Here is a 45,048-nt window from a genome sequence, read left to right as displayed (position 1 = left end):
GCTCGGGGTCGCAGAGGCCGGTGGGGCCGTCGTGCTCGACGGTCTGGCGACCTCGGTCAGCGCCCTGGCCGCCGTCCGGCTCGAGCCGGCCGTCGCGGCTCACCTCGTCGCCGGTCAGCGATCCCGCGAGCGAGCCCACGCGGCGGTGCTGACGGAGCTCGGTCTCGAGCCGATCCTCGACCTCCGGATCAGGGCCGGCGAGGGGGTCGGCGCCGCCCTGGCCGCGGGAGTGCTCAAGGACGGTATGGAGCTGCGCCGCTCCGTTGCCCGCACCGTGCCCAGACATGGAAGGGTGGGCCCATGATCATCCCGCTCGGAGACCACTTCCCCCACGTCGACGCGTCGGCGTTCGTTGCTCCGACGGCACAGCTCGTCGGCGACGTGGAGCTGCAGGCTGGATCGAGCGTCTGGTACACCGCCGTGCTCCGGGCGGAGTTCGAGCCGATCGTGCTCGGTGAGCGCAGCAACCTGCAGGACGGCGTCGTGGTCCACACCGACACGGGTAAGCCGGCGCGGATCGGCTCGGGGGTCTCGGTCGGGCATCGCGCCGTCCTGCACGGGTGCACCATCGAGAACGACTGCCTCATCGGAATGGGATCGGTCGTCCTCAACGGTGCGGTCATCGGGGAGGGCAGCCTGGTCGCCGCCGGAGCGGTCGTCCAGGAGGGCGCCCTCATCCCACCGCGGTCCCTGGTGGCCGGCGTGCCGGGCAAGGTGCGGCGCGAGCTGAGCGATGAGGAGGTGGACAAGATCAGGCACAACGCCGAGATCTACGTCGACCTGTCGCGCCTGCACAGCGAGGCCACCAGCCAGCACTGACCGACGGGCTGTCGGCGCGTTTGCCCGCTGGCTCCCCCGGGCATCGTCTCGGCATGAAGGCGTCTCGGATCTCGGCGGGTCTGTCGGTGCTCGGGATGGGTGGCGTGGCCGCCTATGACCTGCTGCAGAAGAAGCACTCTCTGCTGCGCAACTTTCCGGTCATCGGCCACGGGCGGTACCTGCTCGAGAAGGTCGGGCCGGAGCTGCGGCAATACATCGTCACGAGCAACGACGAGGAGCGGCCGTTCAGCCGGGACCAGCGAGCCTGGATCTACGCGTCGTCCAAGCTCGAGAACAACTATCGGGGCTTCGGCACCGACAACGACATCGAGTACACCGAGGGCTATCCCGTCATCAAGCAGCGCACCTTCTCGACTGCGGTCCCGCCATCGGGGGCCCACTCGGGCGAGGAGGTGCGGATGCCGAGCGCGAAGGTGCTCGGCGGTCCCCGCGGTCGGGCCAAGGCGTTCCGGCCCGCGTCGATCATCAACGTCTCCGCGATGAGCTTCGGGTCCTTGTCAGGGCCGGCCATCGAAGCCATCAACAGCGGTGTCAAGCTGGTCGGCGCCATGCACAACACCGGGGAGGGCGGACTCTCCGACCATCACCGCCAGGGCGGCGACCTCATCTTCCAGATCGGCACGGCGTACTTCGGCTGTCGTGACGAGCAGGGCCGGTTCGAGCTCGCGCGGCTCATCGACCTCGTGCAGTCCGCACCGGTGAGGGCCATCGAGATCAAGCTCAGCCAGGGCGCGAAGCCGGGGCTCGGTGGCGTGCTGCCCGCTGCCAAGATCACCCCCGAGATCGCGCGGATCCGAGGGATCCCCCAGGGTGTCGACTGCGTCAGCCCCTCCCGTCACGGGGAGTTCAGCGACGTGGACTCGATGTTGGACTGGGTCGAGACGATCGGCGACGCCACCGGCCTACCCGTGGGGATCAAGTCAGCGGTCGGCCACAGCGACTTCTGGACGGAGCTGGCGCGGCAGATGGCGGACGGGTCGCGCGGCGTCGACTTCATCACCATCGACGGCGGCGAGGGTGGGACCGGTGCCGCCCCGATGGTGTTCAGCGACATGGTGTCCCTACCGTTCCGGGTCGGCTTCTCGCGCGTCTACCGGGAGTTCGCCGAGACCGGCTTGGCGGACCGGGTCACCTTCATCGGCTCCGGAAAGCTCGGCCTGACCGAGAACGCGATCGTCGCGTTCGCGCTGGGAGCCGACATGGTCAACGTCGCCCGGGAGGCGATGCTCGCGATCGGCTGCATCCAGAGCCAGAAGTGCCACACCGACCGCTGCCCCACGGGTGTCGCCACGCAAGACCCGTGGCTCGTCAGGGGCGTCGACCCCACGCTCAAGTCCGTCCGGCTCGCCAACTACATCCGCACCTGGCGCCGCGACCTCTACAAGATCACCGAGGCCGCCGGTGTGCCGCACCCGGCGCTGCTCACCGTCCACGACATCGAGATGCTCTACGGCCAGATGGATGCCCGGCCGATGGCAGACGTCTTCGGCTACCAGCCGGGCTGGGGGTTGCCGTCCCAGCGTGAGATCGACGAGCTCGCCCAGGTCATGCTCGAGACGGCGCCGCAGGGCGGGTCTGCCCCGGAATCACCGCACGCAGAAGGGGATACCTCCGCCCATCCGCGGGAGGTCCCCGGCCACTGACGCAGACCGGTCAGACCCGCGGCCCCCAGGTCGTGAGTTCGCCACCGGGCCCGCAGAGAATGATCACGCCCTTCGGGCCGCCCAGCTCCCAGGCCTCATAGTTCGGGTCCGCCCGGACGCTCAACTGGGTGTCGCCGATGTTGATGGCCAGGTCTCCGGCGGCCGACACCAGAACCGACGAGATCTGTTGGCCGATTAGGCGTTTCAGTTCCGGCGGAACATCCTCAGTCAGCTCTTCCTGTCCCTCGATGAGGACGGTGCCAACCCTCGGGTTGGTCAGGTAGGTGTCTCCGCTGAGCTGGAACTCCCAGTTCTCCTCGGTGTAGAGCAGGACCCTGAAGTCCATCCGCACCGTGAAGATCGTGTGTCCTCGGAAGTCAGGAATCATGGTCCCCATCCAATCGGTATCTCGTACGTGCCGTCCGGTCCGACCTCGATGTGAGTGTCGGGACCGTTCTTGGTCCCCGTGCGGCCATCGAGCCGAAGTGGCTGGCCGTACGAGTTGTAGAACCGGACATAGCCGCGCGGGTAGCGGCGGTCCGCGCCCATGATGCGGATCGAGTCCGCGTTCTCCGGCGCTCCTTTGGGTGCGTCGACCTTCTCCGGGGCCTGCCAGACCTCGCCCTTGCCGTTGTCGGCGACCCGGCCCTTCCAGTTGGCGCCCGCGGTATCGGGCCGCATCGAGTCGGGCAGCGGCTCGCCCGGCGTCCCCCGGCCGACAGTCGGGGCCTCGACCTCGCGGAGCAGCCGGCCGTCCTTGCGAGCGGCGTTGTCGAGAAGGTCGCCGGCACCGTGCGAGGCAGCAGCGACCCCGGTCGCCGTGACGGCGGCAGCGGCGAACTGGATCGGCACACCGGCAACCGCGCCGGCGCCGGTCGCGTCGAGCGCCGTGCCGCCCGCCATGCCGGCCCCGCCGAGAATGATCATTCCCGTGCCGAGCGCCAGGTCGACGAGGTCTTCCGGGTGCTCGACGGCCGCCTCCGCCACGTTGGCAGCGCCGTTCGCGAGTGGCACGGCGGTGTGGTTCCACGTCCAGGCCCCCGCCTCGCTCGCCTTCTCCAGTGCCGTCTGCCACCACGCCGGCTCCGGTCGGGCCACGACCCTGCCGACCGGACGCACGGACGCCAGACGGATCTGCTCGCGGGCGAGCGGTAGGCCCTGGAGGACGGCCTCGCTGGCAGCAGCCGCGGTCGGCGTGCCAGCCCCCGGTGCGGCCGACGCAGCCAACTGCGACAACGTGCGGGCACAGGCCAGTCCCGCCGCCATGAACTCGTCCATCACTCGCCCGTGGGCCCGGTGCAGGGCAGCCAGCCGGTCGACGAGCTCCTCGTCCGCCCGCTCCACCGCCAGGGCGACGGCGACCGGATCCACCGCCGCTGTCCGCGCCACGGCGACCAGCCGGGCGTGCTCCTCGCGGGCCCCGGTGGCCTGCCAGCGCAGCCGTCGCGTCTGGCGGATCGCGTGCTCGAGGGCGTCCGCGTAGCGGGTGAGCGACAGGGCCGCCCATGCGACCTGGGGCAGCACCTTCAGTGCACGCCCGGACAGTGTCGTGAGCTCCCCTTGCGCCGCGTCGGCGGCAGGTCCGGTCCAGAAGAGGGCGAGATCGACGCCAGCGTCGCCTCGCACCCCGGCCGTCGCCAGCGCACGCTCCGAGACCTCGCGACACCGCCGCGCGGCCGCACGGAGTGCCGCCGGGTCGCCCGACGGCTCGTCGAAGGCATCCGCGTGACTGTCGCGCCCTCTCATGCTTCCTCGGCCATCCGTCACGGCCTCTCGATGCCGATGCCACGCAACCCGAAGTCGGCCGCGGTCGACAGCTCCAGCTCGTGCGCGGACTGCGCGGCCCACGTGAGGCTCCGGCCAAGGCCGCCGCAGGCCGACGCGATCGTGACGAGCGCCGCCTGGTGCGCCGTGACGAACTCCTCGACCGCCACGGCGAGCGCCGGGTGGTCCCCCGCGACACCGCGCCGGGCCAGCCCGCCGGCGTGGGCGAAGGCGGTGGCGCAGTCGCGCAGTTCGGCGGCGCTGGTCCGAAGAGTCGTCCCGACTCGCTGCGCGCCCTCCGTGTCGATCGCATATGCCATGCCGACGAACCTAGGAGAACTGCTCCAAACGGCCGCAAACTTGTCCACAGGGCCCTTGCTGCGCGCCTGGCACTGGCTTCATTGCGAAGGGGGAGACCCAGAGGGAACCTCTCAGCCGCCCCACACGTACTCGACCTCGGGCCGTCCGGCCCCCGCATACCGTGAGCGCCGCGTCACGAGCCTGGCCTCGGTCAGGTGCTCGGCATACCGCCGTGCCGTCACCCGACTGACCCCGAGCCGGTCTCCCAGCTCTCGTGCCGAGAGGCCGCCCCCGCCAGCCTCACGCAACGCCCTGGAGACGCGAGCCAGGAGCTCCTCGCTCATCCCCTTGGGCAGGTGCGGCTCCGTCGAGACCCGAGCCACGGCAAACACCTCGTCGACCTCGGCCTGAGTGCCTACCTGCTCACCGGAGGTCACCTGGGTCCGATAGGCACGGTAGGCCAGCAGCCGGTCCCGGAGGGTCGCGAAGACGAAGGGCTTGAGGACGTACTGGACGATCCCGAGCGACACCGCCGAGCGCACGATCTGGAGATCGCGGGCGGAGGTGACCGCGATGACGTCGGCCCGATAGCCCGACGCCCGCATCGCCCGCACGACGTCGAGCCCGTGCCGATCAGGCAGGTTCATGTCGAGCAACACAACGTCGATCTGCTTGTCCTGCAGAGCCTTCAGCGCCGCCTGAGACGTGCCGACGGTGGCGACCACGGAGAAACCGGGCACCCGGGAGACATACGCGGTGTGCGCCTCGGCTGCGACCGGCTCGTCCTCGACGACCAGCACCATCAGAGCCTCGGCCGTCATGACGAGGCCCTCCTCGGAAGCCGCACGGTGAAGATGGCGCCCGGTGGCCCACCCACTTCGAGTGTCCCCCCGAGCCGGCTCACCGTCTGCGACACCAGGGCCAACCCGATCCCGCGTCGCCCGGCGCGCCCCGACTCCTTTGTCGTGTAACCGCGTTCGAAGGCGTCCGTGACCGCACCAGGGGTCAGACCCGGCCCGCTGTCGGAGACGGTGAGAGCGGCATACCCGTCCTGGATCCCTGAGGCGAAGGCAACCACCCGCTCTGCGTCAGTCGTCTGTTCGCCCACCGCGTCCATGGCGTTGTCGATCAGGTTGCCGACGATCGTGACGAGGTCACGCTGCGCCGCGACGCCGTGGGGCCAGTTCGACCCCGACTCGATCCGGAAGTCGATGCCCCGCTCGTGCGCTTCGGCCGCCTTGCCGAGGAGCAGCGCCGTCAGCGCCGGCTCGTCGACCGCCCCCACCACCCGGTCCGTCAGCACCTGGGACACCTCAAGCTCCTCCGTCGCGAACGCGAGTGCCCGCTCGGGGTGGCCGAGCTCGATGAGGCTGACGATCGTGTGGAGCCGGTTGGCGGCCTCGTGCGCCTGTGAGCGTAGTGCCTCGGTCAGCCCCCGCGCCGAGTCGAGCTCACCGGTCAGTGCCTCGAGGTCGGTCCGGTCCCGCAGCGTCGTGACGTGCCCGAGGAGGCGCCCCCGCCACGTCGCGGGCTCCTTGTTGAGGACCAGGACCCGTGCGGCGGTGGCGTGCAATTCGTCGGAGTGCGACCGGTCGTCGACGAGCACGCGACCCAGGTCCTCGGGCAGGCCGAGCTCCGTCACCGGACGGTCCACCGAGTCCGGCGCCAGTCCGAGCAGTCGCACCGCCTCATCGTTGATCAAGCGCAACCTCCCAGCCACGTCAGTGATGACCAAGCCCTCGGAGACGGCGTGCAGCACGGCGTCGTAGTACTCGTACATCTCACGCAGCTGTCGCTCGCCGAGCCCGTGGGTCTGTCGCCGCACCCGTCGGGAGATCAGAGCCATCCCGAGCCCGGTGAGCAGGGCCGCCGCCAGGCCAGCGAGCAGGATCGACGGCAGCTGCTCGCGCACCCGCTCACCGACCGCCGCCTTGCGGATCCCGACCGCGACGAGGGCGACCACCTGTGACGCCGCCGGCCGGGCGGTGTCTCGCACCGGCAGCACGACGCGGGTCGAGGGGCCCAGCGTCCCGGTGTAGTCCTCCACGACCCTGCCACCGGCGGCCGCCGGAGCGATGTGGCCAATGAACGTCCTGCCGATCTGCGACGGATCGGGATGGCTGTAGCGGATCCCGCGTGGGCTCATGATCACGACGAAGTCGGTCGACGACTCCCGCTGCACCCGTGACGCATAGGGCTGCAGCGTCGCAGCCGGGTCCGGCCCCTCCACCGCCCGCACCACGAGCGGGGTTGCCGCCACCGTCTCCGCGACCCCGGTCGCTCTGGCGATCGCCTCCTGATCACCCGCCCGTTGCGCCTGCAGGAACGCGCCCACGAGCCCGGCGGCCACGACGAGGATCGCGATGCCGACCTGCAGGGCGAAGGTCTGCGCCGCGACGCTCCACCGTCGGGGCGAGAACTCAATGGACACAAAGGTGACCCTAGTCACGCCGGCCGGGAGCCTCGACACACCGAGTCCACCCCCTCACCTGCCAATGGAGGCCCCCGTGAGTGACACGACCACCATCGACGCACATCTCACCCCCTCGGCCAAACGCCCCAAGCGCGACCGCACCCACTTCCTCTACATCGCCGTCGTCGCGGCGATGGTCCTCGGCGCCCTGGTCGGCTGGATCTGGCCCGACGTCGGCAAGGAGCTCAAGCCGCTCGGCACCGCCTTCGTCAACCTCATCAAGATGATGATCACGCCGATCATCTTCTGCACGATCGTCCTCGGCATCGGCTCGGTCCGGAAGGCGGCGCAGGTCGGCAAGGTCGGCGGCCTCGCCCTCGGCTACTTCCTCGTCATGTCGACGGTCGCCCTCGCGATCGGCCTCGTCGTCGGCAACATCGTCCAGCCGGGAGCCGGCCTGCACCTGACGAGCGACATCGCCGCCGCGGGCCAGAAGCAGGCGAGCGGAGGCGCCGAGAGCACCGTGGACTTCCTCCTCGGCCTCGTCCCCGACACCCTTGTCTCGGCGCTGACGTCCGGTGACGTCCTGCAGGCGCTCCTCGTCGCGCTCCTCGTCGGCTTCGCCCTGCAGAAGCTCGGCCGCGCCGGTGAGCCGATCCTCGCCGGCATCAAGCACGTCGAGCGGCTCGTCTTCCGGCTCATGGCGATGATCATGTGGATCGCCCCGATCGGCGCCTTCGGCGCCATGGCCGCCGTCGTCGGCGCGACCGGGCTCGGGGCGCTCAAGAGCCTCTTCCTGATCATGGTCGCCTTCTACGCCACCTGCGCGATCTTCGTCTTCCTTGTCCTCGGCACCGTGCTACGCGTCGTCACCGGCTTCGGGGTGTGGTCGCTGCTGCGCTACCTCGCCCGCGAGTTCCTCCTCATCCTGTCGACCTCGTCGTCCGAGTCCGCCCTGCCGCGACTCATCGCGAAGATGGAGCACCTCGGCGTCTCGCGCCCCGTTGTCGGCATCACCGTCCCGACCGGTTACTCCTTCAACCTCGACGGCACGGCGATCTACCTCACGATGGCGAGCCTCTTCATCGCCGAGGCCATGGACAAGCCCTTCAGCATCGGCCAGCAGATCGGCCTGCTCGTTTTCATGGTCATCGCCTCGAAGGGCGCGGCAGGTGTCACGGGCGCCGGCCTTGCCACCCTCGCCGGCGGTCTGCAGTCGCACCGTCCGGACCTCGTCGACGGCGTCGGCTTCATTGTCGGCATTGACCGGATGATGAGTGAAGCGCGTGCCCTGACGAACTTCGCCGGCAACGCCATCGCGACCGTCGTCATCGGCACCTGGACGGGCCAGATCGACCGGGTCCAGGCCGCGCAGGTGCTCGCCGGCGAGCGCCCCTTCGACGAGGCCATGCTGGTCGACGCCGAGCATGAGCCCGCCGCCCAGCACGAACCCGTCGCTGGGCGTGCACCGCTCCCCGTCGCCGCCCAGTAGGCCAGCGAAACAGCGTGGGCCGGCTCCCGTGTGGGGCCGGTCCACGCGCCTTTCCGCATGGTTCCCGAGCAACGAGAAGAGGTATGCCGCTGAGCTCAGTTCCGTCCCGGGCGTCCTTCCGCTCGTTCGCGGGTGGCCGGCCCCGCCCGAGGGGTATGCCGCCCAGCCGCGTCCGCATGATGGTGCCGTCCCGCACCGGTGCGCTTTGCACCGACATGTGCCGACAGGTGGCGACATGTGCTGGGACGATTCTGCCAACATCATGGGATTAGCCTGCTGCGCAAAGGGATTCGCGGCCTGAGCAGTAGGCTTCGCGGTTGGAGTACCTCCGTGCTGGCCCGGCGCCGCGCGACCAGACCCAGGTGCACCGAGCCCCTCGAGGAGCTCGGGGGGCAGGTCTTTCCATGGAGGAAGCATGAAACCCACTCGCTGGCTGCGAGCCTTGCTCGCGGCCATGCTGGCGATCGGTGCCACCGTCGCAGTTGGCGGCCTGGCACCGGCCTCCGCCCACACCTGGACTGGCCGGACGTGGACGGTGCAGGTCGGCTCGGAGTCGTCGAACCACCTCATTCAGGGCATGAACTACGGACCGTCCGACATCTGGATCGACGTCGGGGACACCGTCCACTGGAAGGCCGCCTCGATGGAGCCGCACACGGTCTCGTTCATCGACGCCGCCCACCCGCTCGGGGACTTCTTCCCCGGCACCCCGTCCTTCGGGTACATGTCCACACGCACGTGGCAGCACACGATCAGCAAGCCCGGCCAGTTCCGCAACTCGGGCATCATGGCGACGATGCCGATCGACCTGCTGCCGGCGCCGAACTACACGTCCTACAGCCTTAAGTTCACCGGGGTGGGGACGTACACGTACTACTGCTACGTCCACGGGGCCATGATGAAGGGCACCGTGCACGTGCGTGCGGCCGGCACGCCCTACCCGCACTCGCAGCGGTGGTACAACGCCCGGGCGACCCTCGAACGGGCTCTCGTCCTCCTCGACGGCAGGCTCCTCCGGCTGAAGGAGCGGCTGCTCGCCACGAACCACCACGTCTTCGTCGGTGCCGCTGACGACACCGCCCTCGTGATGGCCTTCACCCGCCCGCACGTGACCGTCCACGTGGGGCAGACCGTGACGTTCGACTGGGGCCGCAACGGCTTCCCCGTCCCGCACACCGTCACCTTCGGGCCGGACCCGGCGAACCCGCTCGCCCCGGTCGGCGACCCGCAGCACTACTCGCACGGAACGCTCAGCTCCGGGGTCCTCATCGCCCCGACGTCGACATTCAAGGTCACGTTCACCAAGGCGGGGACCTACCACTACCGCTGCCTCATCCATGACGGCATGGGGATGGTTGGCTCCGTCACCGTCGTTCGCTAGCGACTCGCTCGCTGGGCGCAGGTGAACTGCTCGAGGAGGGTCGGGTGGACCTCGGCGATGACGCCGTATGCCGTCGCCGGGGCCACGTCGATCGCCTCATAGTGCTGGCGGCCGGCTCCGGTCGTCATGACGAGGGTGGCCACTCCGGCGCGACGCTGGAAGAAGCTCTGCCGGATCGTCCATCCGACGATCCCGTCGCGCTGGAGGACCACCCGGTCGCGGTTCAGCGCGCCCGAGCGCACCACGACGTGACGACCGGTCACGCGGTGGCCGAGGGCGGCATACCGGCTGCGGGCGAGCGCCCACCCGAGCACGAGCACCAGGGCAGCGACCACGAACCACCCTGTCCACCAATCGAACCGCGCGGTCAGGGCGCTGAGTGTGACGGCGAGGGTCGCGCACGGCACGAGCGCGCGCACGTGACGCCGACGCCGAGCGGCGGCTCCGTGCGGCCGGAGGGGGTCTCGCACGGCCGCGTCGTCCTCGACGATCTGTCGCGCCAGGCCACGCACGGCTTCCACAGAGGCCGGTGGGGCGAGCACGTCGGAGCGGGCATGCGCGTCGTGGCCGAGCCCCGTCGTCACCGCCTTGAGCCGGGCTCCGCCAACGGTGCGCAGGCCAGCCGGCTCGCCGATCTCCACGCCCCGCAGCCGGTTTGCGTCGATGCTCGTCTCCCGGGTCGTCAGCAGTCCCCGACGGACGTACAGGCTGCCGAGCCGGTTGCGGGTCAGGCGGAAGCCCCAGAAGGACAGGACGTAGCCGCCGATCGCGAGGACCGAGACCGCTATGAGGACCATGAGGACGCCGGTGAGGAGGCCGCGGTCCACCGCCCACCTGTAAGCAGACACGTAGATCCGGCCACCATCCGCGAGCTGGTTCGCGAACTGCAGGCCGATGCCCAGCAGCGCTGCGGCGGAGAGGAACCCGCTCATCGTGAAGGGCGCGAAGCGAACCCAGGACGGGTCGAGGCGCAGGAGCTCCTCGTCGCTCGGCCCGGTCGCGGTGGCCACGGGCGCGGCGTTGACACCGGGCAGGGCTGCCGCGTCGCCCGAGGGTGCCACCGCCTCGCCGGTGGGAGCCGGCCACGCCGCGTCCACGGGCCGCTCCTGCGTGGGGGCGCCGGACGGACCGGCGACCGGTGCGCCCTCGGCCTCGGCCCGGTGGAGCAGCTCCGCGCGCAGCGCCCGGCCCGCGCCGAGGCTGAGGGCGTCGAGGACCAGGCGGTCGTTCGTGCCGGCGGTCGAGATCTCGACCTTGGCCAGGCCGAGAACGCGGTGCCAGACCTGGGCCGTGAGGTCGATCGTGCGCACCCTGTCGAGCCGTGCGGTCGTCGTCTGCTTCGTGATGACGCCGTGCTTGAGCTGGATCTGCTCGCCATCGATCCGGTAGCGGGTCGTGAACCAGCGCGCGACACCGTAGGCGAGCACGAGCGGAAGGGCGATCAGCTCCCAGCGCTCGGAGTCGCTCGAGCCGGCCCGGGCGAGGAAGAGGGCGAGCAGCGCCGGCAGGGCTCGGACCAGGGCCTGGAAGGGGTGGATGAGCAGCATCCGGCGGTCGAGGCGCCGCCAGTCGGAGCCGCCGGTCGGCGCCGTCACGTGGCATCTCCCGGCTCGGCCACCGCCGCCGCGGTCAGCACGTCGACGAGCTCGCGTGCCTCGGTGACGTCGAGCCCCTCGATCCGCAGCGGCCCGGCGGCGGAGGCCGTCGTGACGGTGACGGAGGCCAGCCGGAACAGCTGGGCGACGGGGCCGCGCTGCAGGTCGACGGTCTGCACCCGGCTGACCGGCGCGATCCGGCGTTCCTGGTTCAGCCAGCCGCGCTGCGTGTAGATCGCCTCGGCGGTTGCCTCCCACCGGTGCACCCGGTAGCGCCACCGCGGCATGACGATGACGTAGGCCCCGCCCAGGACGAGCCACGCAGCGGCGACGACCCAGTGCCAGAACGTGTTGCCCCGGTCGAACCACCACCACGCCACCTGCCCGGCGAGGAGGACGGCCATGCCGAGGAGCGCGTCGACGGTCCACATGGCGACGGCGCGCCGGGACACGAGGCGAGCCGGCTCACGCAGCGGCTCGTTGGCCGGCTCGAGCAGCGGCTCGCGGGGAGAGTCAGGCACCTGCACGACCCCACGGTTTCACACCGGAGTCGCGGCCCTCGGTTAGCGTCGGACCGTGACGACGAAGCCAGAGCTCAGTGAGCACGCAACCATCGCGGAACGGATCATCGGGTCGATCGTCGAGGCGACCAGCCCTGCCCTCTCACCGGACGGCAGCCAGGTCGCCTTCGTCGTCCGGTGGACCTCGTTCGAGCACAACACCCGGCTGAGCCGTGTCTGGCTCGCCCCCGTCGACGGCAGCGCCCCGCCCCGCCCGGTCTCGGGCGGCGAGCACGACTCAGCCCCGGAGTGGAGCCCGGACAGCCGGGAGCTCGCGTTCGTCTCGCGGCGAGGCGAGAAGAAGGGGGACGCGACCCTGCACGTCCTCCCGGTCGAGGGCGGCGAGACGCGCACGGTCGCGACGATGAAGGAGGCCGTCGACCAGGTCCGGTGGAGCCCCGACGGGCGCTGGCTCGGCTTCCTGTCCCGGGTGCGCGACGAGCGCTACGACGCCAAGGACGTCAGCTGGCAGCCGCCCCGCAAGATCGAGACGTTCTTCACGCGTCTCAACGATGAGGACTGGACGTTCGACCGGCCGACGCACGTGCACGTCGTGCCCGCCGACGGCACCGCTCCGCCGCGCGACCTCACCCCCGGCCGTCATGAGTACGACGGCCTGGCCTGGCTCGCCGACTCCAGCGGCGTCGTCACGTCGGGGGCCCGGCACGACACGTGGGACCTCGACCTGGCCACGGATCTGTTCGTCGTCCCCCTCGACGGCGACCCGCGTGAGCTGACCCACCAGACCGGCAACTACGGCCAGCCGCGGGTCTCACCGGACGGGACGACCGTCTCGTTCCTCGGCCAGGACGACCCGATGAGGATCGGCAACCAGCACGTCGGCGTCGTGCCCCTCGACGGTGGGGAGCACCGCTGGGTCTCCACTGGCCTGGACCGGACCTTCACTGCCACGGCTGGCACGCAGGAGCCGCACTGGCTCGACGACGGGACGCTCCTGACGACCGCCGAGGACCGCGGCGAGACGCACCTCTACCGACTGCACGCCGACGGCCGCGCCCCCGAGCGGGTCACCGACGGGCCGATCACAGTGACCGCCGTCGACGCCCGCGGCGGCTCCGTCGTCGCCTGCGTCAGCGCTGTCGACCGGCCCGCCGACCTTCATGTCGTCGAGCCCTCGGGGCGGCTGCGCCGGCTCACCTCCTTCGGCGAGCGGTACGCGGAGGTCGCGCATCCCGTCGGCTGGGAGAAGTTCACCGTCCCCACCCGGGACGGCGCGGGGGAGATCGACGCGTGGGTCATGCGGCCGGCGGACCTCGACGAGTCGGAGCGCCACCCCGTCGTCCTCAACGTCCACGGCGGTCCCTTCACGCAGTACGGCGAGACCCTCTTCGACGAGGCGCAGTACCAGGCGGCCGCCGGCTTCGTCGTGCTGATGTGCAACCCGCGGGGCGGCTCCGGGCGGGAGGACTGGTGGAGCCAGTCCATCGCCGGGCCGAAGCATCCCACGACCCCCGGCGCCGGGTGGGGGAGCGTCGACGCCGATGACGTGCTCGCCGTCGTCGATGCCGCCGTGGAGCGCTACCCGTTCTGCGACCCGGACCGGGTCGGCATGCAGGGCGGCAGCTACGGCGGCTGGATGGCGACCCACCTCGCCGGCACGACGGGCACCCGGTTCAGGGCGATCTGCAGCGAGCGGGCCGTCAACAACTTCCTCACCGAGGAGTTCACCAGCGACGTCTCCACCTCGTTCAAGGTCGAGCTCGGCGTCACCCACGTCGACGACCCGGACGCCTACGTCGCGCTGTCCCCAATCCGACACGTGCGGGCCATCGAGGTGCCGGTCCTGATCATCCACAGCGAGGAGGACTACCGCTGCCCGGTAAACCAGGCCGAGGAGCTCTTCGTCGCGATGCGGCTGCTCGGCAAGGACGTGACCTTCTACCGGTTCCCGGGGGAGAGCCACGAGCTGTCCCGCAGCGGCTCGCCAGTGCACCGGCGCCAACGCGCCGAGATCATCCTCGACTTCTTCACCGAGCACCTCACATGACGACGCCTCCACGCGAACGGGGCTGAGCGGCATACCCCTGACGTATGCCGCTCAGCCCCGTGATCGTTCAGCGTTCCGGACGCGCTCCGCGCGTCACGGCATCATCTTGTTGACGACGTCCTGGTTGTCCTTGACCCACGCGGCGATGCCGGCCTGCGGGTCCTCCTTGTGGTCCTGCAGCACGACCTTCTCGAGGTCGGCCAGCTCGGCGTCGCCGAGCTTGAAGCTCGACAGTGCCTTGGCGACCTCGGGGAAGTCGTCGCTGAAGCCCTGGCGGGCGATCGTGTGGACCTCCTCGGCGCCACCGAGTGCCTGCTTGGGGTCCTTGAGGTCCTTGATCGGGTAGGCGCTGTAGGCCCAGTGCGGGTGCCACAGCGTCACGACGATGGGCTTCTTGGCGTCGGTCGCCTTCTTCAGCGCCGCGAGCATGGCGGCGGTGGACGAGGTCTGCAGCTCGAAGTCGTCGAGGCCGTACTTCGGCATGGCGCTGTTCTTGGTCGCCTCGGTCAGGCCGGCGCCGGGGTCGATCCCGGTGATGGTGCCGTCCAGCTCCTCGGCCTTGCCCTTGAGGTCCGCGATCGAGTTCACGTCCTCCATGTAGGTCGGCACGGCGATGTTGAGCGTCGCCTGGTCATACCAGACACCGAGGTCCTCGACCTTGTTGCTGACCTTGTCCCAGTACTTCTTGTGGGTGGTGGGCAGCCACGTGTCGAAGAAGACGTCGATGTTGCTGCCCTTGCCGTTCGAGATCCCGGTGAAGATGACGCCGATGTCCATGTCGGGCACCTTGACCGTGTAGCCCTTCTGCTCGAGGACGTACTTCCACAGGTGGCTGACCACCTTGTCCTCGTCCCAGCCGGAGGCGATCGGGATCGTCAGGGTCTTCGACGCCGGCTTGTCGCCGCTCGCGTCACCGGAGCCGGAGCCGACCACCTCGCTCTTGCCGCAGGCTGCCATGAGCCCGACGGCGAGGACGGCGGTGGAGCCGGCCGCGATCGTCCGGACCAGTCGTGTGTTGCGCATGATGAGACACCTCTCGTGGGTTGCGTGCGCGACGGTCGCGCGGGAAGGTTCAGGGCGGTGCCGGTCCCGATGCCGTCCGAAGCCGGCCCCGGTGACGTGGCACCGGTCGTGCGTGCAAACGCGTCAGGCGCGTGCGGTCGCCTTCGAGACCCGGGCGACGGGGGAGCGGCCCGCCAGGCCCGCGGTGATGCGGTCGAGGAACATCGCGAGGATGACCACGGCGATCCCGCCCTCGAAGCCCAGCGGCATGTCCATCGTCGTGATGCCTTGGTACACGAGGGCGCCGAGGCCACCGGCTCCGACCATGCCGGCGACGACGACCATCGAGAGCGCCAGCATGATGACCTGGTTGACGCCGGCCATGATCGTCGGCATCGCGAGCGGCACCTGGATCCGCGTGAGGATGCGGCGGGGGGCCGCGCCGAAGGCGTGGCCTGCCTCGACCACCTCGCGGTCGACCTGGCGGATGCCGAGCTCGGTCAGGCGCACGCCGGGCGGCATCGCGAACACGATCGTGGCGACCATGCCGGGGACGACCCCGATGCCGAAGAGGAGCACGGCGGGGATGAGGTAGACGAAGACCGGCAGCGTCTGCATGAAGTCGAGCACCGGTCGCACGACGTGCGAGACCGCCTCGTAGCGTGCCGCCGCGACCCCGATCGGCAGGGCGAACGCCATCGCGACGACACTGCACACGATGACGAGCGACAGGGTGTCCATCGCCTCGTCCCACATGCCCATCGTGCTGATGAGCAGCATGCCGAGGAGGGTGCCGACACCCAGCTTCCAGCTGCTCGCGGCCCAGGCGACGAGTCCGAGGATCACCGCCATGAGGAGGGCGGGCACGACGTGCAGGCCGGCCGCCAGCTTGTCGTCAAGGGCCCGCAGGACGCTGTAGATGGCGTCAAGGATCGGCCCGAGGTTCTCCTGGGCCCAGAGCACCACCGCGGCACACCAGTCGCCGATCGGGAGGCGGGGCAGGTCGATTGCGGTGTGGGTCATGCCGGCACCTCCGCATCGTGGGCGCTCGCCGCGGGCGGGTCTGGCTGCGGGTCAGTCGCCGAGTCGGTCTGGGCCTCGCCGTCCGGGCCGCCCTCGCTGGTGGCACTCGTGTTGCTCAGCGCCGTCAGCAGGGTGACCCGCGGGATGACGCCGACAAGGCGTTCCTGCTCGTCCACGACGGCGAGGGGCACCTCGGAGTCGGCGGCCTCGGCGAGGAGGTCGGCGATGACGGTGTCCGGTGACACGGTCGGCACGGATCGCTCGAGCAGCCCCTCGACGCCGGTGGTGCCGGTCTCGACGGCACGGACGACGGTCTGCTCGCCCACGGTGCCGCGGATCCGGCGGTCGCGGTCGACGACGAGGAGCGTGTCGAGCTGGTTCTCACGCATCAGCTTGTGCGCGGCCCGGGGGCCCTGCTCCGACCGAAGCACCGCGACCGGCGGCTCCATGATCGACGAGGCGGTCAGGACCCGGCTGCGGTCGACGTCCTGGATGAACCGGGCCACGTAGTCGTTGGCCGGGTCGTTGAGGATCTCCTCGGCCGTGCCGATCTGGACGATGCGGCCGTTGCGCATCATCGCGATCCGGTCCCCGAGGCGCATCGCCTCGTTGAGGTCGTGGGTGATGAACAGGATCGTCTTCTTCAACCGGCTCTGCAGCTCCAGCAGCTGGTCCTGCATGCCGCGGCGGATGAGCGGGTCGAGCGCGCTGAAGGCCTCGTCCATCAGCAGGATGTCGGTGTCCGCGGCGAGGGCTCGGGCCAGGCCGACGCGCTGCTGCATGCCACCGGAGAGCTCACCGGGCAGCTTGTCGCCCCAGCCGCCGAGGCCGCACAGCTCGAGTGCCTCGGCCGCGCGGCGGGCACGCTCGGCCTTGCCGATGCCTTGGGTCTCGAGGCCGTAAGCGGCGTTCTCGAGGACCGTCCGGTGCGGGAGCAGTGCGAAGTGCTGGAAGACCATGCTGACCCGCTCGCGGCGGATCCGGCGCAGGGTCTTGGGAGGGGCCGACGTGACATTCGCGCCCATGAGCGTCACCGAGCCGGCCGTCGGCTCGAGCAGCCCGTTGACCATGCGCAGCAGGGTCGACTTGCCGGACCCCGAGAGGCCCATGACGACGAAGATCTCACCTTCCTCGACCGTGAACGACGCGTCGATCACGGCAGCCGTGAGGCCGTCCTGCTCATTCAGTTCCTGTTGTGTGGCGCCCTGGCGGAGCCGTGTGACCCCGTCCCGCGCCCGTCGTCCGAACACCTTGTAGAGATGTTCCGCCTCGATGGCAGGCAAGACTCGATCACCCTCTGCACGTCTCGTATCGTTTCGTATGTCTCGTGGCGGCCCAGATGAGCTTTCCCCCGGCTCGGACCGGCCACCAACCAAGCACAGCGATGAGTGAATGGTCAAAAACCTGGCCGTGGACTGTGTCCAATTCGTTACCCGAGCAGAGGGATTGGCGAGCGGGTCACGCAGCGTCATTGAGCAGTGCGGAACGTGTTGCTTGACGTCGTGAATCTCCTTGGTGCACATCGCAACTCGTCTCGGTCGACGCTATCCTGAAGGTGACCCGGCATACCTTCGGTCCAGGCGCTGTCGAGCGCCTCGGACCGCTGCTCGGGTCGTGCCCGGGGCCGGGCGCCCGCCGTCCGTAGGATGGAGGGATGGACGTCGAGCTGGGCCTGGACACCTTCGGTGACATTGCGCTGTTACCCGACGGGAGCCCACTGCACCCTGCGGCCGTCATCCGTGAGGTCATGGCGGAGGGCCAGCTGGCCGACCGGCTCGGCCTCGACTTCATCGGCCTCGGCGAGCACCACCGCGCCGACTACGCGATCGCCGCCCCCGACACCGTCCTCGCCGGGCTCGCCGCCTCGACCGAGCACATCCGCCTCGGCTCCTCCGTCACCGTGCTCAGCTCGGACGACCCGGTCCGGGTCTTCGAGCGCTTCGCCACCGTCGACGCCATCTCCCAGGGCCGGGCCGAGATCACCGTCGGGCGCGGGTCGTTCATCGAGTCGTTCCCCCTCTTCGGGCTCGACCTGCAGGACTACGAGACGCTCTTCTCGGAGAAGCTCGACCTGCTCTCGGCGATCCTCACGGAGCAGCCAGTGGCGTGGGAGGGCACGACCCGGCCGCCGCTCACGGTCGACCGGGTCCAGCCCGGCACCGAGTCGGGGCGCCTGACGACCTGGGTCGGCGTGGGCGGCACCCCGCAGTCCGTCGTCCGGGCGGCGCACTATGGTCTGCCGATCGTCGTCGCGATCATCGGGGGCGCGACACGGCAGTTCGTCCCGCTCGTCGACCTCTACCGGAGGGCGCTGTCCGAGATGGGCAAGCCGGAACTGCCGGTGGCGATCCACTCGCCCGGCTACGTCGCCGCCACCGACGAGCAGGCGCAGGAGGAGTACCTGCCCCACTTCATCGGCTACATGAACGTCATCGGGCGGGAGCGCCGCTGGGCGCCGATGACGAAGGAGCAGGCGCTGGTGCAGATGGGCCCCGACGGAGCCGTCTACTGCGGCTCGCCCGACACCGTCGCGCAGAAGATCGCCGAGTCGATGCGGCTGCTCGGCGCCACCCGCTTCCAGCTCAAGTACTCCATGGGCACCCTCCCGCACGAGCTGCGCTCGTCATGCATCCGCCTCTACGCCCAGGAGGTCGCCCCCCGGGTCCGCGACCTGCTCGGCGGCGGCGCGTGAGCGGGTCGAAGACCCCGTCCGAGAGCTCCCCGGGCAGCACGCGCCCGTCGTGGAGCGCCTGGCGCGTCGTCGTGTGGTTCGGCCTGGTCAGCCTCGCGGCCGACATGGTCTACGAGGGCGCCCGGTCGATGTACGGCCCGCTCCTCGCCGCTCTCGGCGCGAGCGCCCTCGTCGTCGGCGTCGTGACCGGGGCGGGGGAGGCGATGGCGCTCGTGCTCCGCCTCGTCTTCGGCCCGCTCGCCGACCGCACCGGTGGCTACTGGCCGCTGACGATCATCGGCTACGGCCTGACGGCGGTCTGCGTCCCGCTCCTCGCCATCACGCCGTTCGTCGGCGGCCTCGGGCTCGCCCTCGCGGCCGTCCTGATCCTGCTCGAGCGCTCCGGCAAGGCGGTGCGCAGCCCGTCGAAGTCGGCCCTGCTCGCCCATGTCGCGGCGGCCGTGGGTCGGGGCCGCGGCTTCGGCGTCCACAAGGCCCTCGACCAGGTCGGCGCCTTCGCCGGGCCCCTCGTCGTCGCCGGCGTCATCGCGGCGACCGGCGTCATCTGGCCCGGCATGCTCGTGCTCGCGGTTCCCGGCGTCGCTGCGATGGTGATCCTCGCGATCCTGCGCGCGAAGGTCCCCGACCCGTCGGTCTACGACGGGAGCGCCACGCCCGCCTCGGACCGGTCCCGCGTCGAATCGTCCGACTCCTCAAGTGAACCCGGCGACAGCGACAGCCCGCACGCCAGCGGCAGGTGGCTCAGCGGCATACGGCAGGGCAGCCTGCGGGCGTGGCTGTCCGACGCGACCGGCCGCGACCTGCCCAAGGAGTTCTTCCGCTACGCGCTGGCGGCGAGCCTGACGACGGGCGGGCTCGTGACGTTCGGGATCATCGGCTACCACCTCACCGTCGACGGGATCGTCCCGGTCGCCGCGGTGCCGGTCGTCTACGCCGGCGCGATGGCGGTCGAGGCGCTCGCTGCGCTCGCCGTGGGAGCGATCTATGACTGGCGCGGCGCACACGTCCTGCTCGTCGTGCCGGTCCTCGTCGCGGTCGTCCCGGCGCTCGCGCTCACCCGGTCACCGCTGGTCGCGCTCGCCGGGGTCGCCGTGTGGGGCCTCGCCTTCGGCATCCAGGACTCCACGATCAAGGCGCTCGTCGCCGAGATCGTCCCGGCGCCGCGGCGGGCCACCGCGTATGGCGTGTTCGCCGGGATCCAGGGCGCGTTCGCTGTCGTGGGTGGCGCGGTCGTGGGGTGGCTGTATGACGTGTCGCTGCCGCTGCTCGTCGGTGTCGTCGCCGCGAGCCAGCTGCTCGCCCTCGTGCTGCTCGTCCGGACCGTGCGGGCGACCCCGACGCCGGCGACCGCGACTGCGGGCGGTCCTCAGTAGCCGGCCCGGTCGAGCGCCTCGGTCATGAGCCGGCGGCCGAGCTCGATCATCTCCGCGGCACGGTGGAAGTCCAGCGTCCCGACGGCGTTGGACGGGACGGTGACGAGGACGTCGGGCGGGTTGCTCGCCATCCGGTAGCGGGAGATGAGCGCGCTCATCGTCTCGAAGCTCATCGCGAGCAGGTCGACGGTGCGGATATCGGCGCGGCCGAGCACCCACTCCTCGGGGTGCAGCGGGGGCACCGCCTCGGGCTGCACGTCCGGGTCGAGCGCCTCGGTCGCGGCGGCTCCCGGGGTCGGTAGCCCGTCGGGCGGCTCGCCGGCCGTGGCGTCGCGCCGGTGTCCGACGCTGAACCGGCTCGTGAGGGCGCGGAGCCGCTCGGACTCGAGGACCTCGGCGGTGCTGCGGCGCAGCCGGGAGGTCCACTCCTCGTGCGGGCGGTCCTCGGACGTCTCCTTGACCGGCGGCCCGTGCCTCGTGCCGGTGCGCGTCCCCGACAGGTCGATCGCGACGGTGACATCGGCGTTGACGGCGACGATCGGCTCGAGGGGGACCGGGTTCATCAGCCCACCGTCGACGAGGGTCCGGCCGTTGATGACGATCGGCGTGATGACGCCGGGGATCGCGATCGAGGCGCGGACGGCGTGCACGACCGGGCCGCGCTGGAACCACACCTCCCGGCGGGCGAGCAGGTCGGTCGCGACGGCGGTGTAGGGGATCGGCAGGTCCTCGATCGAGGCGCCCTCGAGGATCTCGCCGACCTTCGCGATGATCCGCTCGGCCCGGATCGCGCCACCGGGCGCGGACAGGGCGAGGTCGAGCAGCCGGAGCACCTCGCGCTGGGTCAGGCCGAGCGACCATTCGGTGTAGGCGTCGAGCTTGCCCGCCGCAGCAACCCCGCCGACGAGGGCGCCCATCGACGTCCCGGAGATGGCGACGACGTCGAAGCCCCGCTCGTCGAGCACCTGCAGGCCGCCGATGTGGGCGTAGCCGCGCGCGCCGCCCGAGCCGAGGACGACCGCCGCCCGCAACCGTTCAGTCACGCTCTCGAGGGTATCCGGGACCGACGACACCGCTCGGCTGCGTCGTGTCCCTTGTGCCCCTTCGTATGCCGCTCAGCGGGTTCTGCGCGTCGGAGCGTGCTCCGGACAGGGTCACTAGACTTCCCGGCACGAGCGCCCGGCGAGGCGCACCTTGACGGAGGTTCGCGATGTCGGAGACCACCTGCCACATGTCCATCTCGCTGGACGGCTTCGTCGCAGGACCGGACCAAAGCGCGGAGGACCCGCTGGGGAAGCGGGGCCAGGAGCTGCACGCCTGGCATCTCGGCGACCCGCGCGCCAATGAGGCCGACAAGATCGCGAATGAGTGGCTCATGCGGCCGCGAGGCGCGTATGTGATGGGTCGGAACATGTTCGGTCCGATCCGGGGGGACTGGGACGAGGAGTGGAGAGGCTGGTGGGGTGCGGAACCGCCGTACCACGCACCGGTCTTCGTGCTGACGCATCACCCTCATGACCCGATCCAGATGGACGGGGGGACGACATTTCACTTCATCACCACGGGCTTCGACGCTGCCTACTCCGCCGCGTCTGAGGCAGCCGGTGGGAGCGGTGTGGACATCGCCGGTGGGGCCCTGACCGTGCGCCAGGCATTGACCGCCGGTGTCATCGACGAGCTGACCCTCGACATCGCCCCCGTCCTGCTCGGCTCGGGCGAGCGCATCTTCGACGGGGTCGAGACCTTCGGCTTCGAGCCCGTCGAAGTGCTCCACTCGCCGTTGACCACCCACATCCGCTATCGCCGCACCACCTGAATCCGGCGCGGGCTCCCGCCGAACCGGCGTCACTTCGCCGGCTGGTGACGCACACCTGCACCGTTTCCCCTTGACCCGCCCTGATCACGGAACGGCCGGCAGCGCCGGGGCTAGGGTCGAGCACATGCACGAACACGAGCGCTTCGATGACGCAGCGGCGACCTGGGACGACGACGCCGGCCATGAGGAGCGGCAGGTGGCGGTGGCCCGGGCCATCGAGCAGGACGTTGACCTCACTCCCGGGATGACAGCACTCGACATCGGTGCCGGCACGGGCCGGCTGAGCATCCTGCTCTCCGGCCGGGTCGGTTCCGTTGTCGTGACCGACCCCTCCGCCGGAATGGTGCGGGTGGCGCGGGAGCGGATCGAGGCGGCCGGGCTGAGCGACCGGCTGCGCGCTGTCCAGGCTGACCTCACGACAGACCCGCTCGAAGGCGTCTACGACGTGGTGTGGAGCTCCATGGCCTTCCATCACGTTCAGGATCTGGATGCGCTGCTGCGGGCCGTCGCGGGCCTCCTCGTCAACGGTGGTCGACTGGCCATCGCGGACCTCGACGAGGACCGCGAGGGCGCCTTCCACGCCGACAAGGTCGACTTTGACGGCCATCACGGCTTCGACAGGCAACGTCTTGCCGAGCAGTTGGCACACGCCGGGTTCACGGACGTGCGCTTCCGTGACGCCACGACGATTCTCAAGGACGACCGCGAGTTCGGCGTGTTCCTGTGCACGGCGACCAAGGGTGGGTGAGCCCTGGTGACTCAGCCCGCGGCGGCCAGCAGGGCGAATGCGGCGACGATGATCGCGACGCGGACGTAGTGCAAGCGGTCCCAGCGGTTCATCTGCTCCTGCCAGTCCGCGGGTAGGTTCTCGGGGGTCCAGGTCTTGCCCCGGTTGTTGATCGGGACGAGCAGTGCGACCGACATGATCACGCTGACGATCAGCAGCGCGCCGGCGATGACGACCAGGCCGGCGCCCTGGTCATGCCAGGCGCTGACCGCCCAGAGCGCGCAGAGGATGAGCGAGCCGATGTACCAGAACGGCATCACGGCCCCGAGCATCCGGCCGCCGTGGGCCCGGCCGCGCACGGCACTGTCCCCGGGCAGGGCGCTGAGAATCGGGTTGAGGACGAAGGCGACGGAGAACTCCACCCCCACCATGAGGCCGACGACGACGGTGGTGGCGATCTCGAGCGAGTGCAGCATGGAGGAACTTCCTCAATCTAGTGACGCTAGGTGATATCGCAACGCTAGCGTTGCTGCTGCTGGATTGTCTAGCGGTGCTAGGCTTTCCGTATGTCGCTAGAGGACCGCAAGCAGCGCGAGCGGGCGCAACGGGAGCGCCTCATCGTGGCGACGGCCCGCGACCTCGCCGAGCAGCAGGGCTGGGACGCCGTCACGACTCGACTGCTCGCCGAACGCATCGAATACAGCCAGCCCGTCCTCTACAGCCATTTCCGCGGCAAGCGCGAGATCATCGGCGCGGTCGCCCTCGAGGGTGCCGCCGAGATGGCCGCAGCGCTCAGGGCCGCCGGGTCGACCGTGGGCGGCCCACGGGAGCGGGTCATCGCGCTCGCTCGCGCCTACCTCGACTTCGCCGCGCGCAACCCGGCTGTCTACGACGCGATGTTCCAGCTGGACGGCGGTTTGGCGTTTGCGTCCGAGGACACCCCGAAGCCGCTCAAGGACGCTTTCAACGCCCTGCTCGACAGTCTGGGTGACGTCGCCGGGGACGGCGTCCATCCCGGGCTGTTCACCGAGGTCTTCTGGGCGGCCCTGCATGGCCTGGCGACGCTGACCGGGGCGGGACGGCTGCCGCCGAAGGATGCTGAGTGGAGGCTGGCCCTACTGGTCGACCGGCTTGCCGGATCCCAGGTCAGTGCCGCGCCCGAGACGACCACGACAGCATAGGGACGTCAGCGGCATACGCCCGCCGGCTGTGTCGTCACTCGCTCCCCAAGCCGGCCGAGGTTTCGCTGTAGAGGACGGCGAAGCGCTGCAGCACGACCGGCATGTCGCGGCTGAACCCGCGATGGTGCACCGCGTGCTCCGTGAAGAACCGTTCGTGCACGTCTCGCCAGGTCGCCAGCGACCGGTCGCCCTCACCCTCGAGGTAGGCATGTTCGGCACTCACCTCGTCGAAGGGCACGATGTCGACGTGGGTCGTGACGAGGAGTGCATGCGGCACGCCGCGCCCGTCGGTGACAATGTCGAGCCCTCCCGGCGTCGGCAGCTCCTCGCCCTCCGCTTCGTAGTCCCACAAGGCGCCGGACGTCGCGGTCTTCGTGCCTGACAACACGAGCGCGAGAAGGTCGTCGGCCTGCTCGGGTGTGGCCCCGAAGCCCCATGCGGGCGGTCGCAGGGATGCCAACGGCCGTTCGCCGGTGTAGACCCCGGTCGGATTGAGCTTGGCTCGCATCCTGGCGACCTGCCAGAAGGAGTCGACCATCGACGAGGCATCGGTGCCGGGGGCGGCTGCATCCATGGCCCGAGGGTAGCCGCACCAATATCCGTTCAGGACGCTTTGCGCCGGGCCCGTCAGGACGACACGCCAAGCCGGTGCCGCACGACGCGCCGGCGCAGGGTGGGTGACGCCTCGACCTCGTAGCCCGCGTCGAGGAAGACCTGGAGCAGCCCGACCGACGCCTCGTCCCAGATCACCGTCTTGCCGGGCGGTGGCTCAGTGGGGTAGCCCTCGAGGATGCGAGCTCCGACCTGCCTGCCGTACTCGACGGTGGCGGCCGCGAGCTCGTACATCAGCCCCTGCCGGCGGAAGCCCTTGCGCACGACGAAGCAGGTGACCGACCAGACGCCCTCGAGGTCGGGGTCCATCCGCATCCACGACTTCTGTCGGGCCCAGATCCTCGGGTAGTTCTCTCGCGGCTCGACGGCGACCCAGCCAGCCGGCTCTCCGTCGACGTAGCCGATCAAGCCGGAGGTGGGCCCGCTGGTGCCGCAGCCGACCTGCTGCAGATGTGCGGCATCGCGGTCGTCCTGAGTGGTGTCGCGCCAGATCCAGCCCGGGACCTTGAGCGCCTGGCAGCGGCACCTGCGGGCGCCACCCGCGTCGAACACCACCTCGACGTCCGCGCTCGTCGCGTCGTTGGCCGGTCGCCAGCTGAACTCGGGCACCCGATCAGGCTAGCGGGGCGCGGTGCGTCGCCGGATGTGTACGGTGTGAACGCACGGTGAGCGTTCCCCGCAGTTTGTCGACCCAGCCCGGCTCCCCCTGGATCGGCCCCGACATCTGGAGGCAAGCAGTGAAGCTTCTCCTCACCTCTGGCGGCGTCACCAACCAGAGCATCCGCGACGCGTTGGTCGACCTGCTGGGCAAGCCGATCGCCGAGTCGACTGCCCTGTGCATCCCGACGGCGATGTATGGGCACCCGTGGGTCGGCCCCGGCGCCAAGGCGTGGCAGTTCATCAGCGGGACCTCCGAGAACCCCATGGTCGACCTCGGCTGGAAGTCCGTCGGCGTGCTCGAGCTCACGGCGCTGCCCAGCCTCGAGGAGGAGCGCTGGGTGCCGCTGGTGCGCGAGGCCGATGTGCTGCTCGTCGCGGGCGGTGACGTGCTCTACCTGTGCCACTGGATGCGAGAGAGCGGGCTGGCCGACCTGCTGCCCTCGCTGAGCGAGACGGTGTGGGTGGGGCTGAGCGCCGGCAGCATGGTGATGACGCCCGAGGTCGGGGACGACTTCATCCAGTGGCGGCCGCCGAGCGGGGATGACAGCACTCTTGGCCTCGTCGACTTCTCGATCTGCCCTCACCTGGCCCCCGACGGCATGCCGGGCAACTCCCTGGCGGAGGCGGAGCAGTGGGCAGCGGGCCTAACGGGCCAGGCTTACGCGATGGACGACGCCACGGCCATCAAGGTCGTCGACGGGGTCGTCGAGGTCGTGTCCGAGGGGCACTGGGAGCACTTCCCCGCGTAGCCGACGTGGACGTGAGATGGGTCAGTTGACGTTGCCCAGGTAGCGGGGCCGGTCGGCCTCCGCGGTCGCCAGCCACCGGGCCAGTGCCCTGGGCCACAGCGGCTGGTCGTGCAAGCCGTCCACGGGCAGCCAGGCGATACCGGTCTGCCAGAGGTCCCCGGCATCTGTCATCCGCGGCTCCGCACCCGGCGCCAGGTCGCAGAAGAAGTACGCCTCTCGCTGGTGCGCCCAGGCGTCCTGGTCGGCGAACTCATGATCCGCGGCGATGTAGTCCCGCACGAAGGCCAGCTCTCCCACCAGCACCTCGCAGCCGATCTCTTCGCGGCACTCCCGGCGCAGGCCCGCGTAGGCGTCTTCGCCATGGTCCTGCCCGCCGCCCGGGCACAGGTAGAACGTCGGGAAGTCACCAGAGTTGACGGTCACCAGCAGGTGCTCGTCTCGCACGATGATGGCCTTGTTCGCCACCCGGATCGTCGGTGCTGCCCCCAGACGGATCCCCGGTGGGTTTGCGATGTTCTCGGCAGCGTCGCCCATCGCGGAATCATGGCACGCACCAGGGCTGCCATCGACCCAACACCGCATCCCAGCGGTGGCAGTCCCGCGGCCGGTCCACACCACGCGGCTGTGCTGCCGCCGCCAGGGCATCATCCCCAGTGCCATCCCGGGATCGGCAGATGACCCGAGCGTTGTCCGGACGACCGAGTGCGAGGAGCCTTAGCTCATGGACTTCCCGGAGATCTGGCCGCAGCTCAGCCCGTCCAGCCGCGCGTGGCTGATCGCGCACAACGGGGAGCCTCTCCCCGACGACATGGTCGGCGAGATCCTGCGCGTCGCTGGCGGTGAGCCGGACCCTCGATGGTGGACCGGCGCCTCAACGGAGGGGGAGACCCAGCTCACCGACGAGGCGGTCGACTGGATCGAGACGGCCGCCAACGACGAGGAAGGCCGAGCACAGCGCAGCGCCCCCATCCGGAGCATCGCTGGTCACGCCTACCCGGGGACGGAGACCGACGGTGACAGTGCGCCGTCGCCGGCCAGCTCCTTGAGCCGGCCGACCACCCGGTCGCGGACGGCCCACGGGTCGATCGTGTTGACGTAGATCTTCGTGCCGCCCTCGAACCCGGCCAGCGTCGAGATCCGCCACTTGATGACGGCCCGCAACGGCATGGGCAGGTCCAGGGTCGGGGGCCGGTGGTGCCACTCCTCGTTCGTCGGCACGTCGACCCCCGTCGCCGCGTGGCACGCGTGAAGCAGGTCGGAGAAGTCCCGCACCTGCTCGTCGCCGAGCTCCCACGGCAGGCTCCGAGGATCGCGCGAGTGGACCTCGAGCGACGGGTACTGGTGGCCCACCCCGGCGAAGGCGACCGCGCTGGGAGTCGACGCGACGACGAGACCCTGCTGGGCGGCATACGTCTCGCCCCATCGTGCGTAGAGGTCCGGCTCCGCGCGGACCCGGGCCGCCTCGCGCTCGGTCTGGACGCTCAGCTCGTCGATGGCGACGAGCTGCTTGTGGAGATGGTCGAACGAGGCGCCGGCCGGGGAGAGCCAGTTCTGGAAGATCGAGACGTAGCAGGCGAAGGGGTTGTCCGCGTAGAGCCGTCGCGCGGTCTCAATGGCGAAAGCCACATACTGCCAGTGCTCCTCGGGTGACAGCGTGCCCGAGCCGGCCAGCTCGGTGTCGGTCGTGGCGCCGTCGACGTAGTGGCGCCGCGCGACGACGACGTCGTGGTTGCTCGCGAAGAACTCTGCGCTGTCGCGGACGTCCTCCTCGAAGGTGCGTGCCGCGAGGGTGGCCCCAGGCACGCCACGCGCGCGCAGCTTGGTGCGGACCAGCGCGCTCACCTGGTCGCGCCCCAGCGGCGTCGAGAGGTATGCCGTCCGCCGGGCGTCCGCATCCGCCGTCGCGTGCCAGCCGTGGCTGAGGTGCCAGTAGTCGTAGGACAGGATCTCGAAGAGGTTCGGGATGAGCCGGAACTCCGGAACGCTCGAGTGCAGGTCCTCCGCGAGCAGGCCGCGGACCTCGCGCCAGCCCGCGCCGGCGCGGACGACGCGGGCGATCTCCGGCGGCGTCTCGAGCATCCGGCCCCAGCAGAAGGCGCAGTACCGGTCGTGGTCGGCCGGGTCGAGGGGGAGCGGGACGCGGGCCTGCCGGGCGAGCGGTCGGGCGCCACGATCGGGCAGCGTCCACACCTTCGTGCCGGTGAACGGGTTCACCTGCTTGACGGTCCCGTCGGGAAGGCGCTCGAGCGGCTCGGTCATCCCCTCCACCCTAGGTGGCGGACGTCACGCGGCGGTGGCGCACCGCCGTCGCTAGGGTCGAGGCAGCCACCGCCCCCGCAGCTGAGGAGCCGCCATGCACGCCGCCCGGATCACGAGTCTCGACGGACCGTCGGCTGTCGCCGTCGGGGACGTCCCGGAGCCGGTGCGCGGCGAGGGCGAGGTCCTCGTCGAGGTCCACGAGGCGGGGGTGTCGTTCCCGGACGTACTGCTGAGCAAGGGCCTCTACCAGATGAAGCCGGACCTGCCCTTCGTCCCCGGCGCCGAGTGTGCGGGCATTGTCCGGGAGGCGCCGGAGGGCAGCGAGTTCGCGACGGGTGACCGCGTCGCCGCTTTCCCGATCTTCGGCGCTTTCGCCGAGACCGTCTCCGTGCCGAGCGAGTTCGTCTTCCCGATCCCCGACTCGGTGTCCTTCCGGGCCGCCGCCGCGGTGCCGATGAACTACCTCACCGTCCACTTCGCGCTGACCCGCCGCGGGCGGCTCGAGGCCGGCGAGACGGTGCTCGTCCACGGGGCGGCGGGCGGCATCGGCACGGCCGCGATCCAGTACGCCAGGGCCCTCGGCGCGCGCGTCATCGCCGTCGCGTCGACCGACGACAAGTGCGCGGTGGCGCGGGCCGCCGGCGCCGACGAGGCGGTGCTCGCCGACGGCTTCCTGGGCCGCGTCAAGGAGCTGACCGGGGGGCGCGGCGTCGACGTCGTCGTCGACCCGGTCGGGGGCGACCGGTTCACCGACAGCCTCCGCAGCCTCGCCGTCGAGGGCCGGCTCCTCGTCATCGGCTTCACCGCCGGGGAGATCCCCACCGTCAAGGTCAACCGGCTCCTCCTCGGCAACACGAGCGTCGTGGGCGTCGCCTGGGGCGCGTTCTGGAACCGCGAGCCCGGCTACGTGCGGCGGCAGTGGGACGAACTGCTGCCGCTCCTCGCGGACGGCCGGCTCGACCCCCCGCTCGGCTCGGCCTACCCGCTCGCCGACGTGGCAGCGGCGCTGCGGGAGCTCGACGACCGCCGCGCGACCGGGAAGGTCACGCTGACCGTCCGCTGAGCTGAGCGGCATACCCCTTCTGGCCGTATGCCGCTCACTGGCCCTCGCGACGCACCTGTGGACGAGCGTGTGGTGCTGTCGGTGAGTCCGCCTACGCTCACTCCATGACCTGGAACGTCGGGCGCGCGGCGACCTGGGTGGCCGATCTGTCCGACGCCGAGATCAGCCAGCAGGTCGGCTCCCGCACGTTCGCGCGGGGGGAGGCGTATGCCGCGCAGCAGCGGATCCGCTCGCTCGCGACCCGTCCCGAGGGCACGATGATCCTCGGCACCATCGAGGGCAGCGGGGCGCAGACCTACCAGACGATCATCGACAGCAAGACTGTCGGGCGGCGCACCACGTGGTTCGGCCACTGCAGCTGCCCGGTCGGGTTCGACTGCAAGCACGCGGTGGCCCTGCTCATCACGGCGCGGGACGTGGCGCGCGGCATCGTCGTGGACGCCGGGCCGGTGGCGCCCGCCGACGGCCTGTCCGGGGCGCACTGGTCCGAGGTGTTCGGGCACCTGCGTCCGGCCGAGCCGCGGAGGCGCGAGCCGGTCGCCCGGCCCGAGCCGCAGGGCGACCTCATGCCGGCGGGCCTGTTCGTCGACCTCGCCTACCGTGGGCGCTCGCAGTGGCGCGACCTGCCCGAGGCCGCCTACGGCCTGCGGCCTAGCCGGTGGACCCGCACACGGCGCTGGCACCAGAGCCTGACCTGGCATGACGCCCTGCCGCGGTGGGCGGGCGGCACGCGCTACCTCCCCGAGCACGAGCGGATCATGGCCCGGCTGCACGAGGTGCTGCGCTCGGGCTCCGGCGGCGCCGGGTATGTCACGGCGGCCGCGCCGCTGCTGCTCGGGGCGAGTGCCGAGGTGTGGCCGCTGCTCGTCGAGGCGCGTGACGCCGGCATCGAGCTCCTCGCGGGTGAGGGGGTGACCGGGCCAGTGTCGCTCGTCGAGGAGCCGCTCCGGCCGGTCCTCGACGTGACCCGCGAGGACGAGACGGGCGACCTCGTCGTGCGGGTCAGCGTCGATGACCTGCCGGGGCTCGGTGAGGCCGACCGGATCTTCATCGGGGAGCCCGTGCACGGCGTCGTCCTCGACGGCGTCGACGGGCTCGTGCTGCGTCCGGTCGAGGCCTCGCTCGGCCTCGCGCCGGATGCGCTCGAGCAGGCCCTGCTCGGCATCCGGGTGCCCGCCGAGGAGCGGTCCCGGTTCCTCACGACCGCGATACCGGGGCTGCGCGACCGGGTGCGGGTCCGCTCCACCGTGCCGCTGCCCGTCGAGGCGGCCGAGGTGGCGCCGGCGGCCGTGACCGTCCACGTGCAGGTGCGCGCCGACGTGCCGGGCGAGGTGCGGATCGAGCTCGGCATGGCCTACGACGGCCGGCGTCGCGCCTTCGCCACGGCCCGGTTCTCCGGGGCCGGCGAGCGCGACCGCGAGGCGGAGCAGGCGGCCCTCGCGGCGGCCAGCTCGGTGCACGCGGTCCCGGGTGCCGTGCGATGGGGCGATGACGGCGTGCCCCTCCTCCGGCCCTCCGTCGAGCTGCGGGGCCTGGCGGCCGCGACCTTCGGGGACGAGCTGCTGCCCGGCCTCGAGGCGGACGAGCACGTGACGCTCGTCGTCGAGGGTGAGCTCGCGGCCTACGACGAGGCGGTCGAGCCGCCCGTCATCCACCTGTCCACCGAGGACACCGGTGACCGCGACTGGTTCGACCTGCAGGTCTCGATCGAGGTCGCCGGCGAGTCGGTGCCCGTGCGCGACATCTTCGCGGGCATCGCCGAGGGCCACGAGATCATGCTGCTCGAGTCGGGCACCTGGTTCCGCCTCGACCAGCCCGAGCTGCTTGGGCTGCGCGACCTCATCGCCGAGGCGCAGGAGATGTCCGACCCGGGCAGCGACGAGCTGCGGCTCAGCCGGCACCACGCTGACTACTGGGAGGAGCTCGTCCAGCTCGGCGTCGTCGACGAGCAGAGCGCCCGCTGGACGGCGAGCGTCGACGCCCTGCGGGCCATCGCCGACTCCGAGCCGCCGGCCCTGCCCGTCGGGCTCAAGGCGACGCTGCGCCCCTACCAGCTCGAGGGCTACCACTGGCTCACGACCCTCTGGGACGCCGGGCTCGGCGGCATCCTCGCCGACGACATGGGCCTCGGCAAGACGATGCAGGTCATCGCCGCGCTCACCCGGGCGCACGAGCGCGGTGAGGTCGCGGCGGGGGAGCACGGACCGGTCCTCGTCGTCGCCCCGACGAGCGTCGTCGGGACGTGGCTCGGCGAGTTCGAGACCTTCGCGCCGGACGTCCCCGTCGTGGCGCTGACCCAGACGAGCGGCAAGCGCGGCACGGCGCTCGCCGACGCGATCGCCGGCGCGGCCGTCGTCGTCACCTCCTACGCCATCCTCCGGCTCGATGCCGAGGCGTTCGAGGAGGTCACGTGGCGCGGGGTCGTGCTCGACGAGGCGCAGTTCGTCAAGAACCGGCAGGCCAAGACCCACGTCGCGGCCCGTCGCCTCGGTGCTCCGTTCACGCTGGCCGTCACCGGCACCCCGCTCGAGAACTCCCTCATGGACCTCTGGTCGCTGCTGTCCCTGACCGCGCCCGGTCTCTACCCGCGGCCCGACGTGTTCACCAAGCTCTACCGTCGCCCGATCGAGTCGGGCGAGCGTCCCGAGCTGCTCGACCGGCTCCGGCGCCGCATCCGCCCGCTCATGCTGCGCCGCACCAAGGAGCAGGTCGCTCTCGACCTGCCGCCCAAGCAGGTGCAGGTCGTGCCGGTCGAGCTCGCTCCGGTCCACCGGCACGTCTACGACCGGCACCTCGCCCGGGAGCGGCAGCGCGTCCTCGGGCTGCTCGCCGACCCCGAGGCCAACCGCGTCGCCATCCTCGCCGCGCTGACCCGGCTGCGGCAGCTCGCCCTCGACCCCGCGCTCGTCGAGCCGGAGCACGACGGGCGCGCGATGGCGGCCAAGCTCGAGCTGCTCGTCGAGCGGCTGCGTGAGCTCGACCAGGAGGGCCACCGGGCGCTCGTCTTCTCGCAGTTCACCGGCTTCCTGCGTCGGGCCGAGGCGGCGCTCGCGGCGGCCGGGCTGCGCACCTGCTATCTCGACGGCACGACGCCGAACCGCCAGCAGGTGATCCGCGGCTTCCGCGACGGCCGGTCGGCGGCCTTCCTCATCAGCCTCAAGGCGGGCGGGTTCGGGCTGACCCTGACCGAGGCCGACTACGTCTTCGTCCTCGACCCCTGGTGGAACCCGGCCGCCGAGGCGCAGGCGATCGACCGTGCCCACCGGATCGGCCAGAGCAGGCCGGTCACCGTCTATCGCCTCGTCTCCGCCGACACCATCGAGGAGAAGGTCGTCGCACTCCAGGAGCGCAAGCGCGACCTGTTCCAGCGGGTCGTCGACGAGGGGGGCGCGCTCGCCGGCGCGATCAGTCCCGACGACATCAAGGCGCTGCTCGACCTGGGCTGACGGGCCGCCGCCGCGGCCCGCGCGACCGCCCTCCGCCGGGAGCGGTGGATGGAGGGCGCCGTGCTGGGTAGGGCTCCTGTCGGGTCCCGACATGCACGGCATAGAGTGGTCGGAACCGACTTGTCTGCACGAAAGGAACGACACGTGGTCTACACCCTGCCCGATCTTCCCTACGACTACGCAGCCCTCGAGCCGCACATCAGCGCGCGGATCATGGAGCTGCACCACGACAAGCACCACAAGGCCTACGTCGACGGCGCGAACGCTGCCGTCGCCAAGCTCGAGGAGCTGCGCGAGTCCGGAGACTTCGCCGCCCTCAACGGCGTCGAGAAGAACCTCGCCTTCCACCTCGGCGGGCACATCAACCACTCCGTCTTCTGGCAGAACATGAGCCCGGACGGCGGCGGCCAGCCCGAGGGTGAGGTCAAGGCCGCGATCGACGAGTTCTTCGGCGGCTTCGAGAAGTTCCAGTCGCAGTTCAACGCCAACGCCAACGCGATCCAGGGCTCCGGCTGGTCCATCCTCGCCTGGGACACCCTCGGCCAGCGGCTCAACATCCTGCAGCTGTTCGACCAGCAGGGGAACGTGCCCGTCGGGCAGGTCCCGGTCCTTCAGCTCGACATGTGGGAGCACGCCTTCTACCTGCAGTACGAGAACGTCAAGGCCGACTACGTCAAGGCCTGGTGGAACGTCGTCAACTGGCAGGACGTCGCCGCTCGCCTCGAGCGCGCACGCAGCACGGCCGGGCTCATCGTCCCGGCCTGAGCCACGTCGAACACCGCCGGAGGGCGCGCATCCGATCGTCGGATGGGCGCCCTCCGTTGCAGGTGGGCCGGGATGACCGGTGACCGTCAGCGGGCGGCAACAGGCTCGACTCGAGTGGCTCGTGCCGTGTGCCGACTGGAGTCCACGGCCTCCCAGCGGAAGCGGAGCGCGACGACGACTGCACCGACGGCCGTCCAGGCAAGGAGCGCCCCCAGGTGTCCCCAGGCCAGCCCTGACCCGACGAGATCGGGAGCCACCGCCTGCGTCAGTGCGCTGGACGCGTGCCTGAGCGGGAAGATCCAGGAGAGCAGGTCCAGGGCGGACGGCAGCGTCGCACCGACGACGAAGATGTCCGAGATGAAGGCGAGCGGGAGCAACGTCCCGAGCGTGACCCCGATGACCGCCTGGGCCGACCTGACGAAGGTCGTGACCGCGATGCCGAGCACCGCGAAGCACACCGTTGCCACGACGAGCGTGACGACCGCGGCCGCCAGACCACGAGGCAGCGCAGGACGATAGAGCGCCGCAGCCACGGCGACGACCATCAGGGCGGTGATGAGGACGATGACCAGGGCGCCGACGATCCGACCGACGATGAGGGCCGACTCGGGCAGCGGTGTCGCACGCACCCGCTTGAGCACGCCCCGCTCCCGGTCCTCAGCCAGCGTTTGCGGCATGTTGCCGTATGCCGTCACGGCGGCACCGTAGACCGCCATCGTGGCGGCGTAGAACGTGCCGAGTGGCTGGCCGTTGGCGAGCAGCTGGTCGCCGCCCCCGTTGACGGACGGGATGACCGCGACGAGGACGACGGGGAAGGCGATGGCGAAGAAGACGGCTGACCAGTCGCGCCAGAGCGACGTCTGCGTGTGGCGGACCTCGCTCAGCACGAGCGCCAGCCACGCGGGCGCCCCCGTCCGCCGCGGAACCGCGTCACCGGCGGTGGCGTGTGCCCTCGTCGAGGACTGGCGCGCTGCGGCACCTTCGCGCTGGCGGCGAACCAGCACGACCGAGGCGACCGCGCCGACCACACCCCACGCCACGATGACCGCAAGATGGTCGAGCTGGAACCCGCTGCCCGTGAGATAGGGATTGAGGGCGTCACGGAGCAGGCTCGCAATGTGCTTGAGCGGGAAGAGCCAGCCGAAGCCCGCCAGCCAACCCGGCATCGCGCCGCCGACCATGAACACGTCGGAGATGAAGGAGAGTGGGACGACGACGCCGTTGGTGACGGCCACCGTGGTCTGGACGTTCGGCAGCAGCATGGCGAGGGCGAGCCCGAGGGCGCTGAAGGCCAGCGAGCTGACGACCAGGGTCACCAGGACCGCGGCAATCGACCGGCTCGGAATGACGAGGCCGTAAAAGGCAACGCCAGACCCGAGGATGAGCACGGTCGAGACGAGCCCGAGCACCAGGGACGCCCCGAGACGCCCTCCGACGAGCACCCAGCCGGGGACCGGGGAGCCGGCCTGCCGCTTGAGGACGCCGGTTGACCGGGCCTCCGCGAAGGCGATCGCGAGGAACGAGAACGTCGCCATGGCGATCCCGAACGTCGCACTCCCAGGGGCGAAGAACTGAACGAGGCGCAGCCCCTGCGCCTCGTCGAGGACCTCGTTGCCGACGAGGGCCGAGAGGAGCACGAAGAACCCGACCGGGAGCCCCAGGCAGAGCACCAGGGTGATCGGTGTCCGGGAGATCGCGACGAGCTCATGACGAATCTGTCGCAGCAGCACGGTCATCGCACGACCTCCGGCTTCCGGCTCGTCCCCGTCGCTGCCGCGGTGCTGGCTTCGTCGGCAGCCGCATCGGTGTGGTCGACGTGGTCCGCTTCGCCGACCAGGTCGAGATACACGTCCTCCAGGCTCGGCCGGGCCAGAGTGAGGCCATCGAGCTCGTACCCGTTCTCGACGGCCCAGGTCGCGAGCACGGCGACGTCCGCCGTCGGCGTGGCGCTGCGCACCTCGACGACGCTCCCCGCCAGCCGCCGCTCACGACCGATCGCCGGCAGGGCGTCCTCAGCCAGCCCTTCGGGGATACGGAACGAGATGACGGTCGCCACCCCCGCCACGGCACCCAGCTCGTCCGGCGTGCCCTGCGCGAGGACTCGTCCGTGGTCGATGATGACGACCCGGTCGGCCAGGTGCTCGGCCTCGTCGAGGTAGTGCGTGGTCAGCAGGATCGTCGCCCCGAGGTCACGCAGCGAGCCGACGAGCTCCCACGCGCGGCGCCGAGCCGAAGGGTCGAAGCCGGTCGTCGGCTCGTCGAGGAAGAGCAGCTCGGGGTCGCCGATGATGCCCAGGGCCAGGTCGAGCCGGCGCCGCTGGCCGCCGGACAGGGTGCTGACACGGGCATCGGCCTTCTCCTCGAGCCCCGTCAGCGCGATCACCTCGGCGACCGGCCGCGGGTGCGGATACCAGCCTGCTTGGAGGCGGAGCAGCTCGCGTGGGGTGAAGTTCTCCTCGAAACCGGCCTCCTGGAGGACCACGCCGATGCGCGCCCGGAACTCTCCGCCACCCGTCTCCGGATCGTGGCCGAGCACCGAGACCGTGCCGGCATCCCGGCGCCGGTACCCCTCCAGGATCTCCACGGTCGTCGTCTTGCCCGCCCCGTTGGGGCCGAGCAGCGCAACGACCTCGCCCCTCTCGATGACGAGGTCGAGACCGTCGACCGCAGCCACCCCTCCGTAGACCTTCCGTAGTCCCGTGACCTCGATCGCTGCCATGTCGCTCGCCCCTGTCGGGTGGTGGGCCGCCGCCGGACGCGACAGCGCCTCACGTCAAGTCAACGGAAGCCCCTGCGGCAGGGGCGGGACCTTTGGCCCGGCAGCAGGAGTGAGGCTCGTCTCCTTGCGCGGGAGGGGCACCGGGACGATCAGTGCGCACCGATCGGTCGCGGACGCGTCAGCCGGTCGAGAACGGCGAGGAGCAGCGCCTCGCGCAGCTCGGCCGGCAGTGCGTCGAGGAGGGCGTTGAGCGGCGCCATCCGCTCCGGCAGGGCGAGGCTCCCGCCCGAGCCGGTCATCCCCGCGACGGCGAGCAGCCCTGCGACGGTGGCGTCGTCGAGGTGGGCCGGGTCGACGGAGCTCGCGGCGGCGACGAGATCCTCCGACGGTGCGACCGGGCCGGACAGGGCCGCCGCGTCGGTCGCGGCCTGCAGGTCGGCGACGAGGGCCGGCACGGAGGGCGCTGTCGCGGCGCTGATGCTGAGGTGCAAGGTGGCCGGGAGGTCGCCATACGCGAGCTGGGGCTGGGCATACCACCCACGCGCCAGCAGCTCGTCGGCGATGGTGAACACGTCGCACGTCTCGTCCGTCGTGATCGCGAGCAGCGTCGCGTCGGGTCGAGCCGCGAGCGCCAGTGCCGGTATGTCGCTGACCGCGGCCGCGACCGCGATGGTGGCCTGCCGCGCCCGGCGGGCGAGTGCCCGGTAGCCGTCCATCCCGATGTGCCGCACGACCGCCCAGGCCGCCGCGAGCGGCCCTCCCGACTTCGTCGACTGCATCGTCGTGTTGAGCATCGTGTAGCCGGGCCACCCGGCCGACGCGAAGAAATGGCTGCGCCGCAGGTCGGCGGAACGGTGCAGCAGCAGCGAGATGCCCTTCGGGGTGTAGCCGTACTTGTGCAGGTCGACCGAGATGCTCGTGACACCGTCGACTGCGAAGGTCCACGGCTCCTGGTCCGGCTCGTCCTCCCGCAGGAAGGGCAGCACCCACCCGCCGATGCACGCGTCGACATGGCAGCGGACTCCGGCGTCCCGGGCGGCGGCCGCAATGGCCGTGACCGGGTCGATGACGCCGTGGGCATAGGAGGGTGCCGAGGCGACGACGAGCACCGTCGAGTCGTCGATCGCGGCGGCCATCGCGACGGGATCGGCACGCTTCGTCTCCGGGTCGACGTCGACGAGGACCGGCTCGACGCGGAAGTAGTGAGCGGCCTTGTGGAACGCAGCGTGGGCCGTCGTCGGCAGGACCATCCGGGGAGCGGCGACGTCCGGCCGGGCGTCGCGGGCCGCGAGGACGGCCAGGAGCACCGACTCCGTGCCGCCCGACGTCGCCACCCCGGCGAAGCCGCTCGGGGCATCGAGGAGCCGGCCCGCGGTCGCGACGAGCTCCTGCTCCATCGTCAGCAGCGACGGGAACGCGGTCGGGTCGAGGCCGTTCGTGGAGCCACAGAGGGCGAGGACCTCCCGGCCGAGCGCGTCCGCCTCCGCCAGCCCGGAGTCGTAGACGTAGGCGAGCGTGCGGCCACCGTGCGTCGGCACGTCGTGGGCCCGCATGGCGGTCAGCCTGGTGAGGATCTCATCGGCGCTCGTCGAGCTCATCGGAGCGGCACCTCTCTGGTGAGGGAGTAGCGGACCAGCGACACGAGCGAGAGCCCGACGAGGGCCGCTGGGACGACGGAGAACCCGACCACGATCGCGGTCAGCGCCGAGTCTCCTTGCACGACAACCGAGCCGGCGCGGGAGGACACATAGCCCCCGAGAGCGAGCACAGCGGCATACAGGGCGGGCCCGAGAGCCAGCCCGAGCGTCTCCCCGGCCGTCCAGATGCCGGTGTAGAGACCGACGCGCGTCTGCGCGTCGGCGCTGCGGCTGGCGACGTCCGGCAGCATCGCGAGCGGGAACAGCTGTGCGCCGGCGTAGCCCACCCCGACGACCGCGACGGCGGCATAGACCACCCCGACCGGCACGCTACGGGCGACGACGACCGAGAGCGCGCCGACCCCGAGCAGGACCGAGGCGAGCAGGTAGCCACGTCGCTTGTCGCGGCGCACGCCGTAGCGCTGCCAGAGCGGCGTGACGACGAGGGCGGGGGCGACGAAGCACACGAAGAGGATCGTCGCGGACAGCTTCGTGCCGATGACCCACGTCGAGAGGTAGTCGACGCCGGCGAGCATCGCGCCCGTCGCGAGCGCCTGCAGGACGAAGGTGGTCAGGAGCAGCCGGAACGGCCGGTCGGTGGCGATGATGCGCACCTGGCTGGCGAAGGCGACCGCCGAGCGGTGCGGCCGGCGGATCGGGGCGTCCCTCGTCCCGTGCCAGGCCGCCCAGGCGCCGAAGGCGATGAGGGCCGCGACGAAGAAGCCGACGGCGCGGTAGCCCCACTCGCGGCCCAGCGCGTCCCGGATCGCGGGGGACGCCCCGCCGCTCACGAGGATGGCGAGCGCGAGCACCGCGACCCGCCATGTCATGAGCCGGGTCCGCTCGTCGTAGTCGTCGGTGAGCTCGGCCGGGAGTGCGACATACGGCACCTGGAAGAACGCGTACGCCGTGGCGCACCCGAGGTAGGCCACGGCGACCCAGGCCGCGCCGAGCCACATCGGTGCGACGGGGCCGAGGAAGAGCAGCGCGAAGGCGGCAGCGAGGAGCAGGCCGGCGCGGATCAGGAACGGGCGGCGGCTGCCGTCCCGGTGCTCGCTGCGGTCCGAGATGCGGCCGGCGACCGGGTTGAGCAGCACGTCCCACGCCTTGGGGGCGAAGACGATGACGCCGGCGAGCCCGGCCGCGACGCCGAGGTGGTCGGTGAGATAGGGCAGCAGGAGCAGGCCGGGGACGGTCCCGAAGGCACCCGTCGCCACCGATCCCAGGCCGTAGCCGCGGCGCACCGAGGCGGGCAGCGGCGTCGGCACCTCACCCATGACCGCACAGTAGTGGGCCACCCGTCGCGCGGTGGCGAAGACGGCGGGGCGCCGCGCCGGGGCGGTGGTTGATAGGCGGGCGGGTTGGCGTCACAGTCAGGACGTGGGGCGCATGCATGAGCACGAGGTGGCCGTCGACGAACGCACGGCTCGCGCCCTGGTGCGAAGCCAGTTCCCCGATCTCGCAGACCTCCCGATCGAGCGCTTCCCCTCGGGCGGCACGGAGAACGCGGTGTTCCGCCTCGGCGACGACCTCGCGCTCCGGCTGCCGCTCCACGAGGACGCGGTGAGCGGCCTCGTCAAGGAGATCCGGTGGCTGCCGAAGCTGCGGCCCCTGATCCACCTCGAGGTGCCCGAGGTGCGCGCGACCGGCGTCGCGACCGAGGACTACCCCTTCCCGTGGGCCGTCGTCCGGTGGCTCGACGGGGCGGACGCGATGTCCGCGACCATCACGTCGCTCGACGAGGCGGCCGACACCCTCGCCCGGTTCTGCACCGACCTCTGGTCCGTCGACCCGGCCGACGTGCCGTCGCCCGAGTCCGAGGGGTTCCACCGCGGGCAGCACCTGTCCTATCGCGACGAGTCGTTCCGCGCGGCGATCCGGCAGTGCACGGACCTGCTCGAGCCAGAGGAGGTGCGGGCTCTCGGCCGCATCTGGGAGGAGGCACTGGCGGCACCTCGTTGGTCCGGGCCGCCGCGCTGGGTGCACACCGACCTCATCCCGCCCAACCTGCTCGTCCGCGACGGCCGGGTCGTCGGCGTGCTCGACTTCGGGGGCGCCGCGACGGGTGACCCGGCGTGGGACCTCACACCGGCCTGGTTCGTGCTCGACTCGGCCGCGCGGGCCCGCTACCGGCGGCTCCTCGAGGACCGCGTCGACGAGGGGGCGTGGGCCCGGGCGAGGGGCGCCGTCGTCTCGCAGTCGGTCATCGCCCTGCCCTACTACCAGCGGACGAACCCGACGATGGTCAGCGTGGCGCGGCGGGGGATCGAGGCGCTCCTCAGCGCCACCGAGTGAACCGGGCGCTCATCAACGCCACCGAGTGAGGATCTCCTCCCGGTCGAACGCGGCCCGGGCCAGGACGAACAGCACCACGTCGATGGCCGCGAGCACCCCGGCCAAGGTCAGCATCCCGGCCGGGTCGAGCGAGATGACCTGGATCTCGGACATGACATAGACCGCGGCGAAGGGCAGCGCCAGCAGCCCGGCCGCCTGCTGCGCCGACCTCGTGTCGGTCGCGCGGACCGACACGAGGACACTGACCAGCACGCTGAGCAGCGCCGACAGGGGGATGGCCAGGCCCAGGATCAACCAGGCGGTCGCGTCGGGCAGGTGCGTCGTGCCGCCCGAGCGGCTGACCTCTCGGTCGGTGATGACGATGAACAGGCCGGCACCGAACCACGTCGCGACGACGGGCGGGACGAACGCGGCGAGCGCCTTGCCGAGGAGGACGTCGAGGTCCGTGACGGGGGTCGCCAGCAGCGGCTCGAGGCTGCGCTCGACCTTCTCGCCGACGAACGAGTAGGCGGCGATCGCGGTGGGCAGTGACGAAGACCCGATGACGAAGAAGAAGAGGAACGAGACCAGCAGCCGGGAGAGGATCTCCGGCGGAATCGTCGTGCCGCTGCGCGTGCCGGCATAGCGCACGACGAGCGAGAGCCCGACCGCCGCGATGACCGGGAAGAGCACGAGCGAGAGGCGCACGCCGCGACGACGCAGGGCGGTCCGCGCGTCCTTGCGGGCGATGGTGAGGATGTCGGTGCCGTTCACGACCGCTCCTCGACGATCTGCAGGTAGACGTCCTCGAGGCTCTCGCCCTGGGACACCGTGGTCACCCGCCCGCCCGCCAGGACGACCGCCGTGACGAGGTCGGCGACCGCCGTCCCGACGGGGAGGGTGGCCGTGATCGACCGGTCCCCGCTGACGAGGGCGGCGCCGTGGGGCAGGTGCCCGCGTCCGTTGCCGGTGGCCCCGCTGCAGAGCCTCTGCGCCGCCTCGAGCACCGGATCGGTGACCTGCTCGAGCCCGATCGTGACCCGTCCCCCGGTCATCGAGGCCCGCAGGTCCGTGGGGGCGCCGACGCGCAGCAGTCGGGTGCGCAGGATGCCGACCCGGTCGCAGATCCGCTCGGCCTCCTCGAGGCGGTGCGTGTTGATGACGACGGTGTGGCCGCGGGTGCGCAGGTCGACGAGGAACTCGCGCACCGTGCGGGCCACCTCGGGGTCCAGATTCGCCGTCGGCTCGTCGAGCAGGACGACGGGTGGGTCGTGCACGAGCGCCCGGGCGAGGGCGAGCCGCTGCTTGAGCCCCTTGGACAGGCTGGCCGCTGGTGTGTCCCGGCGGTCCCAGAGATCGAGGCGGTTCAGCAGCTCGTCGATCCGCTCCGCCCGCACCCCCGGGCGCAGGTGCTGCAGCCGGCCGAAGAAGTCGAGTGTCTGGGCGGCGGACAGGTCGCCGTAGAGACCCACCTCCTCCGGCAGCACGCCGACGAGGCCGCGCAGGCGCGGTCCGGCCGACCGGTCCGTCACGTCGACACCGCAGACGGTGGCGCGGCCGCTCGTGACGCCGATCAGCCCGGCGAGCATCCGGATCGTCGTCGTCTTGCCGGCCCCGTTCGGGCCGAGCAGACCGAAGACCTCGCCATCACCGATCTCCACCGTGAGCCCGTCGACCGCGACGGTCTCCCCGAAGCGCCGCGTGAGGCCCTCCACCGAGATCACGCCTCCAGCATGCTCCGCCTCGGCTGTGGATTGGCTAGGTACAGTCCGAGCACCTGCCGAGCAGGGCGGCGTGCGAGGTGTCCAGGGTGAAGCCGAGGTCGTCGAGCAGACGGGCGGCGACGCCCTCGAGAGCCTCCGGCGGCACGTCGAGCACCCGGCCGCACTCGACGCACTGCACGTGGGCGTGCCCCGAGTGGACGTGTCCGTATGCCGCTGTCCCGACCTCCGCCTCGCTCGTCCCCGCCCGCTCCGGCTCGGTCGCGGTCAGATGGTAGACCGTCGCGGTGCCCCCGAGGTGCACGTGCGACAGGACACCGGCGTCCGTCAGCGAGGTGAGGGTCCGGTAGACCGTCGCCCGGTGCACCGTCGGCTCGAGGGCGGCCACGCGGGCGCCGATCTGCTCGGCCGTGAGGTGCTCCTCGGCGCCGTCGGCCGCGTCGACGACCTGCAGGACCGCGCGCCGAGCGGGCGTCACGCGCTCGCCGCGCGTGCGCAGCAGGGCGAGCGCCGCGGTGAGCCTGGGACTGGCAGGGGCAGGGTCCACGGGTCGATGCTGCCACGGCCGGGCGCCGAGACGTCAGCCGCCGAAGTCCTGCGTCCAGTAGTGCCCGTAGGAGCCGCCCGTCGCGTGGCCGACGCCGATGAACCGGTAGCCGCAGTTGAGGATGTTGGCGCGGTGACCAGAGCTCTTCATCCACGCCGACATGACCGAGTCGGCGGTGGTCTGGCCGGCGGCGATGTTCTCGCCCATCAGGCTGCCCGTGAAGCCGGCCGCCCGCATGCGCTGCATGGCTGTGCGCCCGTCGAGGCTGGTGTGCGAGAAGTAGTTGTTGCGCGCCATGTCGGCGCTGTGCGCCTGGGCTGCCCCGGTCAGGGCGCTGTTGACGCTCACCGGACGGCAGCCCGCCTTTGCGCGGGCGGCGTTGACGAGCTGGACGACCCGTGCCGTGGACGACGTGCTCCCGGCGGGGGCCGGCGGGGGCGGACTCGTCGGTGACGGCTGCACGGTTGGTTTGGGCGACGGTTTCGGCGTCGACTTCGCAGTGGGCTTCGTGGTGGGCTTCGAGGTCGGCTTGGGCGCCGGTGTCGGCGTCGCACTCGGGGTCTGCTTGGCCGTGCGGGTCGGGGCGGGCCGGTCGGCCCGCAGCGTCGGCGCGGTGGCGCGCGCTGCGGGGCGCGGCTTCGAGGTCGTCGGTGCCGGCCGTGGCTTCGGGGCGGTTGTCGGTCGGCTGGCGCTCGGAGGGGCCGAAGATGCCCCGGCCACCGTGGCCGGCGGGGCCGTGCTGCTCGACGCGGGTGCCGCTGCCGGAGCCGCGGCAGTGAGCGCGGCCGCGGGGGTGGCTGGGTCGAGCGCTCCGCAGGCCGCCGTGAGCCCGACCGCCGCGGTGGCGAGAAGAGGCAGCACCGCCGTGCGGCGGCGGCCGGAACCGTGCGGCGTCGTGGACGTCCGTCCGGGCATGGGGTCCTCCCCTCGTCGGTCGGCGCCAGAGTAGCGACGAAATGCCGGTTTGTACCCGTGATGCGAAGAACGTCCGGGAGGGGGCGTCGCCGCTCACCCGGCTGAGCGGCATACGGCAGACTGGCCCGCGTGCGTGCACTCACCAAGCTGACGTCGGGACCGGGGCTCGAGCTCGTCGAACGCCCCGAGCCCACCTGCGGGCCGACCGACGTCAAGATCCGCGTCCTTCGCGCCGGCCTCTGCGGCACCGACCTGCACCTGCAGGAATGGGACGCGTGGGCTGCCTCGACGGTCCGCGCGCCGCTCGTCATCGGCCACGAGTTCTATGGGGAGGTCGTGGAGATCGGCGCCGACGTGACGAGCGTCGCCGTCGGCGACCGCGCCTCCGGCGAGGGCCACATCGTGTGCGGGACGTGCCGCAACTGCCGCGCCGGACGACGCCACCTCTGCATCCGGACGCAGGGCATCGGGGTCAACCGGGACGGGGCGTTCGCCGACTACGTCGTGATCCCGGCGAGCAACGTCTGGGTGCAACCGCCCCAGCTCGACCCCGACCTCGGCGCCGTGTTCGACCCGCTCGGCAACGCGACCCACACCGCCCTGCAGTGGCCGATGGTCGGCGAGGACGTCGTCATCACCGGCGCCGGGCCGATCGGCGTCATGGCGGCCGCCATCGCCCGGCACGCCGGGGCGCGCTATGTCGTCGTGTCCGACGCGAGCGACTACCGGCTCGACCTCGCGCGCCACGCCGGCGCCGACCTGACCATCAACGTGACGCGTGAGTCCCTCGCCGACGCCCAGCGCCAGCTCGGCATGAAGGAGGGCTTCGACATCGGGCTCGAGATGTCCGGCGCCGCGCCGGCCGTCACCGACCTCATCGCGAACATGAACCACGGTGGCCGCATCGCGCTGCTCGGGCTGCCCCACCAGGCCTACGAGTTGGACTGGGGCAAGGTCATCACCCACATGATCACGCTCAAGGGCATCTACGGCCGGGAGATGTACGACACGTGGTACGCGATGTCGCAGATGATCGCGACGTCCGAGGTGTTCCGCGACGCCGTCGCCCAGGTGATCACCCACCGCTTCCCGGCGGAGGAGTGGGAGAAGGCGTTCGCGACGGCCCGGTCCGGACAGTGCGGCAAGGTGCTCCTTGACTGGAGCTGAAGGGAATTCGCGTATGCCGCTCACCCCCGACCCGCAGGCACGACCCCGCCCGCTCGTCCTGCTCCACGGCATCGGCCAGTCGCCCATCGCGTGGCAGGAGTTCGTCAGCGCCTTCGGCGTCGGCCGGGCGATGCACGCGCCGTGGATGCGGGGGCTGAAGCCGAGCGACGCGGTCGGGTTCGACCTCGACGCCGCGGCACTCGACGTCGCGAACCAGCTTGAGCTGCAAGGGATGAGGCAGGTGGACCTGCTCGGAGTCTCGGTCGGCGGCAACGTCGCCCTGCGGCTCGCCGTCGAGCGTCCCGAGCTCGTGGGCCGGCTGGTCCTCGCCGGGGCGCTCGTGCGGCCGACGAAGGCGCAGCTACGGATGCAGAAGCTTGCCCTCCGGATCGTCCCGGAGCGCAAGCTCGTCGATGCCGGTGTCTCCCGGCCGCGGATGCTCGCGGTCTTCGACGCCCTGCGGACCCTCGACGAGACGAGCCGCCTGGCGCAGGTCCAGGCGCCCGCCCTCGTCGTGGCCGGTTCCGGGGACCGGCTCGGGCGGGCGTCCGCCGAGGTCCTGGCACGGGGGCTGCCGAACGCCCGGTTCGAGACGATCGCGGGCGGCGGCTCGATGCTCAACGACTCGTCGCCCCAGGAGCTGGCCGCCCTAGCCCACACCTTCCTCGACGCCCCCCTCCCCGTCGAGTGAGCGCGAACTCCGG

The 45,048-nt window shown here is 71.3% G+C and carries 43 protein-coding genes; 19 read left to right on the top strand and 24 right to left on the bottom strand.

The genetic code is table 11. From position 1 onward, the window contains the following. The 3 genes from N864_RS03085 to N864_RS03075 form a co-directional block, all read left to right on the top strand. Nucleotides 1-304, top strand: a 304-nt coding sequence (locus N864_RS03085) for a nicotinate-nucleotide--dimethylbenzimidazole phosphoribosyltransferase (RefSeq protein ID WP_034713329.1), incomplete at its 5' end; no start/stop codon positions are given. Further along, nucleotides 301-819, top strand: a complete 519-nt coding sequence (locus N864_RS03080) for a gamma carbonic anhydrase family protein (RefSeq protein WP_034713328.1) — start codon at nucleotides 301-303, stop codon at nucleotides 817-819. The genes N864_RS03085 and N864_RS03080, both read left to right, overlap by 4 nt. A gap of 53 nt (nucleotides 820-872) precedes the next feature. Further along, a complete protein-coding gene (locus N864_RS03075) occupies nucleotides 873-2,483 on the top strand; it encodes an FMN-binding glutamate synthase family protein (RefSeq protein ID WP_051518120.1) in 1,611 nt (536 codons plus the stop codon). 10 nt (nucleotides 2,484-2,493) lie between these two features. Here N864_RS03075 and N864_RS23415 read toward each other — a convergent pair whose 3' ends face one another. The 5 genes from N864_RS23415 to N864_RS03050 all read right to left on the bottom strand — a co-directional run bounded on the left by N864_RS23415 (nucleotide 2,494) and on the right by N864_RS03050 (nucleotide 6,978). Further along, complete coding sequence (locus N864_RS23415) at nucleotides 2,494-2,829, bottom strand: DUF6188 family protein (RefSeq protein ID WP_240474192.1); 336 nt, start codon at nucleotides 2,827-2,829, stop codon at nucleotides 2,494-2,496. 38 nt (nucleotides 2,830-2,867) lie between these two features. Then, nucleotides 2,868-4,229, bottom strand: coding sequence for a hypothetical protein (locus N864_RS03065; RefSeq protein ID WP_034713325.1), 1,362 nt, complete (start codon nucleotides 4,227-4,229; stop codon nucleotides 2,868-2,870). 17 nt (nucleotides 4,230-4,246) lie between these two features. Continuing rightward, nucleotides 4,247-4,567, bottom strand: coding sequence for a hypothetical protein (locus tag N864_RS03060; RefSeq protein ID WP_034713323.1), 321 nt, complete (start codon nucleotides 4,565-4,567; stop codon nucleotides 4,247-4,249). Nucleotides 4,568-4,678: 111 nt separating this feature from the next. Then, nucleotides 4,679-5,368 carry a response regulator gene (locus N864_RS03055; protein ID WP_034713321.1) on the bottom strand — a complete coding sequence of 230 codons (690 nt, stop codon included), beginning with the start codon at nucleotides 5,366-5,368 and terminating at the stop codon, nucleotides 4,679-4,681. Beyond that, a complete protein-coding gene (locus N864_RS03050) occupies nucleotides 5,365-6,978 on the bottom strand; it encodes a sensor histidine kinase (RefSeq protein ID WP_034713319.1) in 1,614 nt (537 codons plus the stop codon). The genes N864_RS03055 and N864_RS03050 overlap by 4 nt, the downstream gene beginning before the upstream one ends. 76 nt (nucleotides 6,979-7,054) lie before the next feature. Here N864_RS03050 and N864_RS03045 point away from each other — a divergent pair, with 76 nt between their 5' ends. Beyond that, nucleotides 7,055-8,452, top strand: coding sequence for a cation:dicarboxylate symporter family transporter (locus N864_RS03045; RefSeq protein WP_240474191.1), 1,398 nt, complete (start codon nucleotides 7,055-7,057; stop codon nucleotides 8,450-8,452). Nucleotides 8,453-8,867: 415 nt separating this feature from the next. Further along, nucleotides 8,868-9,833 carry a plastocyanin/azurin family copper-binding protein gene (locus tag N864_RS03040; protein ID WP_034713316.1) on the top strand — a complete coding sequence of 322 codons (966 nt, stop codon included), beginning with the start codon at nucleotides 8,868-8,870 and terminating at the stop codon, nucleotides 9,831-9,833. Here the strand turns inward: N864_RS03040 and N864_RS03035 are convergent. Beyond that, on the bottom strand, nucleotides 9,830-11,428 hold the full coding sequence (locus tag N864_RS03035) for a PH domain-containing protein (RefSeq protein ID WP_034713314.1): 1,599 nt from the start codon (nucleotides 11,426-11,428) through the stop codon (nucleotides 9,830-9,832). The two genes, N864_RS03040 and N864_RS03035, sit on opposite strands and share 4 nt — an antisense overlap. Next, entirely contained in the window at nucleotides 11,425-11,949 is a 525-nt protein-coding gene (locus N864_RS03030) for a PH domain-containing protein (protein ID WP_240474190.1), read from the bottom strand. Before N864_RS03030 ends, N864_RS03035 begins: the two co-directional genes overlap by 4 nt. A 55-nt stretch (nucleotides 11,950-12,004) precedes the next feature. Between N864_RS03030 and N864_RS03025 the strand changes: the two genes are divergently transcribed. Next, complete coding sequence (locus N864_RS03025; RefSeq protein ID WP_051518117.1) at nucleotides 12,005-13,996, top strand: S9 family peptidase; 1,992 nt, start codon at nucleotides 12,005-12,007, stop codon at nucleotides 13,994-13,996. 93 nt (nucleotides 13,997-14,089) lie between these two features. Here the strand turns inward: N864_RS03025 and N864_RS03020 are convergent, their stop codons facing one another. The 3 genes from N864_RS03020 to N864_RS03010 all read right to left on the bottom strand — a co-directional run bounded on the left by N864_RS03020 (nucleotide 14,090) and on the right by N864_RS03010 (nucleotide 17,304). Continuing rightward, a complete protein-coding gene (locus tag N864_RS03020) occupies nucleotides 14,090-15,019 on the bottom strand; it encodes a glycine betaine ABC transporter substrate-binding protein (protein ID WP_034713311.1) in 930 nt (309 codons plus the stop codon). Between the two features lie 123 nt (nucleotides 15,020-15,142). Continuing rightward, entirely contained in the window at nucleotides 15,143-16,021 is an 879-nt protein-coding gene (locus tag N864_RS03015; RefSeq protein ID WP_034713308.1) for an ABC transporter permease, read from the bottom strand. Then, a complete protein-coding gene (locus N864_RS03010) occupies nucleotides 16,018-17,304 on the bottom strand; it encodes a quaternary amine ABC transporter ATP-binding protein (protein WP_155892800.1) in 1,287 nt (428 codons plus the stop codon). Before N864_RS03010 ends, N864_RS03015 begins: the two co-directional genes overlap by 4 nt. A gap of 371 nt (nucleotides 17,305-17,675) precedes the next feature. Between N864_RS03010 and N864_RS03005 the strand changes: the two genes are divergently transcribed. After that, the gene (locus N864_RS03005; RefSeq protein WP_034713305.1) at nucleotides 17,676-18,713 is read left to right on the top strand and encodes an LLM class flavin-dependent oxidoreductase; all 1,038 of its coding nucleotides are present in this window, start codon (nucleotides 17,676-17,678) and stop codon (nucleotides 18,711-18,713) included. After that, nucleotides 18,710-20,086 carry an MFS transporter gene (locus tag N864_RS03000; RefSeq protein ID WP_240474189.1) on the top strand — a complete coding sequence of 459 codons (1,377 nt, stop codon included), beginning with the start codon at nucleotides 18,710-18,712 and terminating at the stop codon, nucleotides 20,084-20,086. Before N864_RS03005 ends, N864_RS03000 begins: the two co-directional genes overlap by 4 nt. On the opposite strand, the gene N864_RS02995 is transcribed toward N864_RS03000, so the two are convergent. Next, on the bottom strand, nucleotides 20,080-21,129 hold the full coding sequence (locus tag N864_RS02995; RefSeq protein ID WP_034713350.1) for a patatin-like phospholipase family protein: 1,050 nt from the start codon (nucleotides 21,127-21,129) through the stop codon (nucleotides 20,080-20,082). The genes N864_RS03000 and N864_RS02995 overlap by 7 nt on opposite strands. A 167-nt stretch (nucleotides 21,130-21,296) precedes the next feature. On the opposite strand from N864_RS02995, the gene N864_RS02990 reads away from it, so the two are divergent. After that, nucleotides 21,297-21,902, top strand: coding sequence for a dihydrofolate reductase family protein (locus N864_RS02990; protein ID WP_034713304.1), 606 nt, complete (start codon nucleotides 21,297-21,299; stop codon nucleotides 21,900-21,902). Nucleotides 21,903-22,026: 124 nt separating this feature from the next. Continuing rightward, nucleotides 22,027-22,650: a class I SAM-dependent methyltransferase gene (locus tag N864_RS02985; protein ID WP_034713302.1), complete on the top strand. Its 624-nt coding sequence runs from the start codon at nucleotides 22,027-22,029 to the stop codon at nucleotides 22,648-22,650. 11 nt (nucleotides 22,651-22,661) lie between these two features. On the opposite strand, the gene N864_RS02980 is transcribed toward N864_RS02985, so the two are convergent. Further along, nucleotides 22,662-23,105: an anthrone oxygenase family protein gene (locus tag N864_RS02980; protein ID WP_034713300.1), complete on the bottom strand. Its 444-nt coding sequence runs from the start codon at nucleotides 23,103-23,105 to the stop codon at nucleotides 22,662-22,664. A gap of 90 nt (nucleotides 23,106-23,195) precedes the next feature. Between N864_RS02980 and N864_RS02975 the strand changes: the two genes are divergently transcribed. After that, the gene (locus N864_RS02975) at nucleotides 23,196-23,810 is read left to right on the top strand and encodes a TetR/AcrR family transcriptional regulator (RefSeq protein ID WP_051518116.1); all 615 of its coding nucleotides are present in this window, start codon (nucleotides 23,196-23,198) and stop codon (nucleotides 23,808-23,810) included. Nucleotides 23,811-23,844: 34 nt separating this feature from the next. Here N864_RS02975 and N864_RS02970 read toward each other — a convergent pair whose 3' ends face one another. Further along, nucleotides 23,845-24,384 (bottom strand): ASCH domain-containing protein, encoded by a 540-nt coding sequence (locus N864_RS02970; RefSeq protein ID WP_051518115.1) that lies wholly within the window; start codon nucleotides 24,382-24,384, stop codon nucleotides 23,845-23,847. A 53-nt stretch (nucleotides 24,385-24,437) separates the two neighbouring features. Next, nucleotides 24,438-25,031 carry a GNAT family N-acetyltransferase gene (locus N864_RS02965; protein WP_034713298.1) on the bottom strand — a complete coding sequence of 198 codons (594 nt, stop codon included), beginning with the start codon at nucleotides 25,029-25,031 and terminating at the stop codon, nucleotides 24,438-24,440. 128 nt (nucleotides 25,032-25,159) lie between these two features. Between N864_RS02965 and N864_RS02960 the strand changes: the two genes are divergently transcribed. After that, nucleotides 25,160-25,831 (top strand): Type 1 glutamine amidotransferase-like domain-containing protein, encoded by a 672-nt coding sequence (locus N864_RS02960; protein ID WP_034713297.1) that lies wholly within the window; start codon nucleotides 25,160-25,162, stop codon nucleotides 25,829-25,831. A 21-nt stretch (nucleotides 25,832-25,852) separates the two neighbouring features. On the opposite strand, the gene N864_RS02955 is transcribed toward N864_RS02960, so the two are convergent. After that, the gene (locus N864_RS02955; protein WP_051518114.1) at nucleotides 25,853-26,365 is read right to left on the bottom strand and encodes an NUDIX domain-containing protein; all 513 of its coding nucleotides are present in this window, start codon (nucleotides 26,363-26,365) and stop codon (nucleotides 25,853-25,855) included. A 456-nt stretch (nucleotides 26,366-26,821) separates the two neighbouring features. Then, nucleotides 26,822-28,090 (bottom strand): DUF4921 family protein, encoded by a 1,269-nt coding sequence (locus N864_RS02945; RefSeq protein WP_034713294.1) that lies wholly within the window; start codon nucleotides 28,088-28,090, stop codon nucleotides 26,822-26,824. Between the two features lie 94 nt (nucleotides 28,091-28,184). On the opposite strand from N864_RS02945, the gene N864_RS02940 reads away from it, so the two are divergent. The 3 genes from N864_RS02940 (at nucleotide 28,185) to N864_RS02930 (ending at nucleotide 33,364) form a co-directional block, all read left to right on the top strand. Next, nucleotides 28,185-29,153, top strand: a complete 969-nt coding sequence (locus N864_RS02940) for an NADPH:quinone oxidoreductase family protein (RefSeq protein WP_034713292.1) — start codon at nucleotides 28,185-28,187, stop codon at nucleotides 29,151-29,153. A gap of 104 nt (nucleotides 29,154-29,257) precedes the next feature. Beyond that, nucleotides 29,258-32,599, top strand: a complete 3,342-nt coding sequence (locus tag N864_RS02935) for a DEAD/DEAH box helicase (RefSeq protein WP_051518113.1) — start codon at nucleotides 29,258-29,260, stop codon at nucleotides 32,597-32,599. Nucleotides 32,600-32,743: 144 nt separating this feature from the next. Next, a complete protein-coding gene (locus N864_RS02930) occupies nucleotides 32,744-33,364 on the top strand; it encodes a superoxide dismutase (protein WP_034713289.1) in 621 nt (206 codons plus the stop codon). An 86-nt stretch (nucleotides 33,365-33,450) separates the two neighbouring features. On the opposite strand, the gene N864_RS02925 is transcribed toward N864_RS02930, so the two are convergent. From N864_RS02925 to N864_RS02910, 4 genes are all read right to left on the bottom strand, one after another. Then, on the bottom strand, nucleotides 33,451-35,100 hold the full coding sequence (locus N864_RS02925) for an ABC transporter permease (protein ID WP_034713287.1): 1,650 nt from the start codon (nucleotides 35,098-35,100) through the stop codon (nucleotides 33,451-33,453). Then, the gene (locus N864_RS02920; RefSeq protein ID WP_081793317.1) at nucleotides 35,097-36,083 is read right to left on the bottom strand and encodes an ABC transporter ATP-binding protein; all 987 of its coding nucleotides are present in this window, start codon (nucleotides 36,081-36,083) and stop codon (nucleotides 35,097-35,099) included. Before N864_RS02920 ends, N864_RS02925 begins: the two co-directional genes overlap by 4 nt. 149 nt (nucleotides 36,084-36,232) lie before the next feature. Next, a complete protein-coding gene (locus N864_RS02915; protein ID WP_034713285.1) occupies nucleotides 36,233-37,681 on the bottom strand; it encodes a pyridoxal phosphate-dependent decarboxylase family protein in 1,449 nt (482 codons plus the stop codon). Beyond that, nucleotides 37,678-38,997, bottom strand: a complete 1,320-nt coding sequence (locus tag N864_RS02910; protein ID WP_034713281.1) for an MFS transporter — start codon at nucleotides 38,995-38,997, stop codon at nucleotides 37,678-37,680. Before N864_RS02910 ends, N864_RS02915 begins: the two co-directional genes overlap by 4 nt. A 112-nt stretch (nucleotides 38,998-39,109) precedes the next feature. On the opposite strand from N864_RS02910, the gene N864_RS02905 reads away from it, so the two are divergent. After that, nucleotides 39,110-40,015, top strand: a complete 906-nt coding sequence (locus N864_RS02905) for an aminoglycoside phosphotransferase family protein (RefSeq protein ID WP_034713280.1) — start codon at nucleotides 39,110-39,112, stop codon at nucleotides 40,013-40,015. A gap of 12 nt (nucleotides 40,016-40,027) precedes the next feature. Here N864_RS02905 and N864_RS02900 read toward each other — a convergent pair whose 3' ends face one another. Genes N864_RS02900 through N864_RS25925 form a run of 4 tightly spaced genes read right to left on the bottom strand, consistent with a single transcriptional unit; the run spans nucleotide 40,028 to nucleotide 42,724 of the window. Then, nucleotides 40,028-40,768, bottom strand: coding sequence for an ABC transporter permease (locus tag N864_RS02900; protein WP_051518112.1), 741 nt, complete (start codon nucleotides 40,766-40,768; stop codon nucleotides 40,028-40,030). Continuing rightward, on the bottom strand, nucleotides 40,765-41,718 hold the full coding sequence (locus N864_RS02895) for an ABC transporter ATP-binding protein (protein WP_034713277.1): 954 nt from the start codon (nucleotides 41,716-41,718) through the stop codon (nucleotides 40,765-40,767). The genes N864_RS02900 and N864_RS02895 overlap by 4 nt, the downstream gene beginning before the upstream one ends. A gap of 34 nt (nucleotides 41,719-41,752) precedes the next feature. Then, on the bottom strand, nucleotides 41,753-42,262 hold the full coding sequence (locus N864_RS02890) for a Fur family transcriptional regulator (RefSeq protein WP_034713276.1): 510 nt from the start codon (nucleotides 42,260-42,262) through the stop codon (nucleotides 41,753-41,755). 33 nt (nucleotides 42,263-42,295) lie between these two features. Next, a complete protein-coding gene (locus N864_RS25925) occupies nucleotides 42,296-42,724 on the bottom strand; it encodes a CAP domain-containing protein (protein ID WP_276203089.1) in 429 nt (142 codons plus the stop codon). Here N864_RS25925 and N864_RS25920 point away from each other — a divergent pair. From N864_RS25920 to N864_RS02875, 3 genes are all read left to right on the top strand, one after another. Continuing rightward, the gene (locus tag N864_RS25920) at nucleotides 42,666-43,211 is read left to right on the top strand and encodes a hypothetical protein (RefSeq protein WP_240474187.1); all 546 of its coding nucleotides are present in this window, start codon (nucleotides 42,666-42,668) and stop codon (nucleotides 43,209-43,211) included. The two genes, N864_RS25925 and N864_RS25920, sit on opposite strands and share 59 nt — an antisense overlap. A gap of 95 nt (nucleotides 43,212-43,306) precedes the next feature. Next, nucleotides 43,307-44,344, top strand: a complete 1,038-nt coding sequence (tdh, locus tag N864_RS02880; protein WP_034713273.1) for an L-threonine 3-dehydrogenase — start codon at nucleotides 43,307-43,309, stop codon at nucleotides 44,342-44,344. A 13-nt stretch (nucleotides 44,345-44,357) separates the two neighbouring features. Further along, a complete protein-coding gene (locus N864_RS02875; RefSeq protein ID WP_034713269.1) occupies nucleotides 44,358-45,035 on the top strand; it encodes an alpha/beta fold hydrolase in 678 nt (225 codons plus the stop codon). Nucleotides 45,036-45,048 lie beyond the last annotated feature (13 nt).

This window comes from Intrasporangium chromatireducens Q5-1 (assembly GCF_000576575.1).
Taxonomy (GTDB): Bacteria; Actinomycetota; Actinomycetes; order Actinomycetales; family Dermatophilaceae; genus Intrasporangium_A; species Intrasporangium_A chromatireducens.
The sequence above is the reverse complement of the archived record's forward strand: the minus strand, read 5'-3'. Positions and strand labels throughout refer to the sequence as shown.

Bases quoted from the DNA above. Each gene is read 5' to 3' on its own strand.
- N864_RS03080 (WP_034713328.1), top strand. From the start codon at position 301: ATGATCATCCCGCTCGGAGACCACTTCCCCCACGTCGACGCGTCGGCG.
- N864_RS03075 (WP_051518120.1), top strand. From the start codon at position 873: ATGAAGGCGTCTCGGATCTCGGCGGGTCTGTCGGTGCTCGGGATGGGT.
- N864_RS23415 (WP_240474192.1), bottom strand. From the start codon at position 2,829: ATGGACTTCAGGGTCCTGCTCTACACCGAGGAGAACTGGGAGTTCCAG.
- N864_RS03065 (WP_034713325.1), bottom strand. From the start codon at position 4,229: ATGAGAGGGCGCGACAGTCACGCGGATGCCTTCGACGAGCCGTCGGGC.
- N864_RS03060 (WP_034713323.1), bottom strand. From the start codon at position 4,567: ATGGCATATGCGATCGACACGGAGGGCGCGCAGCGAGTCGGGACGACT.
- N864_RS03055 (WP_034713321.1), bottom strand. From the start codon at position 5,368: ATGACGGCCGAGGCTCTGATGGTGCTGGTCGTCGAGGACGAGCCGGTC.
- N864_RS03040 (WP_034713316.1), top strand. From the start codon at position 8,868: ATGAAACCCACTCGCTGGCTGCGAGCCTTGCTCGCGGCCATGCTGGCG.
- N864_RS03020 (WP_034713311.1), bottom strand. From the start codon at position 15,019: ATGCGCAACACACGACTGGTCCGGACGATCGCGGCCGGCTCCACCGCC.
- N864_RS03015 (WP_034713308.1), bottom strand. From the start codon at position 16,021: ATGACCCACACCGCAATCGACCTGCCCCGCCTCCCGATCGGCGACTGG.
- N864_RS03005 (WP_034713305.1), top strand. From the start codon at position 17,676: ATGGACGTCGAGCTGGGCCTGGACACCTTCGGTGACATTGCGCTGTTA.
- N864_RS02990 (WP_034713304.1), top strand. From the start codon at position 21,297: ATGTCGGAGACCACCTGCCACATGTCCATCTCGCTGGACGGCTTCGTC.
- N864_RS02985 (WP_034713302.1), top strand. From the start codon at position 22,027: ATGCACGAACACGAGCGCTTCGATGACGCAGCGGCGACCTGGGACGAC.
- N864_RS02980 (WP_034713300.1), bottom strand. From the start codon at position 23,105: ATGCTGCACTCGCTCGAGATCGCCACCACCGTCGTCGTCGGCCTCATG.
- N864_RS02975 (WP_051518116.1), top strand. From the start codon at position 23,196: ATGTCGCTAGAGGACCGCAAGCAGCGCGAGCGGGCGCAACGGGAGCGC.
- N864_RS02970 (WP_051518115.1), bottom strand. From the start codon at position 24,384: ATGGATGCAGCCGCCCCCGGCACCGATGCCTCGTCGATGGTCGACTCC.
- N864_RS02955 (WP_051518114.1), bottom strand. From the start codon at position 26,365: ATGGGCGACGCTGCCGAGAACATCGCAAACCCACCGGGGATCCGTCTG.
- N864_RS02945 (WP_034713294.1), bottom strand. From the start codon at position 28,090: ATGACCGAGCCGCTCGAGCGCCTTCCCGACGGGACCGTCAAGCAGGTG.
- N864_RS02940 (WP_034713292.1), top strand. From the start codon at position 28,185: ATGCACGCCGCCCGGATCACGAGTCTCGACGGACCGTCGGCTGTCGCC.
- N864_RS02935 (WP_051518113.1), top strand. From the start codon at position 29,258: ATGACCTGGAACGTCGGGCGCGCGGCGACCTGGGTGGCCGATCTGTCC.
- N864_RS02925 (WP_034713287.1), bottom strand. From the start codon at position 35,100: ATGACCGTGCTGCTGCGACAGATTCGTCATGAGCTCGTCGCGATCTCC.
- N864_RS02920 (WP_081793317.1), bottom strand. From the start codon at position 36,083: ATGGCAGCGATCGAGGTCACGGGACTACGGAAGGTCTACGGAGGGGTG.
- N864_RS02915 (WP_034713285.1), bottom strand. From the start codon at position 37,681: ATGAGCTCGACGAGCGCCGATGAGATCCTCACCAGGCTGACCGCCATG.
- N864_RS02910 (WP_034713281.1), bottom strand. From the start codon at position 38,997: ATGGGTGAGGTGCCGACGCCGCTGCCCGCCTCGGTGCGCCGCGGCTAC.
- N864_RS02905 (WP_034713280.1), top strand. From the start codon at position 39,110: ATGCATGAGCACGAGGTGGCCGTCGACGAACGCACGGCTCGCGCCCTG.
- N864_RS02875 (WP_034713269.1), top strand. From the start codon at position 44,358: ATGCCGCTCACCCCCGACCCGCAGGCACGACCCCGCCCGCTCGTCCTG.